The following is a 48,294-nucleotide window of genomic DNA, read 5'->3' on the forward strand; positions in this document are numbered from 1 at the left end:
GGCCCGGATGGAGAAAAACACCCCCGCAGCCATGATGAGGAAGCCAGCGATGAATATCAGGATCTTCGCAATGCGTTCGGTCCAGAAAACTTCAGAAAAACCTATCTGGTTGAACCACAGCAGATCGGTGTAAATCCCTGAAAAGATCAGCACTGCGACCACAAGCACCGCCACCACAATGATGGTGGGCATCAATGCGCTACGTCGCTTGGGCCGGATGGTGTTGCTCGGCGGCGGGGCTGGGCGGGATGTCACTCTCTACCTCTTACTCAACTGTTGGACAAGAAAAATTCTGGGTACTTCCATAAGGGTGCCACGAACGGGTCGCGGGCCAAGTTCCGTATGATGCGCAATCGTTACGCATCGGGGCTCAAATGTTATTTGCATGTGGGCAGCCCTGAGCCGTCTTTGCCGGAGCCAATCAGGGCCACGGCGTCGTGGGCTTCTGTGAGCGTACTCACCTTGATGACCTGAAGGCCATCGGGAATGTTCCCCACTACATCGCCGCAGTTTGCGGCGGGAGCCAGAAAATAATCAGCACCGGTGCTGCGAGCGCCCACCAGTTTCTGGGCAATACCCCCAATGGCTCCAACTTTGCCCTCTGGATCGATGGTTCCCGTGCCGGCAAACTTTTTCCCGCCAGTGAGATCTCCCGGTGTCAGGCTGTCCATGATGCCTAGAGCAAAGATCATGCCCGCACTGGGCCCACCAATGTTGCTCAATGTGATCTCGACATCGAAGGGGAACTTAAACACATTCTGGATCTGAACACCCAGCAAATATTTGCCTTCGTCACCCAGCTTCGGTGTGAGACTCAGTTTCTGTTCGGCATCGTTTCTGCGGATCTCAAGCTCCACGGGCGCGCCCTTGCCATCAGTCAACGCGGTCTGGATGACGCCCAGATCCGTGATCTTCTTACCGTCAATGGTGAGGAGAACGTCGTCGGGCTTCAAGATGCCTGACGCGGCGCCGTCGGCAGGGACCATGGCCACCGCTAGGTTGCTCTCAAAGTCAATGCCCATGGCGGTCATGGCCGCGGCTGTGGCATTTTCCTGTGAACCGGTCATGGCCGCAGAGTTCTCACTGTTAATGGCATCCTGGCTGGTCCCAGGTGCGTACATGAGTTCGGCCGGGTAGACAGTGTGGGAGGGCGTCAACCACGAGGTCAGTACGTTGAAAAAATTGACCTGACTCTCCGGCAAGCCGCCTGTGAGATGAACCGTGGTCAGATCAAGGCTGCCGGACGTTGGCGGAAAGCTTTCGTGGCCGGTAACAGCGATGATGGGCTCGCCGTTGAGCTCGCCAATAGTGTTGATCGCCGGCCCCGGGGATTCAATGACATACGGCACCGGCAACGTCACCGCGGCCACACCCAAAACTACCGCCAGTACGCCGGAGACCGCCATGAGGGAGATTCTTTTGTCGCGAAAAGTGCGTGGCGTCGCTGCCATTTCGGGTGTCTCCTGGCTCAAAGCAGTGACCTTTCCACATTCTATCGAGTCCGGCAGACATCCGCGGACTAAAACTCTAAAACAAAACGGGGTACCAACCCTCAAGCCTACTGTGTCTGGATGTGCTGTGCTTGTGCACCGGCTGGGAGCATCCAATGAATGCGACAGTGCCACGCGTCCCAAGGTCTGACACCCTTTGCCTAGAGCGAACAGTGGGCCGCTGCAGGGCGACAACGCTGCGCGGCGGCGGTAACGTGAAGATATTCAGCGTCCACGCCAACGAACGGGCCATCATGTCTTCCACACCAGCCAACAACGACGACGAAACCCCGAAGGATCCGCTTCAGGAAATGCTCGCCAACCTTATGGGCGGACAGGGCATGGAGGGTTTTGACCCGGCAGAACTGGCCAAGGCTGCGGGTTTGCCGTCAGATCCGAATGCGCTCGCGCAAATGTTCTCTCAGGTGCAGGCCATGATGAGCGGCTCCTCAGATACACCTGTCAATTGGGAGCTGGCCCACGATGCTGCCCGCAAGGCTGCCGCAGGCGATGACCCGTCAGTGACGCCAGCTCAGCAGCGAGAAGTTGATGATGCCCTTCGTCTGGCGGAAATGTGGCTGGATCCGTTCACGGACCTTGCCGCCACCGCTATCGTGGGCCACGCCTGGTCCCGCGCCGAATGGGTAGAGGAAACTCTGGGAACGTGGAAGCGTCTGACCGAGCCGGTGGCTAACAGTATTGCCTTCGCCATTTCCACGGCCATGAACGAACAACTGCCCGAAGAGATGAAGTCCATGATGGGCGGCGCAGCCTCGATGATGCAGAACATGGGCGGCGCCCTGTTCGGCATGCAGCTTGGTGCTGCCGTGGGTGCACTAGCCAAGGAAGTTGTCGGCTCCACCGACATCGGTATCCCGCTGGCCGACCTTCAGATGGCTCTCCTCCCGGCCAACGTCAAGGCCTTCGGTGAAGGCTTGGAAGTTCCCGAACAAGAAGTCCTGCTGTACTTGGCCCTGCGAGAAGCTGCTCACGCAAGGCTCTTCGTGCAGGTTCCGTGGCTACGCGGCCATCTGCTGGGCGCCATCGAATCCTACGCACGCGGCATCCATATTGACATGTCTCGTATTGAAGATTTGGCCCAGAATTTGGACCCCTCCAACCCCGAGGCCATGCAGGCAGCCCTGTCCGAGGGTGTCTTCATGCCGGCCCGCACACCGGAGCAGGACGCCGCATTGGCAAAGTTGGAAACAGCCCTCGCCCTCGTGGAAGGCTGGGTTGACGAGCTCAGTTTCGAGGCAGCAGCGAATCTGCCTGCGGCTGCGGCCATCCGTGAAACGATCCGCCGGCGCCGTGCCACGGGCGGTCCCGCCGAGCATGCTTTCGGCTCTCTAGTGGGACTGGAGTTGCGTCCACGCAGGCTCCGCGAAGCTGCCGCCTTGTGGGCTTCATTGAAGGATCAACGCGGCATTGCCGGTCGTGACGCGATCTGGGCCCACCCGGATCTGCTGCCCACCTCCGCCGACTTGGACGATGCGGCTGGTTTCAGTGCCCGTCGCAGCGCTGAAGACGCTTCTGAATCAGACGTTGATGCGGCATTGGCCAAGCTCTTGGACGGCGGCTTTGACGACTTCCAGACCGAGGATGCAGCGGAGACCCCAGCCGAGCAATCCGGGGGCGAGGAATCCGGGGACAGTGCCGGCGAGACAGATTCGGGCACAGACTCAGAGACCGACCCGGATTCGGGCACGGATTCAGGGACCGGAGACAAGAGCTAAGGAGCTCACGGCTCCATCACATCCCGGCGGCGGGAATCGCAGATCCACTGCTACGGCAGTGAACTGAGGTTCCCGCCGCCCTCTTTGTATAATTGCTGAGACGGACTATTCCGAGGTTTCACTTCCGTCGTCAGTACCGTCATCACGTCCGTCATCCATACCTTCTCCCATACCCATGATGTTTCGCGCCGAAGCAAACGAGGCCCCTTGCAAGAATGCCTTCGCCTCTTCAAGCTTCGAGTACCCGGCCAGTTCCGCCCAGAATGCGGGGCTGTGGTTTGGGTGGATCAAGTGGGCCAGTTCGTGCAACAACACATAGTCCACAACCCAGTCAGGCATACCCTGCACGTGGTGGGAAATGCGGATGGTCTTCCGGGCCGGGGTGGCCGAGCCCCAACGACCGTTCTGGTTGCTAACCCAGCGCACCGAATCCGGCACAGCCCGGGCACCCAAGAACTGAGCCGAAAGAGAGTGGCTGCGCTGCAACAGGGCAGCGTCACTGGCTGGGACGTTCCGACGGCCAGCCAGGCCTGCTTCGCGTTGTTTGCTGTGTTCCAGTTTGGCGGCCATGTGCGGCACCCAATACGCCTCATCGTCAAGACTTAGCCGCGCTGGAACGGCTATGACTGCCTGTCCGTTCTCCCAGAATGCAGCCAGCCCGGTTTTCCGCCGCGCCGTCCGCCGGACCACGATGGGATCGCCTGTGCTGAGCCGGTGGAGTGAAATTGAATCGCCCAGCGGACCTTTGGTTCCCGTGCCGATGGGCCTGCGGCGCGCAGCAGCTGCCAGCGCCGGTACCGGTGCCGATGCCGGTGCCGGTGACTGTGACCGTGCAGGGGTGGGTGTCTGTGCCGGAGTTCTAGGAGCTGGTGCTGGTGCAGGTGCCATATATCGACCGTACCGCCACCGTGCCACCCAGAGCACGCCGCTGGCCCTGTGCGGGGACAAGTTGTGGAGAACACCTAGCTGTGGATAACTCACAGCAGCCCAGCACTTCAAGTGCAATGATCTTAACTACGGCATCTACTCGCCGGAATCCTTAGGGAGGTCATCATGACGGCTGTCAATCCGGCGCTTCGCATGGTCAGCCGAGGCGCCCACAGCGTGCAAATTGGGTTGGGGCCCGGCGGCCTGATCTTGGAGGGACTACAGGCCTCAGACGTGGCGTTCATCAACGCGTTGCGCCGCGGAATCGCCGACAAGAAAGTGGTGAGTTCCGCCGTTGAACTTGGTGTTCCTGCCGCGCGTGCCCAGGAGATTTGCACTATGCTCGACACCGTTTTGTGTCCCGACGCCGAACTGTCCACCCAAGGGTACCGGGCGGAACGGCTGCGCCCTGACAGGACTGCGCTCTTGGGCTTGTATCGGGATTCGGCACAAAAGCGCCTGGCCCAGCGCCAGCAGAATGTGGTTCATGTGGCGGGGTTGGGACGCACCGGCGCCACCTTAGCCGGGGCACTTGCCAACGCCGGAGTGGGCACGCTCCTGCTCGAGGATGACTCCCCCGTCGCCGCGTCCGACGTGTCACCGAGCGCCTACACCAAGGCCGACATTGGCATCCCCCGCTCCCTGGCCCTGCGGCGCCATCTCACAGCTCTGGATCCGCTGACGCACATTCACATGGTGCACGACGGCGGGGCAGGAGGTCCCAGCCTTCAGAGCCTTGATCTTGCCGTTCTGGTGGGTTTCGACTGCGCGGCAGTTGGGCTGACGTCTCGTTTTCTGGGTACCGAAAGGCCCCATCTGCTGGTGTTGCACAGGGAGCAAGACGGCACGGTGGGTCCACTCGTGGTGCCTGGGGAGACCGCCTGCGCGGGCTGTGTGGAACGGCAGCGCAACGGCCCTGAATCTCCGTGGTTGCAGGGCGACGGTGACGGGCCGTTAGCGGGACCGACAGCTGGGCCTTCAGCTGGTCGTTTGGAAGCTAGCGCTACCTCGCTGGCTTTAGCTGGTACCGCAGCCACCCAGGCACTGCTATTTCTGGACGGCGTCAATCAGCCCAGCGCGTGGTCCGCCGTCCTGAGTTTCCATTCTGGGAGCGGACGCTGGACAGAGCAGGAATTCAGCGCCCACCCTGAGTGCGGCTGCCAATGGCAGAATCAGCCAGCCACAATTTCCAGAACAGCTTCTCCGTAGCGTTCCAGTTTAGAGGGCCCCACTCCAGGCAGGGCAGCTAGTTCATCCAGGTCCTGCGGAGCAGCCTCGGCAATGGCCATCAGTGTGGCATCGGTAAACACCACGAAGGCTGGCACTGACGCGGATACCGATTCCTTCAGACGCCACTCTCGCAACTGTTCAAACACTGCTTCGTCGTACCCAGGCGGGCAGTCGGAACAACGCCCCACCTTGCGTTCGGCGCCGGTATTGAGGATCTTCCCGCATACCCGGCACACTGAGGGACCCGCCAGCTTGCGCGATTTACGGGTGGTGGCCATGCGCGGGCCGGTGGGAGCCCCACCCACCGAATTGGGCCGCAAGCCGTCCAAAAACCGGGAGGGCTTGCGGTTCGCCCGGCCACCCGGGGTGCGTGCTGTGGACCAGGAAAAGTTCAGGTATTCCCGAGCACGAGTGATGCCCACGTACAAAAGCCGGCGTTCCTCATCCACGGTTTCGGGTGTATCCGCGAAGGAGATGGGCATCAACCCTTCACTGAGGCCCACCAGGAACACGGCGTCCCATTCCAATCCCTTGGCCGAGTGCAAGGAAGCCAGCGTGACACCTTGGACGGTGGGGGCATGCTGGGCCGTGGCCCGTTCCTGTAGTTCGGCGACAAAGTCCAGGATGGAGAAAGTGTGCTCGGGGGTGCTGCGGGAGACCACGAGCTCATCGGCCAGGGCAACGATGGCGCTGAGTGATTCCCAGCGTTCCCGCACGGCACCGCCCGTTTTGGGGGCCTCTGCCTGGTAGCCGAGGTTGCCCAACACATCACGGACTAGCTGGCCCAGGGCTTCATCTTCGGCAGCACGGGAGGAAGCGCGCAGCTGCAGCATAGCGTCGCGGACTTCCTTGCGGGCGAAGAACCGCTCGCCACCGCGCAACTGGTAGCCGAGTCCGGCCGCGGTCAGCGCCTGCTCATAAGCTTCGGATTGACCGTTAGTCCTGAACAGCACGGCAATTTCGCTGGCGGGTGTGCCATTCTCAACCAGTACCTTGATTCTGGCGGCGACGGCTGCGGCTTCGGCCTCGTCATCGCTGCACTCCATGAATTCAGGCGCCGGACCGCCTGGGCGCTGCGCCACAAGTTCTAGCGGCTTAGACCAGAGCGCATCGGCAGTCATGCCTCCACTGCGCCGATTGGCCAGCAAGCCGTTGGCCAAGCCCACCACCTGCGGGGTGGAACGGTAGTCACGGACCAGCTTGACCACGTTTGCTTCGGGGAAGCGCTGGGGAAATTCCAGCAGGTGCCGCGGTGTGGCACCTGTGAAGGAGTAAATGGTCTGGCTGGCATCGCCCACCACGCACAGTTCGTCGCGGCCACCTAGCCACAGATCGAGCATCCGCTGCTGGAGCGGGGAAACATCCTGGTATTCATCCACCACAAAGTGCCGGTACTGATCGCGTACCGTAGCTGCGACCCGCGGATCTTCCTGCAGAATGCCCACGGTGATCAGCAGGACATCCTCAAAATCAATAAGGTTTCGATCCGCCTTCACGTCTTCGTACCCTTGGAAGAGCCTGCCCACCGTGACCTTGTCCAGCCCGCCTGGTTCGCCGCGATCTTCTGCCTTGATGAGGTACGTTTCCGGGGTCATCATGGACACCTTGGCCCACTCAATTTCGGCGGCCAAATCCCGGATGGCAGCTCTGTCGGTGGGCAGCCGGAGCCTGCGCGCGGCCTCGGCGATGATCTGAGCCTTGTGTTCGAGCAGGCCCGGCAATTGACCGCCGACGGCGTGCGGCCAGAAATACTGCAGCTGCCGTAACGCTGCGGCATGGAAGGTGCGGGCTTGGACAGTGCCCACGCCCAGATCGCGCAGCCGGGTACGCATTTCGGCTGCCGCTCTGGCTGTAAAGGTCACGGCGAGCAGACGGTTGGGATTGTAGACACCGGTGTGTACGCCATAGGCGATGCGGTGCGTGATGGCGCGTGTCTTTCCGGTGCCGGCGCCTGCCAGCACGCACAAAGGCCCGTTCAGAGTGGTGGCAACGGTGCGTTGTTCCTCATCCAAACCGGAGAGAATCTTTTCCTCCGCCGTGCGTTCATCCATTACGGGCAGACCCAGCTGGCTGGGGTCAAAACTCATAGCTGTTCACCGGCTTCTACAATTCTTCCGCCAAACCAGTGCTCAATCAGTTCCCGCGCAATGGACAACCGGGGCGAGATCACTGCCTCACCCTTCAACACCGCGTCCTGCAACTCTTCTCGCCCGAACCAACGGGCCGCCCGGACTTCCGTCAGATCTGGGGTGGCGTTCGTGTCATCCGTGTAGCCCATGAAACCCAACATCAAGGACCGGGGAAACGGCCAGGCTTGGGAAGATCGGTACTGGAGAGAATGCAGACGGACACCCACCTCTTCAAAAATCTCACGCACCGCAGCTGCTTCGGCGCTCTCTCCTGCTTCTACGAAACCCGCCACGGTGGAGTACCTGTTCTCATCCCATGCGAAGTTGTTGGCCAGCAAGATTTTCTCATCGGCACCCACAATCGCCACGATCACGGCCGGATCGGTGCGGGGAAAATGTTCGGAACCGTCTTGGCTGCAACGGCGCATCCAGCCTGCCGCCTGAATTTCTGTGGGATTGCCGCACCGCGGGCAGAACGCGTGAGTGGCATGCCAGTTGGCTGCCGCCTGAGCCTGGATGAAAACCTCCGCATCGGCCCTACTCATCTGCTCTGCGGCAGCTCGGTAACCGGCGAAGGAGCTGCCCTCCGGCACCCAAGCCGGCTCTCCGGCGTCGTCCGGTAATGCGATCAGCACCAGCTCCGTACCCGCGAGTAGGGTATGTCCGTTGCCCTCAAGCACCTTTCCCAAATAGACCGGCAGGGTCCCGGCCGGTAGATGTTGGGGCAGTTGTGAGGGGTGTAGATAGGCCAACGAACTGAGACTGGCACCGGCCACCAGGGCCTTACCGCGGTGGAAGAGCACTACCTTGTGGGCTGCCGTCGCCAACACCGTCTCCAAAAACCCGGGTTCATTGCGCTGTTCGCATTCCCGGTCCAGCACAACGTCGGGGGAAAGGTTGGGTTTGCTCATGTTTCTACCGTACGCATCCACTGCACTTTTTTACATTCCGCAGCACGTGATTGTGGACAAGGTGGCGCTGGGCTGCGATTCGCGCAGGAGGATTTGTGCACGACTTCTTACGACTCGCCGCCCCGAGGAAGCAAGGTTTGGAGCCTTCGCGTTCTACGGTGGAGGGGTGAGAAGAATGACTGCAATCGAACTGGCCGCTATTGCCAGCGCCGCCGTGCCCGGACTCAACGTGACAGCGTTTGGTCCGGAGCCCGACCATGCAGCCGATTTTTGCTCCGCGTTGTTGGTGGATTCGGAAAATCGGCGCTGGAGGGTACGTTCGCCGCGCCATGCCGAGGCCAGTACTCGTCTGGAAACCGAGCGTCAGGTCCTGCGCGCCTTCACCCCTGCGATTCGAGCCGAGCTACCCTTCTTGCTGCCCACCGTGGCCGGAACTGTACGGCAGGGCGAACTCATCACCTTTGTGTACTCCCACATCCGGGGGAAGGCATACACAGTGGAGCAGCTCTCAGCGGGAAACGCTACCTTGGCCATGGAAATCGGTGCCGCCATTGCAGCCATTCACGATCTTCCTCAGGAACTCGTCACCAATTACGATCTCCCCAGTTACACCGCCAATGAATTCCGTCAACGCAAGCTCAACGAACTGGATCAGTCGGCCACCACGGGCAAGATCCCGCCGGCACTGCTGCGCCGCTGGGAACACGCCATGGAAGATGTAGCCCTGTGGCGCTTCAACGCGTGTGTGGTCCATGGTGATTTGCACGAGGACAATATATTGCTCGACGGCGATCAGGTCACCGCCGTCAATGGCTGGACCGAGCTGCGTGTGGGCGATCCCGCTGATGATTTCGCATGGCTAGTTGCCGTGGATGATCCCGACTTTGTTGACACAGTGCTGCAGGCTTACGCTGGCGCCCGCCATGAAACCCCGGACCCGCACCTGCTTCGCAGGGCCGCCCTCAGCGCCGAGTTTGCGTTGGCGCAGTGGCTCGTCAAGGGGTACGCCGCCGACAGTGCACGCATGGTGGAAGATGCAGAATCCATGCTGCGCACCCTCGAAGCGGACATTGCCGAGCACGGCGGCCAGCCCATCAGCGTTGAGCCGACTGTTGTTGTTGCTCCCACCGCAGTTAGCCCAGCTAGCCCAGTGAGCAAGGCCACCGAGCCGCAGCCCAGCGAATCCCCAACTAAAGTAGCTGCCGAACCGGCTCCTGATACAGCATCGATCTCGATCGCTGACCCCCAGATCAACGAGCAGCCGGCCACCGATGTCACCGCTGGGCCATCCGGTGAATCCGGCAAGAACGACGCCGACAATCCTCAGGATGTCGCCGGTGATACGACTTCAGACGCAGACTCAGACGCAGACGCAGACGCAACCAACTCTGACAGTGACACTGACGGCGACGACGCAAACGCCAATACTCAGGACTCTGCCCCCGATGCTTCATCATCTGGCGAAGACGTCGACACCACCGCGATGAAGGTCATTACCATCGAAAAGTAGCCAGCGCACTAGTGGCCACCCCTAGCATTAGGCGGAGTAGGCGTTGGTGACGATGGCCTCTAGCTCGTCCTGTCCAGCCAGATCCACGGGCCTGATGAGCTTGTCCTGGCCCACGTAGTAAAACGCTGCCCGCACCTGATCCAAGGGCACTTCCTTGAGGCGCGACCAAGCAAGCCGGTACACGGCCAGCTGCACCCCACGGACCGCCAACTGTTGCTTTCCGGGAACCTTTCCGGTCTTCCAATCGATCAGGTCCCAGCTGCCGTCCGCATCCCTGAAGACTGCATCAATACGCCCACGAACCACTACGTCGGCCACCCTGGTTTCAATGGGCACCTCTAGCTCGGCAGGAACTCGGGTAGCCCACTGGGATTTCTTGAAAGTTTCTTGCATGCTGGCCAATCCATAGGCCTCATCCACATAGGAGTCAGCTCCGGGAGACTCATCAAAGTCCAACTGCCCGGTGGTGCCGAAGAAGTCCTCAATCCAGGTGTGGAACGCCGTTCCCTTCCGAGCCGCCATGCCAGGCTTGGTGGGCACGGGTCGGCGCATGGCGCGGGTGACCTTCTCCGGGTCTTCGCTCAGAGCCACTAGCCGGGAGGCGGAAATGTGCGGTGGCAGTTCCACCCTGAGCTGGTCCGACTCCACTTGTTCCTGTGCCAATAGCACGCTGGTCTCGAGCCCCCAGCGCGGGTGGCTCGCCAAAAATTCGCTGCCACCCACGAGTGCCGAAAGTTGTTCCGGCGTGAGCCCGCTGGCGCGAATTGCTTCCTGTTCACTGTCCACGGCAGCAGCTGACCGGCTAACGTTCCCACGCCGACCCACCCGCTTCACAGCTCCGGGGCGGCCTTGGATCTCAGGGCCGTTGAGCGGGTCATAAGGCCACTGCGCACTTTCGGCACCGGCGCTGGTGGGGTTCTGGGCATCCTCTTCAGGATCCGGGGACCACAGCGAAATTCGGGCACTTTGCTGCGCCCCTTCGGCCAGCATCAGCAGCTCGGAGATGAAGGGGGAAGGTTGCAGTGGCTTCTTCCCGCTACCCCACACCGTGCTGGAACACATGAGAAAATCGCGGGCTCGGGTGAAGGCAACATAGGCTAGCCGCCGTTCCTCTTCCTCGCCGTGCAGGCTGACATCGGCAGCGAACAGCTTTTCATTGTCCAACAGGGTCTTCAGGTCCGGGACGTTCAAATCCCATTCCGGCAGATCGTCCCGGTCACCACGCAGCGGCCAGGGGAGGGATTTTGCCCCGGTGCTCCAACGGTCAGCCCGAGTGCTCGGAAACGCCCCCATATTCATCCCAGGAACAAACACCACATCCCATTCCAGCCCCTTGGAGGCATGTACTGTCAGCAGCGCCACCGCATCGGGGTTGCTCTCCAATGGCGTCATTTCCAGTCCGCCTTCTTCGGACTCTGCTGTTTCCAGCCACCCGAGGAAAGCATCCAAGTCAACCCGCTGCGCCGCCTGCATAAAGGTTGCGGCGGCGTCCGCAAAGGCATCGAGGTTGCGCCGGGCATGGTGAATGCTGGCGCCGGGCTTGGCTGCCAATTCAATGTCCAGCAGCATGGTGCGTTCCACCACACCGAGCAGGTTGCTCAGATCCTCACCCACAAAAGTACGCAGCATGCGCAACTCATCACGCAGCGTCAGCAACCTGGCCCGCGCCACCTGGGACAGCGGGCGTATTGACTCCGGCCAGTAGTCGGCACTGAGATAGTCCAAGGCTTCGATCAGCGATGAGGCGTCCACGAGATCTGCCGTCACCACAGTTTCCGGCGCTCCCTCACCGGCTTCGTGCGCGGCCCCGTCCGGGCCGCCATGGCCGGAATCTAGCTCCAGCTCACCGCGCAAGGCTGCAGCGTTGAAGTCCACCCGATTTTCGGCGGCCCACTTTCGGCGCCGGGCCAGGTGCCGGGCCCAGTCCGAAAATGCCATGAGGTCCAACGGCCCAATTCGCCACCGAGCACCGGTCAGCAGCCGCATCAGGGCATCCGAACGTCCGGGATCGGCCACCACGCGCAAAGTGGCGACCAAATCCACAATCTCCGGGGTACTCAGCAACCCGCTCAGTCCTACGGTCTCGTACGGGATGCCGCGGGCCTCAAAGACGCTCTGCAGCCCAGCAAACTGCGCACGACGACGGCACAGCACTGCCACTGTCATGGCACCTTGGGTGCCGCTGCGGTGCGTGAAATCCCCCTTTCGGTCCAGAATTTCATCGGCGATGGCTTCTGCCTCAGCTATTTCTGTCTCAAAGCGGGCCAGCACCACTTCCCCGTCGGGTGCGTTGGGCTTCTCGCGCAGGGGTGAAACCACCACCCGCGGGCCGGCTGCTGCCCGTTCTTCCTCGGTTAGCCCGGCCGCCAGTTTGGCGTGGGCCTTGCGTGTCTGCGCTTGGGCAAGTTCTGCTGACATGACGTTGGCGGTATCTAGAATGTGGGCTGAGTTCCGCCACGCGATGGTGAGTTCGGCAGTTGGTGCGTACCCGCCGTCGGACTTGAGGAAAATCTCCGGGAAGCGGAACAGCTGCCCGGCGGAGGCGCCTCGAAAACCATAGATCGACTGGTGGGGATCGCCCACGGCTGTGACGGGGTGACCGGAGCCGAAGAGCTCGGCGAAGAGCTGCAGCTGAGCGTGCGATGTGTCTTGGAATTCATCCAGCAACACCACCTTGTACCGCTGGCGCTCCACCTCGCCGGCGTGGGGGACTTCCTGGGCGATCTTGGCCGCCAACGCCACCAAATCGCCGTAGTCCAAAACATTGCGGCGCCGCTTGGCCTCGGCATATTTTTGGACCAGCTCCACCACCGAGCCGCGGGTCCGCAAGACATCCAGCTGCTTGTTGACCACGGCAGTGCGCGGCTTGGCGGTCTCGGCGATGTAGGGCAGGGCATCGAGCCGTGCCAAGTAGGACGCAATGGTTTCCCGGACTTGCTCGGGCTCTTGCAGGTGTTCGGCGCATTCCCCGGCCAGATCCATGACGGACTGGATCAAGGTCGATTTGGCGGCCGTGAAGTGTTCGTGAGCGCCGTTGTGGGCTTCCACCACCTCGCTGGCCAATTGCCATGCCTCGGCGGCGCCAAGAACCACGGCATCACGCTCAATCCCCAAGCGCAGTCCGTAATCGGTAACAATGCCGCTGGCGTAGGAATGGTAGGTGGAAACCTTGGCTTCCAGAGCATCCTTGGCCGCTGCGGCGGGCGCCAACTCCACCTCACCGGAGCGTGCCAACGTACCCAGCTTGGCCAGCTGTCCGCGGATCCGGGTGGCCAACTCCCCTGCCGCCTTGCGAGTGAAGGTGACGCCCAGGATCTCTTCCGGCAGCACCAGACCGTTGGCCACCAGCCACACCACGCGGTCCGCCATGGTGGTGGTCTTACCCGAGCCAGCTCCGGCAATGACGAGCAGCGGTTCCAGGGGCGAACATATGATGGCGGCCTGTTCCGGTGTGGGCGGGAACTGCCCCAACAGTTCGGCCAATTCATACGGGCTCAGGGGCTGTGAAAGTGTCATTCGGTGATTTGTTTCCCTTCCGGGCACAGCGGGCAAATAGTTGGCAGCGGGCAACCGTTACGTTCGGACCAATCCGTACCGTGGCGGGCAGGAAATACTGCTTGGGCCATCAGGAGTGCAGCTTCCATAACTTTGGCAGTGGGATCGTTCTCGCTTCCGGGCACCATGGCAGGCTGATCCTGAGTCTTGACACTCTTGGTGCCGTCGCCCAGCGGCAACAGGGCTGCTCCCCCGGAGACCGAACCGGAAAAACCGGCGGCTTCGGCCAGCTCGGTAAAGCCTCCCGCTGTCACGGCCACTTGATAAGCCCCCAGCTGTGGATGGGCCAGAACTTGGTTCTTGGTGGGTTTGGTGCGCCCGGTCTTGATATCGACCACCACCAGGTTCCCGTTGGAGTCGGCTTCGAGCCGGTCCACCTGGCCACGCAACCGCACCACGTGGCCTTGAATCCCCGATTGTGTTTCTGAAGGCGTATCCCCGGGCACTGCATCCGGTTGGTGACCGGCTGCACCGCCCGTCGATCCACCCAACATGGCAGGGATTTCGCCAATTTCAACGCTGAAGTCCTCTTCCACACCGATCAGCGTGCGGCCCTCTTGGCGGGCCTCCACCACGTACTGGGCCAGCTTCCCCAGCATCTCTTGGGCGCGCTTGTAGTCCACCTGGGTTTCCCAAGAATCGGGCAGGCCCAGAGTGGGCCAGCGCTTGTCCAGTTCAGCCAAGTACTCGTGCCCGGCCCCGTTCGGAACGTCCTGGGCGATGGCATGAATGAGGGTTCCCAAGCTCCGCGCGAAATCGGTGGTCGCTTCCCCACCGGCGGCTCGGATAAACCAGTTCAGTGGCGATTTGAGTACTTCTTCCACCTTGGACGGGGAGACGTTGACCGGTTCACCGGCAGGGACAATGGGCGCGTCGCTGCTCAGCGGCAGCAAACCCCACCACTGCTCCGGATGGGCCCCGGGAACGTTTTCGTGAGCTAGCACGGCCAGCATTCTGGCGGCTTCGGGATCGGCATACATCTCCGATTCCTGCCGTAGCTCAGAGACCAATGACCGCAACGTCATGGGCCGCGGGACCTGTTCCACCGGACGCACCGGATACTGCGATTCGCCACCTGAATCAGTGACTGGAATGTACGGGGCGGCAAGGTCAATAAATTGTGAGGGCTGCAGATCGTGACCGGCGGCGGCCGTCAGAATCAACTTTTGCCCTGCCCGTGAAACGGCAGCAGAAAAACTGCGCAACTCGTCATACCGGATATCTCGAATGCGCGCGGCGGGCTCGATCTGCCGAGCCATCTCGGCCCCATTTTCCAGCACATCCACCAATAGTTGACTACCCAGAAGCTCCCCACGCAGCCGGGTATTGGGCCACACGCCTTCCTGCAACCCCGAGACAATAACCACCTGCCATTCCCGGCCGGCCGCACTAGCCGGAGTGAGGATCTCCACGGCGTCGGTGCGCTGAGCACGCGCCGCCAAGGTATCCATGGGCAGTTCCTGGCTCAATAAATAATCAAGGAACTGCTGCGGACTCGATCCGGGCAGTTGGTCTACGTACCGTTCAGCCGTCTGGAACAGCGCCATGACCGCATCCAGATCCCTGTCGGCACGGATACCGGTTGGCCCGCCGCGCAACGCTTGTGTTTCCCACGTTCCGGAGCTATCGCAGGCCTCCCATAGCGCCCATAGGACAGTTTCGGCATTAGCGCCGGGCTGGGCCACCGCGTCATTTCCGGCAGCCAACATGGCGGCAATACGGGTGGCGTTGCCTGCTTCCCAGCCCAATGGCGCCAACTTTTCCGGGTGCAGCAACGCCTCAACGAGCAGCTCGTCGCTGGCCCGACCACCACCAGACTGCAACTCCTGTTGCCGCAGCGCTTGGCGCAGCCGACGCAATTGCAGCGCCGTTGACCGCCCCAAACGCGAGGTCAACAACGCCACGCAAGCCTCGGCGTCGAGCTTGCCGGGATCAAGCGCCACCCCGAAGGCCTCTAAGAGGGGGCGAACCGCGGGCTCGTCGCGGACCGGGTTCTCTGCCACTGGCACCTTCACGGCGATCCCCAACCCGCTCAAATATCGTTGCAGGGCAGCCAGTGCCGAACCCGTCCGCACGATCACGGCGATCTGATCAAGGCTGTGCTTTTCAATGTGTTGCAGGTGCAGGATTCGCTCCGCCACCAGGCGCAATTCATGGACTTCAGAGGCCACTACATGAGCCCTGACGTACGACGCCGGGTCCCCGGCTGCTGCTTCCAAGCCACCTTGGGTGGCCGGTTCCAGCCACGCAAGTTCGCGGGCTTTCTGTCCGCCCCGGATCTGGAAAATCCGCTCGGCCACCCCGGACCAGGCGCCCGCAACGGCGGGGCTCATCCGATGCGAGGTGGACAACACAAATTGCTGCAAGGGCAATTCTTCGGTGCCCAGCGACTGTACCAGGGACGCCACCATGTCCGGGCGGGCACCGCGGAAACCCTGAACCACAACGTCCGGGGCTGCCGCCACCAGCAGGTCCTTGCCCCGGCCCACCAATTTCAGGAGTTCATGGACGGACCTGTTGGCCTCTTGAATATCGTCAACCACAATGAGTTCCAACCGGCTACGCTCTGCGGCCAGGAATTCCGCATCGAGTTGCAAGAGTGTGGTGGCTGCTGTGATGATGCCGGCCGGGTCAAAGGAGCCCGACTTGCCCCAATCCACCACATCCCGGTACTCGGAGTACAGCGATGCTGCGGCCACCCAGTCGGGTCGACGGTTGGCGACACCTAGCTGTGCCAATTCCTCGGGCAGGAGTCCGTATTCAATGACACGGTCAAAAAGTTGCCGGATTTCCTGACGGAAGCCGCGGGTTTCCAGTGCCTCTTTGAGCTCGTCGGGCCACTGCGGGTCCGTGCCCAGTCCCATCTTGTGCCCGGCCAGCAGATCCTTAATGATCAGGTCCTGTTCGGGCCCACTCATGAGCCGTGGCGGGCCGTCCAGGTGCGGCATCCGGCCTGCCACGGTGGCCCGGCGCAGCAGGTCAAAGGCATAGGAGGACCAGGTCCTAGCCGGGGAGGTACTGATACTCCTAGTGAGCCGAGCGCTGAAACCGTCACGAAGCTTAGCGGCAGCCAACCGGGAAGGTGCCAGCAGGAGGGCACCAGCTGGATCTACGCCGTCGTGCTCCATCCGTTTGACGGCCGCCTCGATCAGCACGGTGGACTTGCCGGTACCGGGGGCACCCCACAGCAGAACGGGACCGGTGCCGGGCGCCAGATCGACCACGGTTTGTTGGTCGGTACTTAGCTGCAACTCGGTCTTGATGCTTTGCGAGGGCTTCACCAACACCAGTCGGGGCAAGGGCTGGAAGTCCTTGCTCACTGTCGCGGTCCGCGCCGGTGGTGCGGCAGGCTGTCCGTCAGCCTGAGGGTCAGCGGGGAGCTGTTGCTGCGATTGCTCTGCTTGCGTGCTCATATTCCCAGTTCACCACGAGGCTCTGACATTCTGATATCTGGATCCACAGTGGCATCGGTGTCAAGCCCAGCGGCGGCGTGCAGGGCCGCTGAGATGGCGTCGATGAGCTCAAACTCGGCCTCGTGCGGATTCCAGCGGGCACTTTTCATCTCCACGCGCCACGGCGGGTTCTTGCCCGGCACGGCCGCGGCCGCGGTGTCGCCACGCAACGCCGTCGACTCTTGTCGATAATGCTCCAACGCCCCGCGCTCGTGGCACAGCGGAGCAGCACCACTGGCGCGGATGACCCGCCACCACGCCACAGCGCTGCCATGGGCGGACATGACCGCACCCACTTGGCGCGGCCCACCACTTTCCAAGAGGGCAGCGATGTCCCCATACGACAAAACCTTGGACTCAGGGATCAGCTCGGCCACCGCCAGAACCGCCTCAACATACTCCTCACGCATGCCTCCAGCGTAGTTTGCAACACAGCTGAGCGGATGCACAGGCCGCGGCGGACTTAAATGTCGGTGCCAACAGGTACCGTAAGTGTCATGACTAGCTGGAATATGCATCCCCGTGCCGCCTTTGACTTAGAAACCACTGGCAAGGATCCCCGCACGGCCCGGATCGTCACGGCCTCGATCGTGGTGGTGGATGAGGGCGGCACCGTGGTGGATACGCACGAGTGGTTGGCGGATCCCGGGATAGAAATTCCTGAGGAGGCCGCCGCCATCCACGGCATCAGCACCGAGCATGCCCGCGAAAATGGTCGGCCCTCAGATATGGTCACCGCCGAGGTAGGGGCTGTTCTCGATACGCTCTTTGCCAACAACATTCCCGTGATCGCCTTCAACGCCAGTTACGACTTCACCGTCCTGGCCCATGAAGCGCGCCGCCACAGCCTGGCTCAAATTACCGCGGCCCCGGTCATTGACCCCTTCATCTGCAATAAGAACGTGGACCGGTTCCGCAAGGGCAGCCGGACCCTGGTGGCCCTCTGTGAGGAATACGGAATCAGTCTCAAGGACGCCCATACCTCGGCTGCCGACGCCGAAGCCACCCTGCGGCTGGCAGATGCGCTGGCGGCAAAATACAGCGCGCTGCGCATTGATGTGATGGATCTGCACAATGCTCAGATTGGGTGGGCTCGGGACCAGGCCGCCGATTTCCAGGCATATTTGCGCCGTGTCAAGGACCCGGCCGCCGTCATTGAGGGCGATTGGCCCGTTCTGCCCTGATTCTAGGCTCCACAAAACCCCTGCTATGAGCTAAATCACAAATAAAATCTGAGGGCTGGCGAGTTTCCTGCGCGTCAGTCGTGCGCCTGCGCTAGCTAGAGCGTGATCGCTGCCGTGGTGAACGCCCTAATTTTCGCCGATTATTTCTTCGAACGCGCTTTTTGCCTCGCATAAGTTCGCATCCGCCATAATTTAGGGCGGGGTGACATAATTTAGTTCCGTTGGTTGAGTTCTGCTAAGAAACTCCTGTGAGTATCCAGCCCGACTCCCATGCCACGCTTATCCCTCCCGAGCAGTCCTTCGGGCTGGGCACCTGCAATGAAAGTGAATGTTTGATGAAGAAATCTGCCCTGAAGTGGCTCACGGCCGCCCCGGTTGCCGTTGCTCTGGCCTTCTCCCTCGCAGCATGCGGCGGCGGCACGGATGCCGGCACCCCCACCGAGTCCTCAAATGCCCTCGCCGGTAGTGATCAGGTCTCGCTGGATAAGTACACCACTGACGATGTAGTGGCTCTTGACTCGATCGACAAGGACGCTCTGGGCCTGATCGTGCCCGGCACCATCACGGTCGGAACCCTTTCTGACGCCCCGCCGAACATCTTCATCGACAAGGACGGCAAGTTCACCGGTTTCGACAACGAACTGCTGCGTGCCGTTGCAAAGAAGTTAGACCTAAAGGTTGAGTTCAAGTCCACCGACTTCTCGGCCCTGTTGGCTCAGGTTGAAAACAAGACGTTCGACGTCGGTTCCTCCTCGATCTCCACCACGGACGCCCGCCGTAAGAACGTTGGCTTCACCAACGGTTACGACTTTGGCTACATGGCTGTCGTGACCAAGACCGACTCTCCCATCAAGTCCTTCGCAGACCTGAACAAGGACACCCGCCTCGGAGTCATCCAGGGCACCGTTCAGGACGACTACGCCACCAACACCTTGCTGCTGGAAGCCTCCACGGTTCGTTTCCCGGACTACAACACCGCATATGCGAACCTGAAGAACGGTCAGATTGACGCTTGGGTGGCCCCCTCACAGCAGGCCTCGGGTCAGATCAAAGAAGGCGACAACACTCACATCGCCGAGTCGATCATCAACACTCAGAACTTCACCGCTTACGCTGTAAACTCTGGCAACAAGGCCCTGACCGACGCCATCAACGCTGGCCTGGATGCCGTCGTGGCCGATGGCACCTGGGGCAAGTTGGCTAAAGAATGGTACCCGGACCGCGAAACCCCGACCACCTGGTCACCGGGTTCCAAGGCTGTCAAGCTCCCTTAAGGCTGGCGCATGAATGCATTTGAGCAGTTCCTAAAAACCTTCTTTGACTGGCAGGCAATGGCGGAGGTCATTCCAAACCTCCTCACTGTCGGCTTACCCAACACCCTGATCCTTGCCGTAACCTCGGCTATTTTGGGCTGCTTCTTTGGCTTGATTCTGGCCATCATGGGCATCTCGCGCAATCCTGTTGCCCGGTGGATCGCCAGGATCTACACAGATGCCCTGCGCGGTCTGCCCGCCATCTTGGTCATCTTGGTCATCGGCATCGGTATGGGGCCCACGGTACGTGCGCTGACTGGAAGCACCAACCCGTATCCCATGGCTGTTTTGGCGTTGTCCATGATGGCGACGGCGTACATTGGTGAAATCTTCCGTTCGGGAATTCAAAGTGTGGAGAAAGGACAGCTCGAAGCTTCCCGCGCTCTGGGCTTCAGCTACGGATCATCGATGCTGCTGGTGGTGGTGCCTCAGGGTATCCGCCGGGTTCTGCCGGCACTGGTAAACCAGCTGATTTCCTTGATCAAGGATTCCTCATTGATCTACATGTTGGGTTTGCTGGGCAGCCAGCGCGAGATCTTCCGCATCAGTAATGATGCAGCGGCGAACTCCGGAAACCTCTCCCCCCTAGTGGCCGCCGGCGTCCTATACCTGTGCCTGACTGTGCCGTTGACGCATCTGGTCAACTTCATTGACAAGCGCATGCGCGAAGGCAAGGCCCAGAAAATTGAGCCCGACGACGCCGCTGCTGTAATCGGAAAGGGCGCCTAACCATGAGCGACTTTAATTCAGGTTCCCTGACCGCCACGAACATCCATCTTGCCTTCGGGGCTAACAAGGTGCTGCGCGGCATTGACCTGCACGTTCCGCAGGGCACCACGGCCTCGGTCATCGGTCCTTCGGGATCAGGCAAGTCAACGCTGTTGCGCGTCATGAACCGACTGATTGAACCTGATCAAGGCGATATCCTCCTCGACGGTAAGTCCGTCCTGAAGGAGAACCCGGACGAGCTCCGCCGTCGTATCGGCATGGTGTTCCAGCAGTTCAACTTGTTCCCGCACAAGACCGTTGTGCAGAACGTTTCTTTGGCGCTCATCAAGATCCGCAAGATGCCCAAGGATCAGGCGCACGTCAAGGCCCTTGAACAGCTCGAGCTGGTGGGCCTGAAGCACAAGGCCGATGCCCGCCCCGGGAACCTCTCCGGAGGCCAGCAGCAGCGTGTGGCGATTGCCCGCGCGTTGGCCATGGAGCCCGAGGTCATGTTCTTCGACGAGGCCACTTCTGCACTGGACCCCGAGCTGGTCAAGGGCGTTCTGTCGCTCATGACCGATCTTTCCAAGGGCGGCATGACCATGGTTGTGGTGACCCATGAGATGGGCTTCTCACGCAATGTCTCCGACACCGTCACCTTCATGGATGGCGGCGTGGTGGTTGAAACCGGTTCCCCGGATCAGCTGTTCACCGAGCCGAAGACGGAGCGCTTGAAAGGCTTCCTCTCGGACGTCTTGTAGTCCCCACCGGCTCCCACGGCTCGTTTCTCGTTGGCGTGGGCCCAACACAACTGCCCCCGGATTCCTAGACTCCGGGGGCAGTTATGTTTAGATGCGTTCTAGGGCCTCGTGCGCTCCGTCAGGAAGTTCGACGACGATCGGCTCACCTGGGCGGATGGCGCCGCCGGTGATGACCACTCCCATGACACCGGCCCGGCGAACCACACTGCCGCCGTCGTCGTAGCCCACGAGTTCCTTGAGTAATCCGGGGCGGAAATTCTCGATCTGAGAACAGGGATTACGCAGTCCCGTCAGCTCCACCACTGCGTGCCCGCCAAGGTGCAGCAGGGTCCCGCGCGGAAGTTTCAATAAGTCGACGCCTCCGGTGGTGATGTTCTCCCCTAGTTCCCCGGGAGCAACATTGAACCCTCTGGGTTCCAACCATTCGAAGAGTTCCGTCTGTATCAGGTGCAGCTGGCGCAGATTGGGAGCCGAAGGATCTGCCCTGACGCGCGAGAGGTGTTGGACCGTGACGCCGTGGTGGGCATCGCCAACCACGCCCAGCCCCGTCCAGGTGGCAAAAGTAGCCTTACGCAGGCCCGAACCGTTAGACCACGGTGGCGGCTGCTGCAGCCTTCGCCGCGGCCGGCAGTGCCGTAAAGATGCGGTTCATGGCAGCGTCATCGTGCGCCGCGGACAAGAACCAAGCCTCGAAGACGCTCGGCGGCAGGTACACACCCGAGTCCAGCATGGAGTGGAAGAACGGGGCGTAACGGAACACTTCCTGGCCCTGTGCGTCATCGTAGTTGTGCACGCCAGCCGCCGAGGTGCCGAACGCAACAGAGAACAGGCTGCCGGCACGCTGGATCGAGTGATCCACACCCTCGGCAGTCAAGGCGGAGGACAGCGCCGCGGACAGTTCCAGTGAACGCGCATCCACCGTGGCGTACACCGAGGATGTCGCGGCCGTCAGCGTGGCAACGCCGGCGGCCATGGCCACGGGGTTTCCGGACAGCGTGCCGGCCTGGTAGACCGGTCCCAGGGGGGCTAGATAGTCCATGACCTCGGCGCGGCCGCCGAGTGCGGCCGTCGGCAGTCCGCCGCCGATGACCTTGCCGAAGGTGAACAGGTCAGGTGTCCAGCGCTCGGCGGAGTCAGCCGCGCCGCCGGTCAAGCCCCAATAACCTGCCGCACCAACACGGAATCCGGTGAGAACCTCATCCAGAATCAACAGCGCGCCATGAGCGGTGGTGATGCGTGACAGTCCGGCGTTGAAGCCCTCCCCCGGTGTTACAACACCCATGTTGGCCGGAGCAGCCTCCGTGATGACGGCAGCAATCCGGTCACCATGCGCGGCAAACGCAGCCTCGACGGCCGCCAGATCGTTGTACGGCAGCACCAATGTTTCGGCAGCGGTCGCGGCCGTGACACCGGCTGAACCTGGCAGCGCCAAGGTGGCCAGCCCCGAACCTGCTGCGGCCAGCAGCGAGTCCAGGTGGCCGTGGTAGCAACCGGCAAACTTGATGATCAGGTCCCGGCCGGTGAAGCCGCGGGCCAGACGCACAGCCGTCATGGTTGCTTCGGTGCCGGTGGAGACCATGCGCAGACGTTCGACGCCGGACACGCGCCCCTGGACCAAAGCGGCCAGTTCGCTTTCGGTCGGGGTGGAGGCGCCGAAGCTCAGTCCGTGATCAACGGCGGCATGGACGGCTGCCAGCACATCCGGGTGCGAGTGGCCCAACAGGGCCGGGCCCCAAGAGCACACAAGGTCCACATAGTCACGGCCGTCGGCGTCGGTGAGGTAGGCGCCCTTGGCGTTGACCATGAAGCGCGGTGTGCCGCCCACGGAGCCGAAGGCACGCACGGGCGAGTTCACCCCACCGGGCATGAGGGTCTTGGCGCGGTCAAAAAGTTCCTGCGAGGAGGTCATGAAATTTCCTTGACTAAAGGCTGATTGCTAAGGGCTAAACACTAAAGGACGAGGTAAAGAGGAAGCGCTAGTTTTCGCCCAGCCAGACGGCCAGTTCTGCCGCCCAGTACGTGAGGATCATGGACGCGCCAGCGCGTTTGATGCTCAGCACCGATTCCTCGATGGCGGCACGGCGGTTGATCCAGCCATTTGCTGCGGCTGCCTCGATCATGGCGTACTCACCGGAGATTTGGTACGCGGCCACGGGCACGGGGCTCATCGCTGCCACGTCGGCGAGAATGTCGAGGTAGCTCATGGCCGGCTTGACCATGATGATGTCGGCGCCCTCGGCCAGGTCCAGTTCAACCTCGTGGAGGGCTTCGGTACGGTTACCCGGATCCATTTGGTAGGTGCGGCGGTCCCCGTCGAGCTGGGAATCAACGGCTTCGCGGAACGGGCCGTAGAACGCGGAGGCGTACTTGGCGGCGTAGGCCAGCACGGACACGTTGGTGAATCCAGCAGAATCCAGAGCCTCACGAATCACAGCCACCTGGCCATCCATCATGCCGGACGGCGCCACAACATGGGCGCCCGCGGCGGCCTGAGCAACAGCCATCTTGGCGTAAATCTCTAAGGTGGCGTCATTGTCCACCTGTCCGGCGGAATCCAGCACTCCACAGTGGCCGTGATCGGTGAATTCATCCAGGCAAAGATCGCTCATGATCACGAGGTCATCACCGACGGCGGCGCGCACGTCCCGAATGGCCTTGTTCAGCACGCCAAAGGGATCCACGCCGGCAGACCCGGTAGCATCGCGCTGCGCCGGAATGCCGAACAGCATTATGCCGCCCAGCCCCAGCTGCACGGCCTCGCGCGCAGCGTTCACCAGCGACGCCGTTGTATGTTGCACCACGCCCGGCATCGAGGTGATGGGCTTCGGCTCGCTCAGATCCTCACGAATGAACACCGGCAGAATCAAATCCGCCGGCGCCACCGAGTATTCGCTGACCAGCCGACGCATGGCGGTGGTGGTGCGCAGGCGGCGGGGGCGGTGCTGGGGGAAACTCATGACGACTCCGTAACTTGCTGGTTTAGAAAATTAGTGTGGGCCCGGGCCAGTGCGGCCACGATGCCCTGCGGCGTAGGGTGATCGGCGGTCGCGACAACCACCATGCCCAAGCGCTGGGCTTCAGCCTGCGTGGGTTGGCCGATCGCGATGACCAGGCAGTTCTCCGGCAGTGGCGCCATGGTGGCAGCCACCCTGCGCGCCGCACTTCCCGAGGCAAGTACGACGGCGTTAATCGCCCGCGCACGGATCTCCCCTGCCGCTTCTGCCGGAGTGAGTAGGGGGTAAGCGCGGGAGCTGCCGGCGCCTCCCTGGCGGTCGGCTCCCCTCGCGGGCAGTAAGATTTCCTCGGTCGCTGAGCGACCTTCGTAAATCCATCCCCGCTCCGGGGAGCGGCCCGCCAACGTAGCCGTCAGGCGGCGAGCCGGATCGGCTGGATAGTCGACTGTTTTATACGCCGTGACGATCTCGGGGTGCCAGCCCTTGGCGGTCAGACCCTCCACCAGCGTGGGCTCGGCTAGGTTCGACTGCGGCAACAGAACTCGAGGGGATCCGCCGTCGGCCGAATCAAAGTCGGACCACAGTGCTACCAGGCCCGCGGCCGATTGCAGATCAACAGGTGCCAGCTCCGCATGAATGCCCTCTGCCGCCAAAACAGCGACAGAGGTGGGGCCGATGGTTGCGACGGAGGTCGACGCCGGAATCAACGCTTGCAGTGATGTTCCAGCCGCCTCGCACCATTGCTTCAGAGCGCGCACAGTGGTGATGGAGCTGATGACCAGCCAGCGGTACTCCCCTGCAGCGAGCCGCTGTAGCGAATCCCCGAGAACCTTTTGCTCGCCCACCTCAAAATCGATGACAGGAACCAAAACCGGCTGCGCACCAGCCGCGGCAAGCGCATCAGCCATGGCCCCGGCCCTGTCAGCACTGCGGGTCACGGCCACGCGCAGGCCGGCCAGCGGGACGTTGCCGCTTTCGGTCATTTCGCGGAGCCGGCCAATTCCGCCAGGTCGGCTGCGCCGCCGGCGAGCAGTTCTTCGGCCAGTTCAATGCCGAGGAGGGTGGCTCCAACAGAGGTGAGACCGTCGGTGGCTTTCTTCAGGCGTAGTGAGCGGGTGCCATCGAGCGAGACCACAACGGTTTCCAGGTAAAGCATGGAGCCCTTGCGGTGAGCGAGAGCACCGACCGGTGCGCTGCAGCCGGCTTCAAGGCGGGCCAGGAGAGCACGTTCGGCGGTGACGGCAAGACGAGTATCATGATCGTCCACCGCGTTGAGCGACTGCCCCAAAACCCCGTTCAGATCGGCGTCGGCCGTGCGGCATTCCAGCGCAAGTGCGCCTTGCCCGGGGGCCGGCAGCATGATGAACGAATCAAGGAATTCGGTGACGGTATCGAGCCGGCCGATCCGGCCCAGACCAGCGGCGGCAAGCACCACGGCATCCAGATCAGCCACTTTTCCGTCCACGCGTTCTACGTCGGGGTTACCGGGCAAGCCGGGGACCCGAGCTAGACGGGTATCTACGTTGCCGCGGATATCCACGATGAGCAGATCCGGACGGGCCGCCAGAAGCTGAGCCGCTCGGCGCGGGGACCCCGTGCCAACCGTTGAGCCAACTGGCAGCTCAGCAAGCTTGAGTCCGTCGCGGGAACACAGCGCGTCTCTGGCATCGGCACGCACAGGAATGGCACCCAGAGTCAGGCCAGGCACCGCTGCCGTGGGCAGATCCTTGAGCGAGTGGACAGCCACGTCGACCCCACCGTTGAGGAGCGTGTCACGCAGGGCAGCGGCGAAGACGCCCGTGCCACCCATTTGAGACAGCGGACCGGTGAGGACGTCGCCGTCGGTCTTAACAGGGATGATCTCGGCAACAAAGCCGCCGACAGCGCTGAGCTGATCGGTGATTTGCTGAGTCTGGCTCAGGGCCAACTTGCTTCCGCGGGTTCCAATTTTCACACTTGTCATTGTTTCAGCCATGGCGATCAGGAGCCAGCCGGCGCGGATACCAGCCCTATGGTGCTGCCCACTTCTGAGATGACAGGCTTCTCGCCGCGGAAGTTAGCGCAGCAGCCCGGGTTGCACACATCGAACCACGGTCCCAGCTTTGTCATGGCCGGGCGTTCTTCGATGTGGTTTTCAATGGTGCGTTCGCAGATCAAGTCCACGAGGCCACTGACAAACTTCTGGTGCGTGCCAGGGGTGGGTGAGCGGTCAAAGGCCAGGCCAAGTTCGGCGCACGTTTCTGCGGCTTCGGTATCGAGGTCCCAGCGGACCTCCATGTGGTCGCTGACAAAGCCCAAGGGGACTACAACAACACCCTTGGTGCCAGCCGCGGCCTTCTCGGCAAGGGCATCGTTGATGTCCGGCTCCAGCCACGGCACATGCGGAGCACCTGAACGGGACTGGTAGACCAGCGACCATTCCTGGGCCGGATCAACCGCGGCCATGATGGCTTCGGCCGCGGCAAGGTGCTGCGCCACATAGGCTGAATTCTCGGCGAATTCGCGCAGTTCCAGCTCGGAGTTACCCGAGGCTTCGGCATCCCTGGTGGGAATTGAGTGGGTGGCGAACATGACGTGCACCGGCGCCTCCGGAGTGCCAGCGGCGGCCAACTGGGCGCGAACCTTCCTCAAGGATGCGGCAGTGCCTTCAATGAAGGGCTCAACAAAACCGGGGTGGTCAAAGTACTGGCGTACCTTGTCCACGGCCAGCTTGCCGTCCAAGCCTGTCTCGGTCAGGGCCATGCCAATGTCTTCGCGGTACTGGCGGCAGCTCGAGTATGAGGAGTAGGCGCTGGTGGTGACCATCAAGAGTCGGCGATGACCGGCGTCGTACGCATCCTGCAAAACGGCGGGGATGTAGGGATCCCAGTTGCGGTTACCCCAGAGGACGGGCAGCGCAATGTTGCGGGCTGCCAGTTCGGCTTCCAGAGCCGCCTTCAACGCACGGTTCTGTGCGTTGATGGGGCTGATGCCACCATTCTTACGGTAGTGGTGGCTGACCTCTTCGAGGCGCTCGTCGGGGATGCCGCGGCCGCGGGTGACGTTGCGCAGGAACGGGATGACATCATCTTGGCCCTCGGGACCGCCAAAGGAGGCCAGCAAAATGGCGTCGTATTCGGCGGGCGCTACCTTGCGGTTGTTCATCGGAGAACCTCGGCAACCTCGGCTGCGTCGATGTGGCGGCCGGTGTAGAACGGCACTTCTTCGCGCACGTGCAGGCGGGCATCGGAGTAGCGCAGGCTGCGCATCATGTCGACCAAATCTGTGAGGTTGTCAGCTTCCAGACCCAGCAGCCATTCCCAGTCGCCCAAGGCGAAGGCGGAGACGGTGTTGGCCTGAACCTGTGGGTATTCGCGGCCCAGCATGCCGTGTTCGCGCAGCATCCGGGAGCGATCCTCGGCCGGAATGATGTACCAGTCGTAGGAGCGCACAAAGGGGTAAACGCAAACCCAGCCCTTGGCGCCGTTCGGGCCCATGTAGCTCGGAGCGTGGGACTTGGCGAACTCAGCTTCGCGGTGCACGCCCATCGCGGACCAGGCGATTTCCGTAGCTGCGAACAGCTCAGTGCGGCGGATGCTGCGGATGGCCCGCTGCAGACCCTCAGCCTCAGCGCCCACCAACCACACCATGACGTCTGCGTCGTTGCGCATCGCGGAAACGTCGTAGGCTCCGCGAAGGGTGATGCTTTCGGCGGCCAGCGAGGCAACGAGCGTCTCGAATTCGCTCACCGCGGCTTCCCCGCCTGTGAAGGATCCGGTCCGCTTGAACACGGTCCACAAAGTGAACGGAGTCTCGGCAGGAGTTTTAGTGACAGTTTGTGCAGAAGTGTGGCTCATGGCTTCAAGTTTGCACCCATTGGCGCGAAAGCTTAAATCGTAGTTCTCTACATGGCGTAGAAAGTGGCCAAGCTCACACTCTTCCGGCGGCGTCCACCACAGCACGTACCTGCCGGCGAGTCCCGCTGACCACCGCTGCCAAGCCGTTGCCACTCATCCAGGCACCCGTCAGCACCAGCCCCGGAACTTCGTTGGCGAGAGCGTGAACCTTGGCGATCTTGCTCTGATGTCCGACGGCGGTGAACGGCAATGCGCCTTGCCAGCGGACAATGTCCGAACCGAGGAGATCGGATTCGGTGACGGGAATCCCCAACAGTGTTGTGGCGTCGCGCAGAGCCGTGGTGACCAAGTCCTCATCGCTGGGTGTGCGGGCGGTGAGGCGGACGGCGTCGGCTGGTTTCGTGCCAGCACGGCCGTACGACAGGCGCAAGATATGAGTTCCGGGACCGGTGGCATCAGCCAGCCATTCCCACTTTGCGGTGGCGTGTGTGAGGGCCTTGGCTCTCACACCATCCACTCCGGGCGCCACGAGGATGCCCGTGCCGCGGGGAGCAGAATCCAATTCAGGGACATCCACCACAAGGGTGACAAGCCTGATGTCAGGCCCAGGCGCCGGGGCAAAAGCGCTCAAGTTGGGGACTTCCTGCCCTAGGAGCTTGACCGCGGTGGGACCATCGGTGGCTACCACCAACAGGTTGGCGGCCTCGAATCCACGCTCTGTACCGTGCTCCCAGTCCACAATCCAGCGCAGGGGCTCATCGCCGTCGTACGCGGTTCCAGTCTTCTGCGGCTCCTCGGTGTCGCCACGGTAAATAGCCCTGATGCGATGCCCGGAATGCATGGCGACGCCAGTTTTTTGCAGCGCCGTCACGAGCGCGCTGATGAGCGTGTGCATGCCACCTTCCAGCCCACCCACGGCAGAACCGGGCTTGCTGCCACCCGCACGCTGAGCGGCCACGGCAGCGGCGAGGGAACCGTGTTCGCGAATACCGGCGCGCAGCCCTGGCGCCACCATGTCCACATCCAGCAGCTCCGGATCGGCCGAATGTACGCCCGCAACAACGGGTGCCACGAGGCGGTCGAGCACCCGCTTTCCCATGCGGGAACGGACCAGATCAGCCACGCTACTCACGGACTCTGTGGTGCCGATATTGACGGGCATTTTGGCGTCCAAGGCGGCCCGCAGCACGCCGGAAGCACCTAAAGCAGCTTTGACCTCGGGGGCTGTGAAGTCTGAGGGGATGCCCAGGATTCCCGTGCGCGGCAGCGGCACGGGGCCATCGGGCAGCCATACCCAGGCGCCGGCAGGATCCGGGGTCACAATCTTGGACCCCAGACCCAGCTCGGCCGCCAGATCCGCCACGGCCGTGTTCCGGGTAGCAAATGATTCGGCACCACTATCGAGCTTCACACCCGCCAGTTCATGAACACCAACGCAGCCACCCCACGCGGAGCCGGCCTCGTAAATGCTCACCTGGAACCCGGCCGTCTGCAGGTCCAGTGCTGCCACCAACCCGGAAATTCCGCCGCCCACCACCACTGCCTGGTTGGGAGCGGGGTGGCTCTGTGGCTTTTGGGCCTTAGCTGCGAGTCTGCGGTTTTCCATGGTCTCCCCTTTGCGACTGGGACGGGTTACGGGTGTGGGCCGGTCTGGCGTGTGCCGGTGGCCCGGGTGCTAGATGGAGTGGATTAATTCAACGAGACGAGTCAGGACGGCCGGATCCGTTTCCGGCGGCACTCCATGCCCCAAGTTCACCACATGTGAGGGTGCACTGGAGCCAGCGGCGAGCACTTCGCGAACGTGTTTCTCCAGCACCTCCCAGGGCGCGTTGAGCAGGGCCGGATCAATGTTGCCCTGCAGCGGCACCGCGCCACCGAGGCGGCGGTTAGCCTCATCCAACGGCAACCGGTAATCCACGCCCATGACGTCGCCGCCGGCAGCGTGCATGGCGCCCAAAAGTTCGCTGGTGCCGGTGCCAAAGTGGACCAGTGGAACACCCAGGTCACGGACATGATCAAAGGCCCTGCTCGACGCCGGGGCCACATGCGCGGTGTAATCGGCCAGCCCCAGCGAACCCGCCCAGGAATCGAAGAGCTGGCCTGCACTGGCGCCAGCTTCGAGTTGGGCGCGCAAGAACTTTCCTGAGGCGTCAGCAGCCCAGTTCATCAGTTCTGCCCAGAGTTCGGGCTGCGCGTGCATCATGGTGCGCGGGCCCAGGTGGTCGCGGGACGGCTTGCCTTCCACCATGTAGGCGGCCACCGTGAACGGTGCACCGGCAAAACCGATCAGTGGCGTGTTGCCCAGTTCGGCAACCGTCAGCGCGACAGCTTCACGGATCGGGTCCAGGGATTCATCCGTCAGCTCGGGCAAGGCAGCAATGTCTGCGGCGGTGCGGATGGGCTTATCCAAGACCGGGCCAACGCCGGGGACGATGTCTACGCCCACACCGGCCAGCTTGAGCGGAATGACGATGTCAGAGAAGAAAATTGCTGCGTCCACACCGTGGCGGCGCACGGGCTGGAGTGTGATTTCAGCGGCCATCGCTGGCTTCAGGCACGATTCCAGCATGGTGGTGCCTACCCGCAGTTCGCGGTACTCGGGCAGCGACCGGCCGGCCTGGCGCATGAACCAGACGGGATTGCGGCTGGGCTTTTCACCCCTATAGGCGGTGATCAGCGGGGAATGGGCGGTGCGGCCATCCATCAGGGGGTGGCTTGGGCTCAGTGTCATGGCACCACCCTACAGAGCCAAACTGGGCGACTTTTGTGCACAAGTTGTCACCGTAGGAGGGTGCACCTTCTGCGGCGCGGGTAATCAGAATCACACTTTTTAGTGACGGTCTGTGAGTTCTTGTGCATAAAATCCCAGCTTGGGGGGCTACCATATTGAAATTGTGGTTCTCTTTTCGCTCGTCGCCTCTCACACTTCCCTTGACCTGGAAACCGTTGCCCGCCTCAGTGCTGGCGCAGCGGCAGTCAGTGCTGAGCTCTGCGCGGGCAACAACCCCGTAGCCGGGCTGGTCTCGCTAACCACGTGCAACCGCTACGAGTTGTATGTCCAAGCCGTTAGCGGCGAGGACGTTGAAGCTGCTCGCAGCACGGCCATTGAAGCCATCAGCCGGCATTCCGGACTTGCCGAAACCCAAGTTTCCCAAGCCTTGGCAACACTGCAGGGCGACGCCGTGGTCCGTCACCTATTCGCCGTGAGCACGGGCTTGGACTCCGCAGTGGTCGGTGAACGCGAAATTGCCGGTCAGGTCCGCCGCGCGCTCGGCTCCGCTCAGGAATTGGGCGTCACCACCCCGTCTCTGGTGCGGTTATTCCAATCCGCCGCCAAGACCGCCAAAGAGGTGGGAGCTCAGACAGCACTGGGCCGACGTGGCATGTCGATCGTCTCCGTGGCACTAGACCTCGCCGCCGACCTTCAAGACGCTATCGCACCATCGGCCGGCGTGTCGCCAAACGCTATCGCACCAGCCAGCTCCCTCGCCGGAAAATCAGCAGTGCTTTTTGGTACCGGCGCCTACGCCGGGGCCGCCATGGCCCAGCTCATGCAGCGCGGCTGCACGGATATTTCCGTCTACTCTTCCTCGGGGCGGGCCGAAGCCTTCGTCGCCTCGCGCGGCGGCACCGCCCTTGATGAGCACTCGCTCCCCTCTGCGCTGGCACAGGCCTCCTTGTTGGTGGGCTGCAGCGGCTCCGGGCAGCAAATCACGCACGCTGATTTGGCACAGCTGCGCCACGCCGATTCACAGCAGCTGACAGTGATTGATCTTGCCCTGACCCACGATTTTGACTCCGATGTGGCTGCTCTTCCCGGCGTCGACCTGCTGACGCTGGAGACCGTGCGACAAGCGGCCCCGGCCGAACAGGAATCAACGTTGGCACAAGCCTCAGCCATGGTGGCCGAAGCTACCAGAAACTTTGAGCAGGCCCGCAACGCACGGTCTTTGGATCACGCCATCGTGGCTCTGCGCCGGCACACCATGAGTGTCTTGGACGATGAACTGGCCAAGGTCCGAAAACAGCACGGTTGTAACGCTGCCACCGCCGAGGTGGAATTTGCCATGCGCCGGATGGTCAAGCAGCTGCTGCATGTGCCCACGGTTCGCGCCAAGGAATTGGCAGCTGCGGGTGATTCCGAAAGCTATCTGGCAGCATTGGATGTCCTCTACGGGCTCAAGCTCTCGCCAGAAATTATTGGTTCTGCCCTGAATTCAAAGGCAGAGAACGACGGCGGCCCCGTCACCTCGGACGACTCCCTCACCGAAACGGCCACAGACACAAACTCCGGCACGGGCACAGCCACCGCCACCGAAGCAATCGCCTGACCCGCGGACTGCAGCCCACGGGCAGGTCGCCACACACATTACCGCTTGCCGCACCCCATTATCCGAACTACCCGAACGCGTTGACGCCGGTCAGTTCCGCCGACAGTTCCCAGAGACGCCGGGCACCCTCGGGGTCAATGGCGTGGGCGTCGACACCGGAAATACGGGCCAGCTCCGAGGCGGGGTCAGTGGGTGCGGCAATGTCACAGTCTTCGCAGTAGACCCCGCCGTGGCCATCAAGCAAAGGTGAGGTCGCAGCCCAGACAGAGGTGGCGGCACCCTGCTCGGCGTTTTTGAATCCCTCACGCAGCGTGCCCTCGGCATCCATCCAGCCGGCTGCCACCATTTCCTCCTGTGTCAGGTGCCGCTGCAAACCTGTCATGATGCCGCCCGGGTTGACGGCAAAGGCGCGTACTCCATGTTCGGCCCCGAGCGCATCCAGTTCAACGGCAAAGAGGGCGTTGGCAGTTTTTGCCTGACCGTAGGCCTCCCATTTGTCGTACCCCTGAGTGAACTGGGGATCGTCAAAGTGGATGCCGGAACGTTTGTGGCCCGTGGAGGATAGCGCCACCACACGCGCACCTTCTACGGAAAGTACCGGCCACAACTCATTGACCAGCGTGAAATGACCTAGGTGGTTGGTGGCGAACTGCGCCTCCCAGCCAGGCCCCACACGCGTCTCCGGACACGCCATGATCGCGGCGTTATTGATCATGATGTCGAGGCGCCGCCCCGAGCCAAGATACTGCGCAGCGAACCGTTTCACGCTCTCCTGCGAGCCAAGATCCATCTCAAACACGGCCACACCGCCCAGATCTGCCGCGGCAAGTACTCCTCGGGCGTGATCAGCGCGGCGTGCGGGAACACTCACCTCCACCCCGGCACCGGCGAGTGCACGCACGGTTTCCAAGCCCAACCCCGAGTAGCCGCCTGTCACAATCGCCGCGCAGCCCGATAAATCCACACCCTCCACCACCAAGGCAGCCGTGCTGTCGTGGCCAAAGGGAGAATTCAGGGGTATTTGCGGAGTTTTTTGAAGGTCACTGCGATTCATGATGCGCCTCTTCGCTGGCTGCCGGCCCCTCCATGCATGAAGAAGCTCTTAGCCCGCAATGTACTCCGTTGCGCTCTATTTGTCGCTAGCAGCCCAAGCGTCAATGCCCCCATCAAGATGTACGACGTCGACAAAACCGGCTGCGCGCAGACTCGCCAAAGCTTGGGCCGAGCGGGTTCCCGCCTTGCAATGCAGAATGATGGGAACTCCTTGCGGCAGGCCTCCCAGCGCGGACCCGTCGCGGATTCCGGCCAAGGGAATCAGTACCGATCCGGGTATCCGGGAGATTTCGAATTCCACCGGTTCGCGCACGTCCACGAGCACAAAGTCATCCTCACCGTGCTCCCGGCGAGTCAAACGTGAGGCGAGCTGATCCACAGAGATGAGATCGGCGTCGTTCTTCTGGGCAGGGAGCAGACCGCAGAAAATCTCATAGTCGATGAGCTCAGTGATGGGCGGCGCTGCAGGGTCCTTGGAGATGCGGATTTCGCGCCAGCGGGAGGTGAGAGCATCGAAAATCAGGAGCCGGCCCAGCAGTGTCTGGCCAATCCCGGTGATGAGCTTGACGGCTTCGGTGACCATCATGGCCCCGATCGAGGCGCACAACATGCCGAAAACGCCCCCCTCAGCACACGAGGGGACGGTGCCAGGCGCCGGCGGTTCGGGGTAGAGATCGCGGTAGTTGGGGCCGAATTTGTCCCAAAAGACACTCACTTGACCGTCGAAGCGCAGGATCGATCCCCACACATAGGGCTTGCCGAGGATCGCGGCGGCGTCATTGACCAGGTAGCGGGTGGCGAAGTTGTCGGTGCCGTCGAGGATGATGTCGTAGTCGGCGAAGAGTTCTAGCGCGTTGGAGGAATCGAGGCGGAGCTGGTGCAGGACCACGTTGATCCCCGGGTTCAGTTCCAAGATGGAATCGCGCGCGGATTCGAGCTTGGTGCGGCCGATGTCGTGCACGCCGTGGATCACCTGGCGCTGCAGGTTGCTGAGCTCCACGGAATCGTCATCGATGATACCCAGGGTACCCACACCGGCCGCAGCCAAATACAGTAACGCCGGGGAACCCAAACCGCCGGCGCCGATGACGAGCACGCGGGCGTTGCGCAGCCGGCGCTGGCCCTCCAAACCAATTTCCGGGATCAGCGCGTGGCGCGAATACCGCTCCAGTTCCTCGGGGGCCAGGGGCGGGCCGGGCTCAACGAGCGGCGGCAAAGTTGCAGGCTTGGTGGTGGAAAGGGGCTGGATCAAGGAAACCATAGCTACAAATCTAGTCCGGCTTGCGCAGTCCGCGTCACTACCGGCCGGTAGAATGACACAAACCGCCCTATGCATCACCCTCGGGGCACGGAGAAAGAGGCAACCGCCATGACTTTGGACCCAGCCGCGAAGGAACGCCCCACGCCGCGCACGCAACCGAGCCGCATGCCGCGTGATGAACGCCGTGCCCAATTGCTCGCCTCGGCACTCGAGGTGTTTGTGAACCACGGCTACCACGGGGCCGCCATGGATGAGATTGCCGAGACCGCCAAGGTCAGCAAGCCCGTGCTCTACCAGCACTTCCCCAGCAAGCGGGAGCTGTACCTAGCACTACTGGACAGCCACCTCGAGGCGCTGACCACCATGCTGCTGGCCGCCCTGAATTCCACCACTGACAATGACTTGCGCGTGCAGGCCGCCATCAAGGCTTACTTTGAATTCATGGCCAACGACGACCAGGCCCACCGGCTGGTCTTCGAATCCGATCTGGTCAATGACCCAGAGGTGGCCGCACGCCTAGAGAAGTTCAACGCCAACTACGCTGACGCGATCGGCGCCGTCATCGCCGAGGACACCAAACTACCGCCCGTTGAGGCCACCTTGCTGGGCCGCGCATTGGCCGGAATGGCCCAGGTCAGCGCCCGTTACTGGCTGGAGGCAAGCAGCGACCTTGACCTCGATGTGGCCAGTGATCTGGTCTACCGTTTAGCTTGGCGCGGAATTAGCCGCTTCCCCAAGGAATCCTGAAGCGACTGCCCCTAGAGTGGTTGTTATATCTTTTCTATTAGTACGTGTGCATCAAGGAGACAGCTGTGGAAATTAAGATCGGCATCCAGAACATCAACCGTGAAATCATCCTTGAATCCGAGCAGAGCGCGGACGACGTCGCCAATCAGGTCTCCGAGGCACTGGCCAAGGGCACCGAGCTGCGTCTGAAAGACGAAAAGGGCCGTGTGATCATTGTTCCCGGCAACGCGCTAGGTTACGTTGAACTCGGTGGCGAGAAGGCTCGTGGCGTAGGTTTCGGCGCCCTCTAAGCGAGACTTCCAAGTTCTAGATTCAGACTCATAGAGACGGAAATATTCATGGTTGCCCTGGTCATTATTGCCCTCACAGCCGGCGCTTTTGGCGCTATCGCTTGGGCTGTAAGCAAGCATCGTTCCACCTTTGGCGCGGTACTTCCTGCAGGTGCTGCCGTGGCCGCCTCATTGCTGGTCTGGATCCTCACCATGGCACTGGGCCTGAACAATGACAGCGCCACTGCATGGATTCCGTGGATCGCATCCATGGTGGTGGGCGGCGCCGTTGCTTGGGCCACCGCCGCGTTTGTGGGCCGTTCCCGCCATGCCCACCAAGTACAGCGCAGCACTCAGATCCTGCAAATGCACTAACTGTTTCGGTTTTCGCACCACTGTGACGTTTTCGCCTTGGTTTGATCCAAGGCGAAAACGTCACAGTGTAGCGAACCCATCATCAGGCCCTGGCGATCAGTTCCGGTCTGGCCACGGCCCCTGCTTCCGCCGCCGCGTTCGAGATGGCGCGCGCCAAGGCGATGTCACGGGCGGTAATTTGCCCACCAGCATCATGTGAACTGGTGGCGATGAACAAGGTGTCATAGCGCCAATCCACATCTGGGTGGTGGTTCGCTTCTTGGGCGAGTTCCCCAATGGTGGCGAAGAGTTCCAAGGCCACGGCCGACGTCGGACATTTCAGTACCGTGCGCAGGTCACCGCTGTAACGCCACTGGGGCAGCGATTCCAATTCTGTATGGATCCGGGCCCAAGTCAGCACATCATCAGGGGCAGCCATCAGCGTATCCTTTCAGCGATTCCACGCGCCTTGGCCCCCATACCAGGGTCTTATAAGTCGGGGCGGCCAGCCATCGCCGAAGAGGCCAAAGCGTGTGCCCGCTTAGGAATGCGGCCACCCTGTGATGCCAGTCTGCCACCGATGACCGCGTGTTTAAAGGCCTCAGCCATGACTAAAGGATTCTGCGCACGGGTGACCGCAGTGGCCAACAAGACGGCGTCGCAACCCAGCTCCATCGCTAGGGCCGCGTCGGAGGCTGTGCCGATGCCGGCGTCGAGTACTACGGGCACTCCGGCTCGGGAAACGATGAGCTCAATGTTGTGCGGATTGAGGATGCCCAGGCCGGTGCCAATGGGGGCTCCTAACGGCATGACGGCAACCGCACCGAGCTGTTCCAGGCGCAGCGCCAGGACGGGATCGTCGTTGGTGTAGGCGAAAACCTTGAAGCCGCGGTTGACCAGCTGCTCGGTGGCTTCGGCCAGTTCCAGGGCATCGGGCAAAAGAGTGTGTTCATCGGCCACCACCTCCAGCTTCACCCAGTCCGTCTCAAGTGCCTCGCGTGCCAGCTCGGCCGTCATGACGGCCTCGCGGGCCGTGAAACAGCCAGCGGTGTTGGGCAGGACGCGAATGTTGTTTTCCAGCAGCAGCTTGAACAAGTTGGTGCCGCCGCCTGCTGACTCATCTACCGAGTAGCGGCGCATCGCCACGGTGGTCAGTTCGGTGCCGGAAGCAACCAGGGCAGCGCCCAGACCACTCAGGCTGGGGGCGCCGCCGGTGCCCATGATGAGGCGGGAGTTCAGAGCCACCCCGTCGATCACCAAGGCATCATTGCGGGTCAGGATTTCAGTCATGGCGTTCACTTTCAGTCTGGTTCAGGCTGGATTTCAAAGATGGCGTAGCGCGTGAAGGCATCTCAACCACCTTGGACTGCGGCGACGATTTCGAACTCGTCGTGGTGCTCCACGGCGGTGGCGGCCCATTGGCTACGGGGCACAATCTCCTGGTTGCGGGCAACAGCAACACCGAGCCGACCGCCGTCGGCCGCTTGACCGGTGGGCAGCAGTTCCCGTCCTGTCATGGCTGTCACAAGATGGGCCACGGTGGTTCCGTCCGGGTGAGACTCGGTGGCACCGTTGAGGTTGATCGTGTTCATGGCTTGCTCCTAGGTGGTGTGGCCGGCAGTGTGTGCCGGGTGAAGCGTGGGTGAAAAGCGGTCTGGGCGGAAGTCTTCCCACGCCAGATCCGTGATGTTGCCCAGCAATTGGCGCACAATGTTCGCGGCGATGGCGGTGAGGAGGACGCCGTGACGGAAGAACCCGGTAGCGATGATGAGCCCTGGAATGTCCTTACCGTCAGCTCCGGCAACCCGGCCCAGCAGCGGCGCGTTGTCGGGGGTACCCGGGCGGGCCCGGGCCGTGCATTCAAGGAGTTCCAGTTCCGCGACGGCGGGCAGCAGCACTTGGGCATCGCGCAAGAGTTGATGCACTCCCCCGGCGCTGACCCCAGCGTTGTGATCCTCGCGGCTGGTGGCTCCAATCACCACTGTGCCATCCTCGCGCGGCACAATATAGACCGGCAGTCCACGCACCATGCCACGAATGGTGGCCGTGGTGAGCGGGCGAAGCTGTTCCGGAACGCGGAGTCGAAGGATGTCGCCGTACACAGGACGGATGGGTAAGTTCAGCCCGTCCGGCAGGCCAGCCAATGCCGGCGTTCCCAGCGCATTCGCCACAATCACTTCCCGTGCGTGGACCTCACGACCATCGGCCAGCAGCACGCCGGTCACCCGTGAGTGAGTGTCGTTGGGATCCTCGTGCAACAGCGAGGTGGCGGATTGTTCAATGAAGCTCGCCGCCGAGGTGCCGCGCACACGGGCAGACGCCACCAGCGCCGCCCGCAGTGCCGCCGCCATGGCTCGCGGATCAACTTGATGATCTGCCTCCACCTTGTAGGCACAAGAAATCTGCGGGCCAATCATCGGCTCCAGTGCCCGCGCTTCGCGAATACTTAGCTGCGACACGTCCAAGCCATGGAGCAGTTGGACATCGCGTAAATCGGACAGTGCTTGGCGATCTGCAGGATCGCCTCCCAGCACCAAGGTCGGGGAGGTGTTGAATCCGGTGGGCAACCCGTCAGGGAGGGAGCCTACGAACTCCGGCCAGCGCGCCGCCGATGCCAGTGTCAGCTGCAGCAAGGCGTCTTCTTGGTAGTGCAACTCGCTCACCGGGGCCAGCATTCCGGCCGCAGCAAAGGTGGCCCCTGTGGCAGGAGCGGGGTCAATGACAGTGACAGTATGGCCGGCTCGTTGGGCTTCCCATGCGATGCCGAGGCCAATGATGCCGCCGCCAATGACGGCCACCTCGGTGGTCAAAATTTCGGGCACAACAGCGCTCACAGTTCTTCCTTCCCTACGCCGGCATGATCCGGATCAGGTTCTTGCGCCCTTGCAGGGGGCGTCATTCGGTCGGCGCAGTCGGCGCCCTCTCAGCCAGCTTCACTGGCTCCCGCGGTACTGCATTAGTCTATGAGATATGAGCCAAACTTCTGCCATCCCCGCTGCCACCACCACTTTTCCTACCCCTTCGTTACAAAGTGCCCGGCTCTATCTGTGCACGGATGCGCGCATCGAACAGGGTGATTTTGCCGATTTTTTGCGGGCTTCCTATGCCGGTGGAGTGGACATCATCCAGCTTCGCGACAAGTCCATCGAGGCGGCGCAGGAGCTGGAATTACTGGAAGTTTTGAAGTCGGTTGCGCAGGAATTTGGCAAGGTTTGGGCCGTCAATGACCGTGCCGATATTGCCACGTTGAGCGGCGCACCCGTGTTCCACATTGGCCAGCAGGATCTGCCGCTGCCCGCAGCGCGTTCGCTGGTTGGCCCCAGCGTTTCAATGGGTCTCTCCAGTCATGACCTCGCTCAGGTTTCTGCCGCCGCAACCGATCCCAACGCCGACTACTTCTGCGTGGGCCCGCTCTGGGCCACCCCCACCAAGCCGGGCCGGGCCGCCGTCGGACTTTCCCTGCTGGAGCATGCCGCCTCGCTGGGGACCTCCAAGCCGTGGTTCGCGATAGGTGGGGTGGATCTGTCCACCGTCGATCAAGTGGTGGCTGCCGGCGCGTCCCGGATCGTGGTGGTGCGGGCCATTACCGAGGCACAAGATCCGACGTCGGCCGCTCAGGAGCTGCTCTCCCGTTTGCCTGCGCTAGGGTAATCTACGTGACGGCTACTCGTCGGTAACATTCGTAGCGGCAGCGGCTGGCACACTATGCTCCAGAGCAAAGCATTTCTCTATTTCAGGCGGCCAGCAATGACACAGCGATCCGAGTTTCCGCACCAGAGCAAGACCCTGAGCTACGAGGACCCTGCTCCCTACCTGGCCGATGTTTTTGGTCTCCCGGGTGTCGAGCAGCTCCAGGCGATCATTGACGGACGCTTCCCGGCACCACCGATCGCCAGTCATTTCGGCATCGAATTTCTCACCGCCAGCGTTGGGGATGTGTTGCTGGCGGCCACTCCGGATGCCTCGCACTACAACCCCATTGGCTCGATTCATGGCGGATTTGCTGCCACGCTGCTTGATTCGGCGTGTGGCTGCGCCGTCCAGTCGACACTGCCAGCCGGGGTTGGCTACACCACACTGGAATTGAAGGTTTCCATGCTTCGCGGCATCACTAGGGACACCGGGCGGGTCACCGTTCATGGCTGGATCACCAAGCCAGGTAGCCGGGCAGCATTTGCCGAGGCCGATATTCGCGACAGCGAGGGCCGTGTCCTGGCCACCGCCTCGAGCACGTGCCTGGTCATGGCACCCTGATCTAACGCAGGAATCTAGCAGCCGAATCTAGCGCAGACCAACCATCGCTTCGAGCCCATCCAGATGAGACTCAAAGAGTTCGGCTGGCACGCTGAAGGTCGCCGCACCATATTGGCCGAAAACCTCAAAGTTGACGGCCCCGAAGAGTGATGACCAGGCCAGAACCCCGGCGGCTAGGGCGGAATCGTCCATGGCCACCCCCATTTCTTGGCGGATCGCGGCTAAGTCTGCGCGCAGGCGCGGATCAAGTACACGCTCGGGAGCGGCGAGCTCACCGGCTATATAGGCCTCGTTCAGAATCAAAACCAGCCGAGTCACCACCCGGGTTCCCGGCATAGTGGTTTGTTCCGCTGGTGCTTCATAGCCAGGGACCGGTGAACCAAAAAGTAATCCATAGTGGGCTGGCTCAGCTACTGCCCATTCCCGCACGGCCCGCCCAGTAGTGCGGAACTGGGCCCGAAAATCACCGGCTGGCACATCCTTGAGCGCCGCATCTACGGCGTCGCCGAGTGCGTTATAGCCGTCCACCACTAGCAGTGTCAGCAGTTCGTCCCGGTTCTTGACGTATCGGTAGATGGCGGACGACACCACGCCAAGATCGCGCGCTACGGCCCGCAAAGACAGCCCCGCAGCCCCATGGATTTCCAAATGCGCCCGACCAATCTCAATAATCTCCACCATGGTTTGCTGCCGTGCGCGTTCTCGGGGTGTCGGTTTCATGGTTCCAGTCTCACCACCATAGAGACCACCGTCAACTTAAGTGAGCACTGCTCTTGACTTAATTCAGGCGAGTCACCACTCTTGAACTGAGAGCAGTGCTCTCCATTCACCTTTCAGCAGACTCAGGAAATGACTACAGCCATGGAATCCATCAAAGTCGTTACAGGCGCAGGCCCCGTTGGCGCCACCGTTGCAACCCAACTTGCCGAGGCCGGACATCGCGTTCGACTCCTAACCCGCTCCGGCTCAGGTCCAATCCACCCGCTCATTGAAAGACTGCGCGTGGACGTCAGTCACCCTGCACAGTTGAGGTCTGCCACAGAAGGTGCCAGTGCCGTCTTTCATTGCATTCACGGCTCAAAATACACCGCAAAAGCCTGGCGCGACGAGTTGCCTCGCGCCGAACGCACGGTACTGGAGGCGGCGGCCGAGGTGGGCGCCGTCGTGGTTTTCCCGGAGAGCCTCTACTCCTACAGTTCCCCGGAGAACGTCATGGCCGAACATAGTCCTCGGCTTGCCAGGTACGGAAAGCGCGGCGTGCGGACAATGCTTCTGGCCGCCCGCGCAGCCTCGCACACCCGAACGGTGAGCGTGGTAGCTTCGGATTTCTTTGGGCCGCACGTGCATACCGCCCATGCTGGCGACCGAATGGTGCCACTGATTTTAGCCGGAAAACGCATCCAGGTTCTGGGCAGAGCAGGCGTCCTGCACTCCTTCACCTACGTTCCCGATTTGGCTGCAGCCATGATTCGGGCCGCCGATACCCCGGAGGCGTGGGACAGGGTTCTGCACGCACCGACCCTGCCAGCGCTGACCCAGCGCGAGCTTGCTGACGCATTTGCCGAGGCCGCTGGCACACCCACTCCGGCTCTTGGTGCCGTACCCAGCTGGATCATCAAGGCCGCTGGGATCGTTTCTCCGCCAATGCGTGAACTGGCGGAACTGCTCTACCAATTCCAGCGACCATTCATCATGGATTCAACGGCAAGTGAGGAGCTTCTGGACCTCGCCCCCACACCGCTAGATATAGCCACCCAAGCAACCATCCGCTGGTGGCGGAAGCAGAGCTAAGTCAGGGCTTCAACTGTTAGGGCAACTTTGCGCAGCAGCGCGGCCAATTGTGCCTGCTCCGTGACCGTAAGCCCGGCCAGCATGGCAGCGTCAGTTTCCAAGAAGCGCGGAAATTCTCTGTCCACGAGCTCCTCACCCTTGGCCGTGAGCCGCATGAGGACCACCCGACCATCACGCTCCCATGGCAGACGCTCAATGAGTCCGCGCTTGACGAGTCGTTCGGCATTCTTTGTGGTGGAGGCGCCGCTGAGCATGGTGGCGGCGGTGACTTCACTCGCACGCAGTGGGCCCTCACCGCGAGCCAGGGTGCACAGGACATCGAATTCTGCCCGGGTAATTTCCGCAGACTGCAGAGCTCGGCCCGCATGATGGGAGGCTAAGGCCCCGATTCTCCCGATGCGTCCCATGACTTCGATACTGCCAACGTCCAGTTCCGGGCGCGATATCCCCCAGCCCTGCCGGGCCCGATCAACAAAATCCATCGCCTCTGCGTTCATGATTCCAGTCTAGAGACAACACTCACATGCTTGATATATATTTTACTAGTAAAATAGATTGTAGAATAGACCAATGACCGCATCCCCCCGATTCCGCCACACCGGCACCGCTTTGGCTCATCCTCTCGCACGCTCCACCTGGCGCGATGCCTTTATTGTGCGCCCGGCCGATGCCATCTTCACCACGGCCATCAAAGTTGGAATCGCGGCCACCGTTGTGCTCATCGCAGGCGGTCTACTGGGTCAGCCGCAACTTGCCAGCGTGGCCGCTCTCGGGGCCCTGACCAGCGCGTTTGGCCGCTATCAGCCGTATCGCAGGCTAGGACGCATGATGGCAATCGTGGGGGCTGGCATGGTCATCGCCATGGTCATTGGCACCTTCCTCGGTGCTGCGGCCGTGCCCATGATGATCCAAATTGTGGTCCTGTCCGTACTCGCAGGACTGGCCGCACATATCTTCTTGGCATTCCGCATCTCCGGTCCCGGCGCCGTCATTCTGGTGTTTGCGGCCGGAGCCGGCTCGGGCTATGCGCACAGCTACGCCGGCATGCTCTGGCCCATCGTCGCCATCAGCATCGGCGTCGTGGTTGGTTGGCTCGCGGCCATGGCACCGGCTCTCTGGGTTCCCTTGGCCCCCTCACGGCTGGCTGTTGCGCGGGCCATCTCCAATATTCTCCGCCTAGAAGCGGACGACGCCGGCCCCCTCCGTACCGCTGCCAAGGCCAGCTTGCGCTCGGCGCGGGAATCGGTGACCGTGAGTGCCGGGACGGTGCGCACGTCCAATTCGCGTTCGATGAGGCTCCATCAGAATGCGGATCAACTGCACCTCCTGCTTGATGAAGCCGAGGCTGCGCTGGCCCTGTTTGAGTCCTCAAGCGATGACTCCTACTCGGAAGCCTTTGGCCGCTTGGCCCAGCACGAATCCGAGCTTCGCAAGATCCACGGCATCCCCACAGTCTCAGCACCAATAACTCCCGCAGTGCCGGCCGCGGATTCCACCAAACACCTGGTACCCAAGGGCTTCGTGGACGCAGCCAAGGCCGAGCTAACGGCCAGGGCCAGCATCCATCAGGCCCTGCGCATGGCCGCAGCCGCCGCACTCTCCGGTTGGGCCGCCGTCGGGCTTGGTCTGGAACATCCCCTGTGGGCTGCCATGGGTGCCATTGCTGCTCTCCAGGGTTTGAGCTACGCCACCACTGTGCAGCGCAGTATCCAACGTTTAGTGGGTAATGTGCTCGGCGCCATCGTGGCCGTAGGGATTTTGTCGCTGGCCTTGGGCTTCTGGCCCTCCGTGGTTCTTGTGATTATTTTCCAGGTATTGGCGGAATTGCTGGTGCTCAAGAACTACACGTTGACCACCATCGCGGTGACCCCCATGGCGCTGATCATGACCGGGCTGGGAACAAATCTGGGCCCGGACGCCGCATTGAGCCGCGTGGCTGACACTCTGGTGGGCGTGGTGATCGGCACCATCGTGGCGGCCGTCAGCATCTCCCACTCCGACCGCCAGCACATCCCGGCCGGCACGACCAGTTCCAAGCAGTCTTAGGAAGAACAGAGACAGAACGGGTGGCCGGCCGGGTCCAAGAAAACCCTGAATGTGGTTCCGGGCTGAAACTCGGCCTTGGTGGCGCCGAGACTTAGCGCTTCCGCCTCACCGGCATCGAGATCGTCAACGTCAAAATCCAGATGTAGCTGCTGGGGTTTGTCCTGACCAGGCCATTCCGGGGGCTGATATCCGCTGGCCCGCTGGAAGGAAATGCAATTGCTGCCGTCGGCGGGTTTGATCATTAGCCAGTCGCCCTCCCCCGAAGTCTCCCACCCCAGCAGCGCGCCATAAAAGGTCGCCAACTGGGATGGTTCCGGGCAATCAAGGACAACGTTGGGGAAGCGTGCAATAGCCATGCCAGCACGCTACACCGAAGGCGTCAGTTCCATAACCCCTGCGAGCAATTCATAGCTGCGGATCCAGGCGGTACGGTCGGTGACCTGCGTGGCTACGATGAGCTCGTCGGCGTCGGCCTTCACGGCAAACTTTTCCAAGTATTCGCGCGCAACGGCCGGTGTTCCGATCGCGGCGTAGCTGAACATCGTGTTGACCTGCTGGCCCGCTGGCGAATCCAGCAAGAGGTCCATTTCAGCGTCCGTAAATTTCTGTCCACGGCCCACCAGAGACACCACACGATTGCGGCGGGCGGTCAGAGCCAGCTTGTCTGCTTCTTCTTGGGTGTCGGCCACAATGGCGTTGACGCCGGCAATCACATACGGTTCGGCCAGGACCTCGGAGGGCTTGAATTCGCGGCGGTAAATACGTACTGCGTCCTCCAGCGCCTGCGGGGCAAAGTGCGACGCGAAGGAGTACGGCAATCCCAAGGCCGCTGCCAGTCGAGCTCCAAACAACGAGGAGCCGAGAATGTACAGCGGCACATTGGTGTCCTTGCCAGGGTAGGCGTTGACACCGGAAATGCGTGTTTGGCCAGCAAAATAGGCCTGCAACTCCTGTACATCGGAGGGGAAAGTGTCTGCAGCCATCGGGTCACGGCGCAGGGCACGCATGGTGTTTTGGTCGCTGCCGGGAGCGCGGCCCAAGCCCAAATCGATGCGGCCGGGATGCAAGGTCTCGAGCGTGCCGAACTGTTCCGCGATCTGCAACGGTGAGTGGTTGGGCAACATGATGCCACCGGCCCCGAGCCGGATGGACTTCGTGTTGGCTGCCACGTGCGCGATCAACACGCTCGTTGCCGAGGACGCGATGGAGGGCATGTTGTGGTGCTCGGCGAACCAGATCCGCTTGTACCCCCACCCCTCGGCTTTCTGCGCCAGATCAACGGATGCACGGAAGCTTTCGGCAATGCCGTCATCGCCAACGTGGGCCAGGTCAAGGATGGATAGGGGAAGTGTCATGGGTAGTGCCTTTCAAAGGAGTCTTACTTGCGCCAACTGTCAAGTACGTGTGGATATTTCCATTCCCCGGTTCTAGCGGCATCGCTAAACGGAAACGCTCAATCGGTCAAGGGCGGCCAATGCTGCAGCGCGGCCGGCCCGACTGGCACCGAGCGTGGAAGCTGAGGCGCCGTAGCCCACCATGAGCAGGCGTGGCTCGCGGGCCACCTTCACGCCATCCATGACGATGCCACCGCCGGGTTCGCGTAGTTTCAGCGGCGCCAAATGGTCAAGGGCAGCCCGGAAGCCGGTGGCCCACAGAACCACATCTGCATCAAAGGTGGTGCCGTCTTCAAAAACAGCTCCCGACGCCGTCAATCGTTGCAACGGGCCCCGTGAAACCAGGGTGCCAGCGGCAATCCCGTTTTGATACTGCTGTGTTAAAGGAAGTCCGGTCACGCCCACAACGCTCAGGGGCGGCAGTCCTGCGGCCGTGCGCTCATTGACTTGACGCTCAACGTCGCGGCCCCAGTTGGGGTCGAACTCCCTGCTGGCGAATTCCGGCGGGCGCCGGGTAGTCCACGCAGTTTCTACGCCCGATTCAGAGAGTTGCAGCAGAAACTGAACGGCCGATGTTCCTCCGCCAACCACCACAACGCGCTGCCCGGCGAGCTCGGTCACTGAGCGGAAATCGTGGGTGTGCAGCTGCCGTCCGGCAAAGACATCTTTGCCCGGATAGTATGGCCAATAGGGCTTATCCCAGGTTCCGGTGGCGTTGATCACCAGGCGGGTTTCGTAGGATCCGCGGTTCGTTTCAACGACCAGAGGCGGGCCGGCAATGTCGGCGGGGAGGCCGGCGTCATCCTCGGGAAAGAGCATGGCGGAGTCCGCAACCAAGGTGCGTACCGCCAGGACTTTTACGGGCCGGTGCACAGGTAAGCCAAAGGCCTTCTCGTAGCTTTCGTAGTAGCGCGAGACCACCGCGGCGGCAGGCTCGTCAGGGTCTGAGCGAGGCAGTTTCATGCCCGGAAGATCGTGCACGGCGTGAGCTGCGCCCAGGGTGAGCGAGGGCCAGCGGTGAAGCCACGCACCACCGGGGGCCGGATTCGCATCGAGAACCACAAAGTCCGTCTCGGGAACCAGCCCGTGCCGAGCCAGATAATACGCAGCCGAAAGTCCGGCCTGACCAGCACCAATAACCACCACGTCGAGCATTCTTGCCTCCTATGAGCTCCAACGGGTGGTGGCGGAAGGCTATTCCGGCTGTGTTGGACGCCACTGGGCGCCGCTCGCAGAATCGCTAGCAGAATCGCTGGCAGAAGAGCGCGCGGACAGGCGTGCAGAAATGATGGTGTCCGCGTAGTACACCGCCACGGCTCCTACGGCGTAGGCCACCAGGTCCAGCGCGGAAAAGGTGGTGCCAAAGATCAAGCGCGACGCCGGGAAGCTCACCGCGAGTTGTTCGGGCACGCCCGTCAGCTGGGCGAGCTCGATGAGCGCGCTGATGGCGAAGGCGGCGAGCGCTAGCCACGTTCTCTTGGCGCGGGGCAGGAACACGGCCAGTACCAGGTAGACCATCACGGTGTAGAGGGCATCGGCGATGAGACTGGCAAAGTCGCCCGGGACGAAGAAATGGATCACCAAACCAAGAATGATGACATCGGTTGCGGCGAAGGACAGCGCCAGGCGCCGGGACTTGGTGGTTTTCACGAGTGTCATGGGCTCGAGTCTAGTGGCGGGCCAGCTCAGCGGCCCGCGCCCACTACAGTAGCCGCGAATACCTCAGACCGGCCACTGCACCTCAGCCAGCTCGATGGACACATCAAAAGAGTCGGTGAAGTCCGCCAAAGCGTCGTTTGCGAGGAAGAAGTCCTCGTATTCGTCGAGGTAAAGCACAATGGCCTCTGCGGCAAGGAAAGATCTGGACTGCCCAGTTCGCTGCGCAAGAGCATCGAGGCGGCTCTTCGTTTGATCATCCACAAGGACGTTCAACTGGGACATCTCATCACGCTCCGCCTTCTGTTCCCGGATGGATCCTGCACTTCAAGTATGGTTCCAAGGCTCGAAGATGTCACCGGTGAGCAAAGCTACGCTCGCACCACCGGCAGCTCTTTCCATTCGGTGGTGTAGCGCGGCGAGGAATGTTCACGCTTCATGGACCACTGCGGAGCCTGGGCGAGCCCGCCAATACCGATCCCGATTGCCATGTTGCCGAATTTGTTGCGCACCTCCCCGAGGACCCCACCAACTTCTGGCGGCTTCGCCTCTGTCCCGAAGATATCCAGCATCCCTGCGCCTGACGCCGGTTCAAGCCCGCTGAACATGACCCCGGCCCGCAGATATGAGGCGCCGGGGACGGCCGCTTCCCGCATTGCAGCCACGGCGGCCCGGACCAGCACGATGGGGTCCTGAGTCGGCGTCGCAAAACGAATAGTCGCTGCGGGAAAACTGCCCTCCCCCGCGGTGAAACGGCTGGTGCCGGCGGAGATTGTCATCAGGGATGCCCGCAGGCCTTCTTCGTGCAGCCGGGAGGCGCCGCGCTGAGCGTAGATGCCCATGACTTCTTCCATGCCCGCCACCGTGGTGACGGGTTCGGAGAAGCTGCGCGAGAACATGATTTGCTGCTTGTTCACCCGCTCTTCCGTGTGCGGCATGCACTCTGTGCCATTGAGTTCCATGACCGTTCGTTGCAGCACCACGGAGAACTTCTTACGAATCAGGGCACGATCGGCGGCCTTGAGATCGGCGATGGTTTCAATGCCCATCATCTTCAGCCGGGCTGCTGTCTTACCGCCAACACCCCACAACCCTGAAGCGGGAACCTTCGATTGGATGCTCTCGACATGCCCCGCCGGCATCGCCTCCAGCGCACACACCCCACCCAGTGCCGGGTTTTGCTTGGCGATCCGGTTGGCGAACTTCGCCAGCGTCTTTGTCGTAGCAACGCCGACACAGACAGGAACACCCACATTGCGCATCACCGCGGCCCGAATATCCCGTCCGGCCAGCTGCAATTGGGCCGAATCCCCCACCAATCCCACAAAGGATTCATCGATGGAGTACATTCTCACCCCCTCTCCGGCGTGTTGTCGTTGGTCGGCATGGTCTACCCCGTAGCTTCTGGTTATGGGCACACCAGCCAGCAGAACATGGTTTCT

General features: G+C 61.9%; 46 protein-coding genes and 1 riboswitch (1 of these 47 cut by a window edge). Of the genes, 15 read left to right on the plus strand and 31 right to left on the minus strand.

Annotated elements, in window-relative coordinates; genetic code table 11:
* Both AB0O97_RS10915 and AB0O97_RS10920 read right to left on the minus strand, forming a co-directional pair.
* A protein-coding gene (locus AB0O97_RS10915) for a UPF0182 family protein (protein ID WP_363882494.1) crosses the window boundary here: on the minus strand, positions 1–192 show its 5' portion. It extends 2,763 nt beyond the left edge of the window; only the first 192 of its 2,955 coding nucleotides appear in the window; it begins with the start codon at positions 190–192; the stop codon falls past the left edge of the window.
* Positions 193–377: 185 nt separating this feature from the next.
* Positions 378–1,451: a S16 family serine protease gene (locus AB0O97_RS10920; protein ID WP_363882404.1), complete on the minus strand. Its 1,074-nt coding sequence runs from the start codon at positions 1,449–1,451 to the stop codon at positions 378–380.
* Between the two features lie 293 nt (positions 1,452–1,744).
* Here AB0O97_RS10920 and AB0O97_RS10925 point away from each other — a divergent pair, with 293 nt between their 5' ends.
* Positions 1,745–3,226, plus strand: a complete 1,482-nt coding sequence (locus AB0O97_RS10925) for a zinc-dependent metalloprotease (RefSeq protein ID WP_363882407.1) — start codon at positions 1,745–1,747, stop codon at positions 3,224–3,226.
* Between the two features lie 105 nt (positions 3,227–3,331).
* On the opposite strand, the gene AB0O97_RS10930 is transcribed toward AB0O97_RS10925, so the two are convergent.
* Entirely contained in the window at positions 3,332–4,114 is a 783-nt protein-coding gene (locus AB0O97_RS10930) for a YgjP-like metallopeptidase domain-containing protein (protein WP_363882409.1), read from the minus strand.
* 165 nt (positions 4,115–4,279) lie between these two features.
* Between AB0O97_RS10930 and AB0O97_RS10935 the strand changes: the two genes are divergently transcribed.
* On the plus strand, positions 4,280–5,362 hold the full coding sequence (locus tag AB0O97_RS10935) for a ThiF family adenylyltransferase (RefSeq protein WP_363882412.1): 1,083 nt from the start codon (positions 4,280–4,282) through the stop codon (positions 5,360–5,362).
* On the opposite strand, the gene AB0O97_RS10940 is transcribed toward AB0O97_RS10935, so the two are convergent.
* Both AB0O97_RS10940 and nudC read right to left on the minus strand, forming a co-directional pair.
* A complete protein-coding gene (locus AB0O97_RS10940; RefSeq protein WP_363844924.1) occupies positions 5,326–7,470 on the minus strand; it encodes an ATP-dependent DNA helicase UvrD2 in 2,145 nt (714 codons plus the stop codon). The genes AB0O97_RS10935 and AB0O97_RS10940 overlap by 37 nt on opposite strands.
* On the minus strand, positions 7,467–8,423 hold the full coding sequence (nudC, locus tag AB0O97_RS10945; protein ID WP_363844921.1) for an NAD(+) diphosphatase: 957 nt from the start codon (positions 8,421–8,423) through the stop codon (positions 7,467–7,469). The genes AB0O97_RS10940 and nudC overlap by 4 nt, the downstream gene beginning before the upstream one ends.
* A gap of 175 nt (positions 8,424–8,598) precedes the next feature.
* Between nudC and AB0O97_RS10950 the strand changes: the two genes are divergently transcribed.
* Positions 8,599–9,933: a phosphotransferase gene (locus AB0O97_RS10950; protein WP_363882415.1), complete on the plus strand. Its 1,335-nt coding sequence runs from the start codon at positions 8,599–8,601 to the stop codon at positions 9,931–9,933.
* A gap of 27 nt (positions 9,934–9,960) precedes the next feature.
* Here AB0O97_RS10950 and AB0O97_RS10955 read toward each other — a convergent pair whose 3' ends face one another.
* From AB0O97_RS10955 to AB0O97_RS10965, 3 genes are read right to left on the minus strand one after another with little or no spacing between them, the layout of a single operon-like run.
* Positions 9,961–13,449 (minus strand): ATP-dependent DNA helicase, encoded by a 3,489-nt coding sequence (locus AB0O97_RS10955; RefSeq protein WP_363882417.1) that lies wholly within the window; start codon positions 13,447–13,449, stop codon positions 9,961–9,963.
* Complete coding sequence (locus tag AB0O97_RS10960) at positions 13,446–16,901, minus strand: ATP-dependent DNA helicase (protein ID WP_363882419.1); 3,456 nt, start codon at positions 16,899–16,901, stop codon at positions 13,446–13,448. Before AB0O97_RS10960 ends, AB0O97_RS10955 begins: the two co-directional genes overlap by 4 nt.
* On the minus strand, positions 16,898–17,350 hold the full coding sequence (locus tag AB0O97_RS10965; protein WP_363844909.1) for an MGMT family protein: 453 nt from the start codon (positions 17,348–17,350) through the stop codon (positions 16,898–16,900). The genes AB0O97_RS10960 and AB0O97_RS10965 overlap by 4 nt, the downstream gene beginning before the upstream one ends.
* An 87-nt stretch (positions 17,351–17,437) precedes the next feature.
* Between AB0O97_RS10965 and AB0O97_RS10970 the strand changes: the two genes are divergently transcribed.
* The 4 genes from AB0O97_RS10970 to AB0O97_RS10985 all read left to right on the plus strand — a co-directional run bounded on the left by AB0O97_RS10970 (position 17,438) and on the right by AB0O97_RS10985 (position 20,906).
* Positions 17,438–18,124 (plus strand): 3'-5' exonuclease, encoded by a 687-nt coding sequence (locus tag AB0O97_RS10970; protein WP_363882422.1) that lies wholly within the window; start codon positions 17,438–17,440, stop codon positions 18,122–18,124.
* A gap of 335 nt (positions 18,125–18,459) precedes the next feature.
* Positions 18,460–19,398 (plus strand): ABC transporter substrate-binding protein, encoded by a 939-nt coding sequence (locus AB0O97_RS10975; protein ID WP_363882497.1) that lies wholly within the window; start codon positions 18,460–18,462, stop codon positions 19,396–19,398.
* A gap of 9 nt (positions 19,399–19,407) precedes the next feature.
* The gene (locus AB0O97_RS10980; protein WP_363844903.1) at positions 19,408–20,166 is read left to right on the plus strand and encodes an amino acid ABC transporter permease; all 759 of its coding nucleotides are present in this window, start codon (positions 19,408–19,410) and stop codon (positions 20,164–20,166) included.
* Between the two features lie 2 nt (positions 20,167–20,168).
* A complete protein-coding gene (locus AB0O97_RS10985; RefSeq protein ID WP_363882424.1) occupies positions 20,169–20,906 on the plus strand; it encodes an amino acid ABC transporter ATP-binding protein in 738 nt (245 codons plus the stop codon).
* Between the two features lie 87 nt (positions 20,907–20,993).
* Here the strand turns inward: AB0O97_RS10985 and AB0O97_RS10990 are convergent, their stop codons facing one another.
* From AB0O97_RS10990 to hemE, 9 genes are all read right to left on the minus strand, one after another.
* Positions 20,994–21,443, minus strand: a complete 450-nt coding sequence (locus AB0O97_RS10990) for an MOSC domain-containing protein (RefSeq protein WP_363844897.1) — start codon at positions 21,441–21,443, stop codon at positions 20,994–20,996.
* 49 nt (positions 21,444–21,492) lie between these two features.
* The gene (gene hemL / locus AB0O97_RS10995) at positions 21,493–22,815 is read right to left on the minus strand and encodes a glutamate-1-semialdehyde 2,1-aminomutase (protein ID WP_363882426.1); all 1,323 of its coding nucleotides are present in this window, start codon (positions 22,813–22,815) and stop codon (positions 21,493–21,495) included.
* 67 nt (positions 22,816–22,882) lie between these two features.
* A complete protein-coding gene (hemB, locus tag AB0O97_RS11000) occupies positions 22,883–23,863 on the minus strand; it encodes a porphobilinogen synthase (protein ID WP_363882428.1) in 981 nt (326 codons plus the stop codon).
* Positions 23,860–24,843 (minus strand): uroporphyrinogen-III synthase, encoded by a 984-nt coding sequence (locus AB0O97_RS11005; protein WP_363882430.1) that lies wholly within the window; start codon positions 24,841–24,843, stop codon positions 23,860–23,862. The genes hemB and AB0O97_RS11005 overlap by 4 nt, the downstream gene beginning before the upstream one ends.
* Positions 24,840–25,823, minus strand: coding sequence for a hydroxymethylbilane synthase (gene hemC, locus AB0O97_RS11010; RefSeq protein WP_363844885.1), 984 nt, complete (start codon positions 25,821–25,823; stop codon positions 24,840–24,842). The genes AB0O97_RS11005 and hemC overlap by 4 nt, the downstream gene beginning before the upstream one ends.
* A 17-nt stretch (positions 25,824–25,840) precedes the next feature.
* Complete coding sequence (locus tag AB0O97_RS11015) at positions 25,841–27,004, minus strand: ferrochelatase (RefSeq protein ID WP_363844882.1); 1,164 nt, start codon at positions 27,002–27,004, stop codon at positions 25,841–25,843.
* Positions 27,001–27,696: a hydrogen peroxide-dependent heme synthase gene (gene hemQ / locus AB0O97_RS11020; RefSeq protein ID WP_363844879.1), complete on the minus strand. Its 696-nt coding sequence runs from the start codon at positions 27,694–27,696 to the stop codon at positions 27,001–27,003. Before hemQ ends, AB0O97_RS11015 begins: the two co-directional genes overlap by 4 nt.
* A 73-nt stretch (positions 27,697–27,769) precedes the next feature.
* Positions 27,770–29,302: a protoporphyrinogen oxidase gene (hemG, locus tag AB0O97_RS11025; protein ID WP_363882433.1), complete on the minus strand. Its 1,533-nt coding sequence runs from the start codon at positions 29,300–29,302 to the stop codon at positions 27,770–27,772.
* Between the two features lie 69 nt (positions 29,303–29,371).
* On the minus strand, positions 29,372–30,427 hold the full coding sequence (gene hemE, locus AB0O97_RS11030) for a uroporphyrinogen decarboxylase (RefSeq protein WP_363882436.1): 1,056 nt from the start codon (positions 30,425–30,427) through the stop codon (positions 29,372–29,374).
* A 163-nt stretch (positions 30,428–30,590) separates the two neighbouring features.
* Here hemE and AB0O97_RS11035 point away from each other — a divergent pair, with 163 nt between their 5' ends.
* Complete coding sequence (locus tag AB0O97_RS11035) at positions 30,591–32,027, plus strand: glutamyl-tRNA reductase (RefSeq protein ID WP_363882500.1); 1,437 nt, start codon at positions 30,591–30,593, stop codon at positions 32,025–32,027.
* Positions 32,028–32,094: 67 nt separating this feature from the next.
* Here the strand turns inward: AB0O97_RS11035 and AB0O97_RS11040 are convergent, their stop codons facing one another.
* Both AB0O97_RS11040 and moeB read right to left on the minus strand, forming a co-directional pair.
* Positions 32,095–33,081, minus strand: coding sequence for an SDR family NAD(P)-dependent oxidoreductase (locus tag AB0O97_RS11040; RefSeq protein ID WP_363882439.1), 987 nt, complete (start codon positions 33,079–33,081; stop codon positions 32,095–32,097).
* A 75-nt stretch (positions 33,082–33,156) separates the two neighbouring features.
* Complete coding sequence (moeB, locus tag AB0O97_RS11045) at positions 33,157–34,341, minus strand: molybdopterin-synthase adenylyltransferase MoeB (protein ID WP_363882442.1); 1,185 nt, start codon at positions 34,339–34,341, stop codon at positions 33,157–33,159.
* Between the two features lie 108 nt (positions 34,342–34,449).
* Between moeB and AB0O97_RS11050 the strand changes: the two genes are divergently transcribed.
* The 3 genes from AB0O97_RS11050 to AB0O97_RS11060 all read left to right on the plus strand — a co-directional run bounded on the left by AB0O97_RS11050 (position 34,450) and on the right by AB0O97_RS11060 (position 35,732).
* Positions 34,450–35,088 (plus strand): TetR/AcrR family transcriptional regulator, encoded by a 639-nt coding sequence (locus tag AB0O97_RS11050; RefSeq protein ID WP_363844864.1) that lies wholly within the window; start codon positions 34,450–34,452, stop codon positions 35,086–35,088.
* Between the two features lie 65 nt (positions 35,089–35,153).
* Complete coding sequence (locus tag AB0O97_RS11055) at positions 35,154–35,378, plus strand: DUF3107 domain-containing protein (RefSeq protein WP_363844861.1); 225 nt, start codon at positions 35,154–35,156, stop codon at positions 35,376–35,378.
* A 48-nt stretch (positions 35,379–35,426) separates the two neighbouring features.
* Entirely contained in the window at positions 35,427–35,732 is a 306-nt protein-coding gene (locus tag AB0O97_RS11060; protein WP_363844858.1) for a hypothetical protein, read from the plus strand.
* Positions 35,733–35,814: 82 nt separating this feature from the next.
* Here AB0O97_RS11060 and AB0O97_RS11065 read toward each other — a convergent pair whose 3' ends face one another.
* The 4 genes from AB0O97_RS11065 to thiO all read right to left on the minus strand — a co-directional run bounded on the left by AB0O97_RS11065 (position 35,815) and on the right by thiO (position 38,545).
* Positions 35,815–36,150 carry a 4a-hydroxytetrahydrobiopterin dehydratase gene (locus tag AB0O97_RS11065; RefSeq protein WP_363844855.1) on the minus strand — a complete coding sequence of 112 codons (336 nt, stop codon included), beginning with the start codon at positions 36,148–36,150 and terminating at the stop codon, positions 35,815–35,817.
* A 50-nt stretch (positions 36,151–36,200) separates the two neighbouring features.
* On the minus strand, positions 36,201–37,001 hold the full coding sequence (locus AB0O97_RS11070; protein WP_363882445.1) for a thiazole synthase: 801 nt from the start codon (positions 36,999–37,001) through the stop codon (positions 36,201–36,203).
* 62 nt (positions 37,002–37,063) lie between these two features.
* Positions 37,064–37,303: a sulfur carrier protein ThiS gene (gene thiS, locus AB0O97_RS11075; protein ID WP_363844849.1), complete on the minus strand. Its 240-nt coding sequence runs from the start codon at positions 37,301–37,303 to the stop codon at positions 37,064–37,066.
* A gap of 9 nt (positions 37,304–37,312) precedes the next feature.
* The gene (thiO, locus tag AB0O97_RS11080; RefSeq protein WP_363882448.1) at positions 37,313–38,545 is read right to left on the minus strand and encodes a glycine oxidase ThiO; all 1,233 of its coding nucleotides are present in this window, start codon (positions 38,543–38,545) and stop codon (positions 37,313–37,315) included.
* Positions 38,538–38,668, minus strand: a riboswitch (TPP riboswitch). Its footprint overlaps the gene before it by 8 nt.
* Before the next feature lie 13 nt (positions 38,669–38,681).
* Here thiO and thiE point away from each other — a divergent pair.
* Both thiE and AB0O97_RS11090 read left to right on the plus strand, forming a co-directional pair.
* Positions 38,682–39,362, plus strand: a complete 681-nt coding sequence (gene thiE / locus AB0O97_RS11085) for a thiamine phosphate synthase (protein ID WP_363882451.1) — start codon at positions 38,682–38,684, stop codon at positions 39,360–39,362.
* Positions 39,363–39,458: 96 nt separating this feature from the next.
* Complete coding sequence (locus AB0O97_RS11090) at positions 39,459–39,965, plus strand: PaaI family thioesterase (protein ID WP_363882454.1); 507 nt, start codon at positions 39,459–39,461, stop codon at positions 39,963–39,965.
* Between the two features lie 27 nt (positions 39,966–39,992).
* Here the strand turns inward: AB0O97_RS11090 and AB0O97_RS11095 are convergent, their stop codons facing one another.
* On the minus strand, positions 39,993–40,685 hold the full coding sequence (locus AB0O97_RS11095) for a WHG domain-containing protein (RefSeq protein WP_363882457.1): 693 nt from the start codon (positions 40,683–40,685) through the stop codon (positions 39,993–39,995).
* A gap of 129 nt (positions 40,686–40,814) precedes the next feature.
* Between AB0O97_RS11095 and AB0O97_RS11100 the strand changes: the two genes are divergently transcribed.
* On the plus strand, positions 40,815–41,756 hold the full coding sequence (locus tag AB0O97_RS11100) for an NAD-dependent epimerase/dehydratase family protein (protein WP_363882459.1): 942 nt from the start codon (positions 40,815–40,817) through the stop codon (positions 41,754–41,756).
* Here AB0O97_RS11100 and AB0O97_RS11105 read toward each other — a convergent pair.
* On the minus strand, positions 41,753–42,253 hold the full coding sequence (locus AB0O97_RS11105) for a MarR family transcriptional regulator (protein WP_363882461.1): 501 nt from the start codon (positions 42,251–42,253) through the stop codon (positions 41,753–41,755). The genes AB0O97_RS11100 and AB0O97_RS11105 overlap by 4 nt on opposite strands.
* Before the next feature lie 73 nt (positions 42,254–42,326).
* Here AB0O97_RS11105 and AB0O97_RS11110 point away from each other — a divergent pair, with 73 nt between their 5' ends.
* Entirely contained in the window at positions 42,327–43,802 is a 1,476-nt protein-coding gene (locus AB0O97_RS11110) for an FUSC family protein (RefSeq protein WP_363882464.1), read from the plus strand.
* Here the strand turns inward: AB0O97_RS11110 and AB0O97_RS11115 are convergent.
* From AB0O97_RS11115 to AB0O97_RS11140, 6 genes are all read right to left on the minus strand, one after another.
* Entirely contained in the window at positions 43,799–44,158 is a 360-nt protein-coding gene (locus AB0O97_RS11115) for a VOC family protein (protein WP_363882467.1), read from the minus strand. The genes AB0O97_RS11110 and AB0O97_RS11115 overlap by 4 nt on opposite strands.
* A 9-nt stretch (positions 44,159–44,167) precedes the next feature.
* Positions 44,168–45,157, minus strand: a complete 990-nt coding sequence (locus AB0O97_RS11120) for an LLM class flavin-dependent oxidoreductase (protein ID WP_363882470.1) — start codon at positions 45,155–45,157, stop codon at positions 44,168–44,170.
* Positions 45,158–45,241: 84 nt separating this feature from the next.
* Positions 45,242–46,351: an FAD-dependent oxidoreductase gene (locus tag AB0O97_RS11125; RefSeq protein ID WP_363882473.1), complete on the minus strand. Its 1,110-nt coding sequence runs from the start codon at positions 46,349–46,351 to the stop codon at positions 45,242–45,244.
* Positions 46,352–46,390: 39 nt separating this feature from the next.
* Positions 46,391–46,855: a DUF2809 domain-containing protein gene (locus AB0O97_RS11130; protein ID WP_363882475.1), complete on the minus strand. Its 465-nt coding sequence runs from the start codon at positions 46,853–46,855 to the stop codon at positions 46,391–46,393.
* Positions 46,856–46,918: 63 nt separating this feature from the next.
* Positions 46,919–47,137 (minus strand): ribbon-helix-helix domain-containing protein, encoded by a 219-nt coding sequence (locus tag AB0O97_RS11135; RefSeq protein WP_363882478.1) that lies wholly within the window; start codon positions 47,135–47,137, stop codon positions 46,919–46,921.
* Between the two features lie 86 nt (positions 47,138–47,223).
* A partial coding sequence (locus AB0O97_RS11140; protein WP_363882480.1) for a DUF4113 domain-containing protein occupies positions 47,224–48,294 on the minus strand: 1,071 nt, incomplete at its 5' end.

It is taken from the genome of Specibacter sp. NPDC078692, from assembly GCF_040686835.1.
Classification (GTDB): domain Bacteria; phylum Actinomycetota; class Actinomycetes; order Actinomycetales; family Micrococcaceae; genus Specibacter.

Excerpts from the sequence above, each read along its gene's own strand:
- thiS (WP_363844849.1), bottom strand. The coding sequence starts at position 37,303 with ATGAACACGATCAACCTCAACGGTGCCACCGAGTCTCACCCGGACGGA.
- AB0O97_RS11060 (WP_363844858.1), top strand. The coding sequence starts at position 35,427 with ATGGTTGCCCTGGTCATTATTGCCCTCACAGCCGGCGCTTTTGGCGCT.
- hemQ (WP_363844879.1), bottom strand. The coding sequence starts at position 27,696 with ATGAGCCACACTTCTGCACAAACTGTCACTAAAACTCCTGCCGAGACT.
- AB0O97_RS11115 (WP_363882467.1), bottom strand. The coding sequence starts at position 44,158 with ATGGCTATTGCACGCTTCCCCAACGTTGTCCTTGATTGCCCGGAACCA.
- hemB (WP_363882428.1), bottom strand. The coding sequence starts at position 23,863 with ATGAGTTTCCCCCAGCACCGCCCCCGCCGCCTGCGCACCACCACCGCC.
- AB0O97_RS11090 (WP_363882454.1), top strand. The coding sequence starts at position 39,459 with ATGACACAGCGATCCGAGTTTCCGCACCAGAGCAAGACCCTGAGCTAC.
- AB0O97_RS11095 (WP_363882457.1), bottom strand. The coding sequence starts at position 40,685 with ATGAAACCGACACCCCGAGAACGCGCACGGCAGCAAACCATGGTGGAG.
- AB0O97_RS10975 (WP_363882497.1), top strand. The coding sequence starts at position 18,460 with ATGAAGAAATCTGCCCTGAAGTGGCTCACGGCCGCCCCGGTTGCCGTT.
- AB0O97_RS11130 (WP_363882475.1), bottom strand. The coding sequence starts at position 46,855 with ATGACACTCGTGAAAACCACCAAGTCCCGGCGCCTGGCGCTGTCCTTC.
- AB0O97_RS10925 (WP_363882407.1), top strand. The coding sequence starts at position 1,745 with ATGTCTTCCACACCAGCCAACAACGACGACGAAACCCCGAAGGATCCG.
- AB0O97_RS11070 (WP_363882445.1), bottom strand. The coding sequence starts at position 37,001 with ATGACTGAAATCCTGACCCGCAATGATGCCTTGGTGATCGACGGGGTG.
- AB0O97_RS11105 (WP_363882461.1), bottom strand. The coding sequence starts at position 42,253 with ATGAACGCAGAGGCGATGGATTTTGTTGATCGGGCCCGGCAGGGCTGG.
- nudC (WP_363844921.1), bottom strand. The coding sequence starts at position 8,423 with ATGAGCAAACCCAACCTTTCCCCCGACGTTGTGCTGGACCGGGAATGC.
- AB0O97_RS10950 (WP_363882415.1), top strand. The coding sequence starts at position 8,599 with ATGACTGCAATCGAACTGGCCGCTATTGCCAGCGCCGCCGTGCCCGGA.
- thiE (WP_363882451.1), top strand. The coding sequence starts at position 38,682 with ATGAGCCAAACTTCTGCCATCCCCGCTGCCACCACCACTTTTCCTACC.
- AB0O97_RS11040 (WP_363882439.1), bottom strand. The coding sequence starts at position 33,081 with ATGAATCGCAGTGACCTTCAAAAAACTCCGCAAATACCCCTGAATTCT.
- AB0O97_RS10965 (WP_363844909.1), bottom strand. The coding sequence starts at position 17,350 with ATGCGTGAGGAGTATGTTGAGGCGGTTCTGGCGGTGGCCGAGCTGATC.
- AB0O97_RS11110 (WP_363882464.1), top strand. The coding sequence starts at position 42,327 with ATGACCGCATCCCCCCGATTCCGCCACACCGGCACCGCTTTGGCTCAT.
- AB0O97_RS11015 (WP_363844882.1), bottom strand. The coding sequence starts at position 27,004 with ATGAACAACCGCAAGGTAGCGCCCGCCGAATACGACGCCATTTTGCTG.
- hemE (WP_363882436.1), bottom strand. The coding sequence starts at position 30,427 with ATGACACTGAGCCCAAGCCACCCCCTGATGGATGGCCGCACCGCCCAT.
- hemL (WP_363882426.1), bottom strand. The coding sequence starts at position 22,815 with ATGACCTCCTCGCAGGAACTTTTTGACCGCGCCAAGACCCTCATGCCC.
- AB0O97_RS11050 (WP_363844864.1), top strand. The coding sequence starts at position 34,450 with ATGACTTTGGACCCAGCCGCGAAGGAACGCCCCACGCCGCGCACGCAA.
- AB0O97_RS10940 (WP_363844924.1), bottom strand. The coding sequence starts at position 7,470 with ATGAGTTTTGACCCCAGCCAGCTGGGTCTGCCCGTAATGGATGAACGC.
- AB0O97_RS11135 (WP_363882478.1), bottom strand. The coding sequence starts at position 47,137 with ATGTCCCAGTTGAACGTCCTTGTGGATGATCAAACGAAGAGCCGCCTC.
- AB0O97_RS10935 (WP_363882412.1), top strand. The coding sequence starts at position 4,280 with ATGACGGCTGTCAATCCGGCGCTTCGCATGGTCAGCCGAGGCGCCCAC.
- AB0O97_RS10985 (WP_363882424.1), top strand. The coding sequence starts at position 20,169 with ATGAGCGACTTTAATTCAGGTTCCCTGACCGCCACGAACATCCATCTT.
- hemG (WP_363882433.1), bottom strand. The coding sequence starts at position 29,302 with ATGGAAAACCGCAGACTCGCAGCTAAGGCCCAAAAGCCACAGAGCCAC.
- AB0O97_RS10930 (WP_363882409.1), bottom strand. The coding sequence starts at position 4,114 with ATGGCACCTGCACCAGCACCAGCTCCTAGAACTCCGGCACAGACACCC.
- AB0O97_RS11125 (WP_363882473.1), bottom strand. The coding sequence starts at position 46,351 with ATGCTCGACGTGGTGGTTATTGGTGCTGGTCAGGCCGGACTTTCGGCT.
- AB0O97_RS11005 (WP_363882430.1), bottom strand. The coding sequence starts at position 24,843 with ATGACCGAAAGCGGCAACGTCCCGCTGGCCGGCCTGCGCGTGGCCGTG.
- AB0O97_RS10980 (WP_363844903.1), top strand. The coding sequence starts at position 19,408 with ATGAATGCATTTGAGCAGTTCCTAAAAACCTTCTTTGACTGGCAGGCA.
- AB0O97_RS11120 (WP_363882470.1), bottom strand. The coding sequence starts at position 45,157 with ATGACACTTCCCCTATCCATCCTTGACCTGGCCCACGTTGGCGATGAC.
- AB0O97_RS10920 (WP_363882404.1), bottom strand. The coding sequence starts at position 1,451 with ATGGCAGCGACGCCACGCACTTTTCGCGACAAAAGAATCTCCCTCATG.
- AB0O97_RS11100 (WP_363882459.1), top strand. The coding sequence starts at position 40,815 with ATGACTACAGCCATGGAATCCATCAAAGTCGTTACAGGCGCAGGCCCC.
- AB0O97_RS11065 (WP_363844855.1), bottom strand. The coding sequence starts at position 36,150 with ATGGCTGCCCCTGATGATGTGCTGACTTGGGCCCGGATCCATACAGAA.
- AB0O97_RS10955 (WP_363882417.1), bottom strand. The coding sequence starts at position 13,449 with ATGACACTTTCACAGCCCCTGAGCCCGTATGAATTGGCCGAACTGTTG.
- moeB (WP_363882442.1), bottom strand. The coding sequence starts at position 34,341 with ATGGTTTCCTTGATCCAGCCCCTTTCCACCACCAAGCCTGCAACTTTG.
- AB0O97_RS10970 (WP_363882422.1), top strand. The coding sequence starts at position 17,438 with ATGACTAGCTGGAATATGCATCCCCGTGCCGCCTTTGACTTAGAAACC.
- AB0O97_RS10960 (WP_363882419.1), bottom strand. The coding sequence starts at position 16,901 with ATGAGCACGCAAGCAGAGCAATCGCAGCAACAGCTCCCCGCTGACCCT.
- hemC (WP_363844885.1), bottom strand. The coding sequence starts at position 25,823 with ATGACAAGTGTGAAAATTGGAACCCGCGGAAGCAAGTTGGCCCTGAGC.